This window comes from Anaeromicropila populeti, assembly GCF_900112775.1.
GTDB classification, from domain to species: domain Bacteria; phylum Bacillota; class Clostridia; order Lachnospirales; family Lachnospiraceae; genus Anaeromicropila_A; species Anaeromicropila_A populeti.
Map to the genome: position 1 here is coordinate 353,849 of NZ_FOYZ01000003.1, position 44,081 is coordinate 397,929.

A 44,081-nucleotide genomic window follows, 5' to 3' on the forward strand; every position below is an offset into this window, starting at 1 on the left:
CATTACCAGCAGTTCAGAATCCGGAAGTCTCTCATAATTGTCTTTTGCATCCATTTTATTCAGCTCCTTTTTAATCAATTGTTGGTGACAAGGTTAAAAATATACCGATACATTATTTACCATACAATTACTATACTACGTTCGTTGACAAATGTCAATAAAAAGATGACATTTGTCAACGAATTTGTGTTTTAGCTTATATAAAACGGAGACATCATCTCCTATTAGAACGAAATCTTTCTCTCCCTCTGTATATCCTGCTCCACAAACAGCCTTGTTACAGTCTCCTCATAATCACCCAGTCTTTCCGATTTTCTAATTTTTTTATGATATTTTTCATTGTCGGAAAATACTTGAATCATATAAAACCAAAGTTCCTTCATCTTAAACAACACATTTTTATCTCCAAAAAGAACCTGTCTGTAATCGCTATAAATTTTATCATGAAATTCCTTTAGAAGTTCCTTTTCAACTAGTTTTCCCTCTGTAATTTCTTTTATTATTCCTGGATTTGCAATCAAGCCCCTTCCCATCATAACATGCTCAACCAGTGGAAAAGCTGCTGTCAGTTCATTAAAATTATTTACTTGAAAAATATCTCCATTATAGCAGACAGGATTTTTACTAACTACCAGTGCTTCCTGAAACACATTCCAGTTAGGCTTATTTTTATAAAAATCCTTTTGCACGCGGGGATGAATAATTAGTTCTTCAAGTGGATACTTATTAAAAATCTCAATTAATTTTCTAAACTCTTCTGGATGATCTCTTCCAATTCTTGTTTTGATTGAAATTTTTGTTATGGCTTGTGAAAAAACTTCTTCTAAAAAATGATCCAATTCTTCTGGCTGAGCCAAAAAACCTGAACCCCTGTTTTTTGACACTACCGTTTTGGATGGACATCCTAGATTTAAATTAAGCTCAAGATAGCCAAGCTCCTTTATTCTTTTTGAGGTTTGTATAAAATCCTTTGCCTGATTGGTCAAAAGCTGTGGAACTAATTTAATGCCTTCGTTATGTTCTGGTAAAATGTCATTCAAATCTCTAGTCTTAAAGCTATCCCTTTGGTTTGCAACTATAAATGGTGCAAAATATTTATCTATATGATTAAAAAAAGTATGATAGGCATTTCTGAAAATATAGCCTGTCACACCTTCCATTGGTGCTAAATAAAATTTCATATTCCTGCTTCTCCTTTATTCTGTTTTCTAACTATTTTACACCTAAATCGTCATATTTTACAATCAAAAAGTATATATTTAGTCATTATTTGTATTTTCAATCCTTGCTTTTGATGGTAAAATTTAATAAAAACAATTAGGGGGTTATTATGAAAACACACAATCAAACGAAAACATCACGTTCCATTGTATCATTTTTACTAACATTGTCATTGGCACTGGCAATACTAATTCCAGACTTCGCTGCCGTCAAGGCAGATAACACCGCCACTTCCCAGTCCGCTCCATTAGAGCTGACAACAGCAGGAAATGCTTGGAGTTCTGGATTTTCCATTAACGTATTTATTAAAAATGCTTCAAACACGCCAATAGACGATTGGAAAATACTTGTTGACAAAACAAGCTTTACCATTACCAGCATCTGGTGCACCGAGCTGAAAGAAGACAGTAACACCTATGTAATTACTCCTTTTTCCTGGGGAAAAAGCATAACCAGTGGCAGTTCTGTAAATTTCGGATTTTGCGGAACGGGCAGTATGCCTGACACGTCAGATTTTACGCTAAAATACTACATAAATGGAGTGGAATATACCAACGGCAGTACTTCTGTGCCAACACCGACTCCTGTTGTTACTCCGACTCCTGTTGTCACTCCGACTCCTGTTGTCACTCCGACTCCTGTTGTCACTCCGACTCCTGTTGTCACTCCGACTCCTGTTGTCACTCCGACTCCTGTTGTCACTCCGACTCCTGTTGTCACTCCGACTCCTGTTGTCACTCCAACTCCTGTTGTCACTCCGACTCCTGTTGTCACTCCGACTCCTGTTGTCACTCCAACGGAGCCATCTGGTGCTGCTGAGTCTGGCGATGACTGGCTTCATGTAGATGGAACAAATATTGTGGACCAATATGGCAACAAAGTGTGGCTGACTGGTGCAAACTGGTTTGGATTCAATTGCAGAGAACTTATGTTTTTAGATTCTTATAGCAGCAATATCGTTGCAGATATTGAAATGGTAGCAGATAAAGGGATAAATGTAGTCAGAATGCCAATTTCAACAGAATTATTATACTCCTGGAGTCAAGGTACTTTTCCTGCTTCCACAGATACCAGCTATAATAATGCCGCTTTAGCAGGATTAAATAGCTATGAATTGTTCAATTTTATGTTGGATAATTTTAAAAGAGTAGGTATTAAAGTCATACTTGACGTACATAGTGCACAAACCGATAACCAGGGCCATACTTATCCACTTTGGTATAATACTACTATAACAGAACAAATGTTCAAATCTTCTTGGGTATGGATTGCTGACCAATATAAAAATGATGATACGATTATTGGTTTTGATTTAAAAAATGAGCCACATACAAATGTTGGTGATATAAAAATTAAAGCGCAAAGTGCTATCTGGGATAATTCTGATGACCCAAATAACTGGAAAAGAGTTGCTCAAGAGACAGCATTACAAATTTTAGCAGTCAATCCAAATGCATTAATTTTTGTAGAGGGTGTTGAAATTTATCCAAAAGATAGTATATGGAATGATGCACAAATTAATACCAGTGCCTGGGGCGGTACCAATGATTACTACTGCAACTGGTGGGGTGGTAATTTGAGAGGTGTTGCCGATTACCCAATTGACTTAGGCCAGTATCAGGATCAGTTAGTTTACTCTCCACATGATTATGGTCCTATTGTTTATAATCAGTCATGGTTCCAGGGGGCTTTCCTTACCGCAGATGATGCAGAAGCATCTGAAATTTTATATAATCAGTGCTGGAAGGATAACTGGGCTTATATTATAGAGGATGGAATTTCCCCATTACTACTTGGCGAATGGGGCGGTATGACAGAAGGAAGTAATTCCCTATTGGAACTGAACACAAAATATTTGAGAGCCATGAGAGATTATATTGCTGCTAATAAATATTCATTACATCATACTTTCTGGTGTATTAATGTTGATTCGGCTGATACAGGGGGATTACTGACTCGTGATGAAGGTACTCCATTCCCTGGAAGCAGAGATTTAAAGTGGAATGATAACAAATATGAAAATTATCTGTTACCTGCATTATGGAAAAACAGCGATGGTAAATTTGTCGGTTTAGATCATCAAGTACCTCTTGGCAAGAATGGTGTAGCATTAGGTACAACTCAACAATAACAGTAATGCCCCTGCTGACTTTGATAGCCAGCAGGGGCATTAAACATTTATAGATTATAACGGATGTGTATACGTACTTGTAAGTGTATAACTTCCTGTTCCACTTCCACTATGAGATACCTTTAAATAATAGGTTTGATACGGAGCTAAATGGCACTGGATTTTAAAGTTACTTCCTTCACCACCAGCATCTGCCGATGCAATCAGATTTCCATTACTGTCATATAACTCAGCATAAGTATCTGTTGTACCAGTGGTTTCCAACGTATAGTGATCATTCATTGCTGCACTAAACCGATAACAATCCACATCTCCTGTTTTTCCAATGCTGCCTTGAATCGAAGTATCACTGGAAAGGTGAATCGCAACATCCGTTGTATCATTTGGTTCAAGGTCTTTATCAGTAGGATAAAAAGTTACATATCCAAGAGGGTAAACTGCAACACTTATATGTTCCTGACCATCCAGTGGATCATTATAGATTACATTCAGTCCATTGGCATCATATTTATATCCCTTTACAATCAGGCAGTGATTGCCTCCTGCACTATTTTGTACTTTAACAATAATTGGATAACCACTGTTAATACTTTTTATTAATTCATTGGTAGAATAACTATAGGATGTCGAGTCTCTTGGATCTGAGCTCATATTCTCCCATACACTTACCTCTACGTCAAATGCTGTACTAGCATTAATATAGCTTCCACAATTCAACAAATGTGCTGGCTGATTAAAAACAGACGGATAGGTATAATAATCTGCTCCATATAGTGCTTCTGTACCAGCATACCAAGTTCTTGCACAGTCTTTTGCAATCATAACAGTACGATCTAGTGTATCATTGTTAAAGTAAGCTATTGCCATGGAAGAAGCAGTTGCCCAACAAACCATATCATATGGCAATTGAAGATACTGAGGAACTGACAGGCATTTTCCTCTTGCAATATCAATTCCATATACTCCAGTATTACCAGCAGGTGCCGCAACCTTTAAATAATAGGTTTGGTCAGCAGTAAGCTCAACATCAACCTGAAAATTTCCTGCTGAACTGCTATTTGCATCACTTTTTAAAAGTGTTAAACTGCTGTCATACACCTCCCCATATACATTTGCTCTTCCATGCAATGTGTATGGATTCTGAAACGTATATATGCCATCTACCTGAGGCGTAAATTTGTAAATATCTACATCCCCAGAATAATTGATACCAGCACCTGAATACGAAAAATAATTTTCTGTCGCCAAATCAATTGCCGTACTGAAATCATCTCCACCTTCCCAATCAGTACTTGAAACTGCGTTAGGAGGTGTAATTAGCAAACTGTAACTGCCTGTGCCATTTGGAGAACTATGGCATACCTTAACATAGTATATCTGCTGACCAGACAAATTGCTGACTATTTTCATATTGTTCTCTTCACCACTATTATCATCTGAAGCAATCAAATTATAATTACTGTCATATAAATATCCCAACGTATCTGTGCCACCTGATGTTTCAAATGAAAAACTACCACCACCACTCACTGTTACTTTATAAAAATCTTCGTCACCTGCTGTGCTAATGTCTGCCTGCACGGTAGCAAAATCACTTAACGAAACTGCTGTTCCAAACGAATTATTTGGTTCAATGTCTTTCTTATCATAATTTACGCCTGTAATCTTCAGGGTATAATCGCCTGTCTCTGTCTCACTTTTATGTGTAACCTTAATATAATATGTACTTCCAGCGGTCAGTTCATAACGTAATTCAAAGTTTATACCGCCTGGATTCAGCTGATTATCACTTACATCAAGCAAATTCATATTGCTATCGTACAAATATCCAAAAGTATCAGTAGTACCCAGTGTTACGATAGAATAACCTGCATTATTTAATGGAACAAATTTGTAATAGTCCACATCTCCCGCATATCCAATGGAACCTCCTATTTCCTGAGTCAAATCATAGTCTGACGGAATAATTACAGCTGTAGAAGCTGTATTATTGGATTCACTCTCACTCATACCTGCTACAGCAAAAACAGGTACATTGAATATAAACATACCTATAAATGCTGTAAAAAGGCAGATACTTACTTTTTTTAAATTAGTCATACCTTTCACCTCATATCTTATTAATTAAACTACTTGTGCGATATTATACATCTTAAACAATTATTATTCAATGTTTACATTTTTTAGATTGCACCGCTCAATCATAGTCCTATTTTTTGCATTTTTGTCATAATTAATCAGATATTGATATAGTTCCAGATACTTTTTTTATTATTCAATACAATATTCTGTAAATTCATTAACATTTCATGGTAAATCTATCTATAAATACAGCTAAATCCAACAACATTTTCTATCATTTTAAAAATTCATATTGTGACATATAAAGTTTATAGTATGGTCCCTTTTTCAAAAGCAGTTCCTCGTGACTTCCTTTTTCCAGAATACCGCCCTGATCCACATACATAATACAATCAGCATTTTTAATCGTAGAAAGGCGATGTGCAATAATAAAGGATGTTCTGCCTGAAAGCAGACTATTTAAACCTTTCTGCAAGATTAACTCAGTTTCTGTATCAATACTTGAGGTTGCTTCATCTAAAATTAAAATCTTTGGATTTGCAAGCAATGCCCGGGCAAAGGATATCAGCTGCCGCTGCCCTGCTGAAAGCCTGCTTCCCCGTTCGTTGACCTGTGTCTGATAACCATTCTCCATTTCCATTATAAAATCATGGGCACAAACGGTTTTTGCTGCTTCAATTACCTCTTCATCTGTTGCCGTATGATTACCATACCTGATATTATCCATAATCGTTCCAGAAAAAATAAAACTATCCTGCATCATAATACCCATTTGGGTTCTTAAGGAATGTAACGTTACTTTTGAAATATCCCTTCCGTCAATTAAAATTTTTCCTGAATCCACGTTGTAAAATCTGCTGATTAAATTGACTATTGTCGTTTTTCCCGCTCCTGTAGGTCCTACAATGGCATACGTTTCACCTTTCTTTGCAGTAAAACTAATATCCTGTAAAATCTTATGGTCTGGCTCATAGCTAAAAGAAACCTTCTGAAATTCTACTGTACCATCAATAGGAGGCATTTCCACAGCATCTTTAGTATCTTTTACGTTTACCGGTTCATCAATGGTTTCAAAAATACGTTCCAAATAAGAAATCGCCGTCAAAAGAGAATTGTAAAAACCAGCCAGGGTGTTAATTGGCGCCCAGAAACGACTGATATATGCGGTGAATGCAATTAGAACACCCACTGTCAGAGTAGAGTCTGGTGACAAAATCCATTTCACACCTAAAATATAAATAAAAGCAGTCGTTACGGTTGAAATAATGTCAACACTTGGCCCCATAGTAAAGTTAAACATAACTGCCCGCATCCATGACTTCTGATAATTTTTACTAAGAAAATTAAAAATTCCTGTATTTTCTCGTTCTCTGACAAAGGACTGGGTTACCCGGATGCCATTAATGCTTTCTGCAATGTATGCGTTCAAGTTAGACTGCTTATTGCTCTGTATCTGCCACGCCCTCCGCTGCTTTTTCTTAATAAAAATAATAACAACAGTCAGCACAGGAAGACCACAAAGACATACCAATGTCAGCTTTACATCCAAAAACAGCATAAAAGCCAAAATAAAAATCAGGTTACACAAATCAGTAAATGTATTTACAATACCATTACTTAATAAATCACTTAAGCTGTTTACATAATTCACTACACGTACCTGTATTTTCCCGTGAGGTCTGTCATCATAATAAGAAAAAGGAAGTTCCTGCAAATGTTTAAAAATATCGGTTCGTATACTATATATAATATTCTGTCCCACTACACTCATAATTTTAATTTTCAACCTTAGTGCAAAGGCAGAATAAAGTGCAATTAACAGGGTGAGAAAACTGTAAATTCCAATAGCTTTCATATCTTTATCTGGAATAGAGACGTCCATAACATTCTGTAAGAAAATTGGAATCATCATAGTGGATGCAGAGGATGACAACATCAGCAAAATTACTCCTGCCATTTTCTTTTTATAAGGTGAAATATATGCTGCCAAACGCTTTAATTGATTCACATCAAAACTGTCTTCTAAAATTTCGTCCATATCGTATCGGTTTCTAGCCATAACTATTTCTCCTCCATTCCTACTAAGACTTCATTAGGTACTTCTCCATATTGATTACGGAATGCCGTTGCATAGTAACCACCAGCAGCCACTAAGGACTCATGTGTACCCTGCTCAATAATGCGGCCATTGTTCATAACTAATATCAAATCTGCATCCTTTATAGATGATATACGATATGCAATTACAAATATAGTACAATTCTTTTCTATTTTTTTCAGCTGACTCTGTATATAGCTTTCTGTCTCCATATCTACTGCTGAGGTAGTATCATCCAGAATTAGAATTGACGGTTTCTTCAGCAATGCTCTTGCCAGAGAAATTCTTTGTTTCTGCCCTCCTGATAGTCCAACCCCACGCTCTCCTACAATCGTATCATAGCCATCTGGAAGTGCACTGATAAAATGATTGGCATCTGCCATAACTGCTGCTTTCTTTACCTCTTCAAAGGAACAATCTGGTCTTCCATAAGCAATATTGCCTTCAATTGTATCAGAAAATAGAAACACGTCCTGCATTGCCATTCCGATATTGTCCCGAAGATGATACAAATCCATATCTTTCACGTCCGTTCCGTCCACCAAAACCTGTCCAGAGGTAGTATCATAAAAACGACAAAGTAAATTCATTATTGTAGATTTTCCTGAACCAGTCGAACCAATGATTCCAACGGTCTGCCCTGGTTTTACCTTAAAATTAATATCCATAACAATGTCTTCATCATCTGCCCGGTAAGAAACATTTTGAAATACGATTTCCCCTTTCAGATGTTTCTTGATAATACCAGTGGCTGGTGTTTTTACTTGTGGCTCCTCGCTATAGGTAGCATAAATCTTTTCCACCGACGTAACAAAATTACCTACATCATTTACCAGCCATCCTGCCATGCGAAGAGGATTATTCAGCATCCACAAATACCCATTTACTGTAACCAACTGCCCCATAGTAATTTCATTTTGAATTACCATATGTCCGCCATAAAATATAAGCAAAATAGTAAGTACATAAGACAAGACTTCAAAAACCGGAACATATTTCATCCAGATTTTGGACGCATCAATCTGAGCCGCTCTAAATTTATCATTTTCCCTTGTAAATTTATCAATTTCAAATTCTTCCTTGGCAAATGCTTTTACCACACGATTTCCACTAATATTTTCCTGAACAAAGGCATTCAGAGAAGAAAAGCAGTCACGATTCCGCTTAAATGCTGGATGTACTTCCTTTGACTGACGGTATGTAGCAAGTGCTGTAAATGGAAGCACCAGTATCATACACAATGCCAGCTTGGTATTTACTGTGAAAATCATAATTAAGGCAAAAAGAAACATCAGAATACTTTGATAGCTGACATACACCACGTATGCCACAAAATGACGAATAGCTTCCATGTCTCCTGTCTGCCGGCTCATTAAATCTCCTGTTCTCTTTTTGTTATAAAAAGAGAAATCTTCTTCCAAAAGCTTACGATAAACTTTATCACGCATATCATACAAAAGCCTTTGGGATGCCGTTTCAAAAACCACCTGATAAAAAAAGCGTGTAACCCCAATTACAACTGTTACCACCATCAGGCATCCTACTAATGGCAGCAGCTTATCATAATTTTCTCCCTTGATAACCTGATCCACAATTTGACCAGAAATATACGGATTTATAATAGAAAGTGCTGAAATAACCGTTGTCAGCAATAACCCCAAAATCATATGTCCCCGGTACTTTTTTAAAAATGAATAAAACCACTTCATTGGTGTCATATTTTAATACCTCCTATCCCTGTCGAATCTCAGACACTTACGTTCTGAAATATTCTGCCATGAATTCAAAGTATATCTTATTTTGAAGAAAATGAAATGTAGTATCTTGCACCTTTGATGTAGGATTTTGCAAAAAACAATTTACCTTTTACTTTAAACAAGTTACAATAGAAAAAGGTATTGAAATCGTTTTGGGAGGATTATAAGTATGTGCTGTGAAAATACGCTAATAGAAGATTTAAACCCTACTTTTCTTTTTATCTGGACAGGAGCCAGAACCCACGACGAATGCTGTTATCATTGCCATGACCACATAGAAATGGATTTTATTCTATCTGGTACTGGGAAATATCATATTGATGGGAAATATTATACGGTCAGGGAGGGGGATTTGATTATTTTAAATCCAGGAGTGAAGCATCAATCTCTTGTCAGTGATTCGCATAACCCAGTAACAGAATTTTTTATTGGTTTTTCTGACATTTATTTTACTGGCTATTCCAAAAATTATTTTCCTCTTGTAGACGAGGATATTATACTTCACACAACGGGAGAGCTCCGCCAAAGACTGTTTAAAATCTGTGCCTCTATGTCAGCTGAAAATGCAGTGTACCGGGAGGGAAGGTACTTTATGCTTAAATCTTATCTGATGCAGATATTACTGCTTCTTATCCGGGAACAAACGGAACCTGTGGAGATTAAGACGGGCTGCTCTTTTGATTCTACCAATAAAAAATATGTAGTTGAACAGATTATTACCTATTTTGAGGATCACTACAATGAAAAAATATCTTTGGATCAGATCGCAGAAAATATGTATTTAAGTCCTTTTTATATATCCAGAATTTTTAAAAGCGAAACAGGAAATGCCCCTATCCGATATTTAATCAGTATACGGCTGGAAAAAGCAAAGGAACTGTTAGAAGCTGGTTGGGAAGGCAGTATTCAGGAGGTAGCAGCTGAAGTTGGCTATGATGATGCGTATTATTTTAGTAAGCTTTTTAAGAAAAAATATGGCGTTTCACCATCTAGTTTAAAGTAATAATTTTTAGAACAGGGATGGAGTATTCTTCCATCCCTGAATTATTTTATACAATCTGTACACGATATGCTGTGGTTTGTGGTGGAATACTAAATGTCATAAAATCAGCATGGGTAACCTTTACCATCTGTCCTGCCCTTATTCTGCATAAGCAGATTCTATTTCCCCTTTGATCTAGGAGCACCGTTTGAGGATTCACATTAAACCGGATTTGCTTTTCAGGCAGATTTGCCTTTCCTGTAATAAAAAAATGATTTTCAGTATTAACGGTTATCACTCTGTCTACTACAGTATTAGAATGAGTTTCTTCATTCCATACGATGATTTCAAAAGCTCTTGCCTGGGGTGGTTCAGATGCCGTCATAAGATTTGAGAAAACAGCATCTACGGTCATGCCTTTTCTAAGGTCACGCAACAGCAAGCTTTGCCCTGAGCGGTTTTGTATGATTGTTGTCTGCCCAACTAATAATTGTACAACACGGATATGGACGATATTAAAATTTCCAATTTCCCCATATGATATTGTTACATAGCCTGCATTTCTATCATGAAATACCTCTTCAATCAGGGCATCTCTTACATAAATCACATTATTACTTCCATATCTATAGTTTAACATATCATAATTTCTTCCTAGATTTTTACTATAAGATATGGTATGACAAATTTAAGATTTTGCCATATGTAATGACAGAATTAAATGTTTTGGTAGCTTTAAGTACCTTTATATGGTAAAATTATTTTATTAGTATTGCATTATTTACTTACTATGAAAGGATGTTTTATATGAAACTCTGCATTGACACTACTCCGTGCAAGGTCTGATCGGACGAAGCCGCACGGAGTGAATTACATTCGTCCAACAGACTTTGCACCTTCCTGATTAAATATTTTATTTGAAAGAGGAGCAAGGTCATGTTTAAAAATATTAATGTAGCATCCAGGGAGCTTAGTACTTTCCTGATTTTGTGGATTACTCAGTCATTTTCTGCACTTGGCAGTGCAATGACTAGCTTTGCACTTGTAATCTGGTCCTATCAACAGCAGGGTTCTGCACTTACTACTTCCCTGCTTACCATCTGTTCCTATACACCATATGTTTTATTCAGTATATTTTCTGGTGCATTAAGTGACCGTTGGAACAAAAAGCTTACCATACTAATTAGTGACAGCTTTGCGGCACTTTGTAGTGTTGTGGTATTTTTTTTTCTGACAACAGGCAGGCTGCAAATCTGGCATCTGTATTTCCTGAATGCCCTAAATGGACTGATGAATACGGTACAACAGCCTTCGTCAGATGTTGTTATCAGCCTTCTGGTGCCTGAAAAATATTACCAGAAAGTCAGTGGGATGCGTTCTTTTTCTAATTCGCTGGTCTCTATACTCACACCAGTAATTGCAGCTGCACTGCTTTCCATTACCAGCCTTCAGATAGTCATTCTGTTTGATTTGCTAACCTTTGCTACTGCCTTTACAGCATTGCTTTGTTTTGTGAAAATTCCGTCCCCTTCACAAGACAATGTGGAAAAGGAAACCATTATCCAGTCTGCCAGAAGTGGACTGCACTATCTGAAAAATAACCGTGGTATTCTGGATTTGATTTTGTTTTTGGCAGTAATCAATTTTACAGCTTCTATTTATAACGCTGCATTACCAGCAATGGTTCTTTCACGTTCCCCTGGTAATGGAGAACTGGCTCTTGGAATGGTCAATACTTTTACTGGTCTGGCTGCTTTGTTAGGAAGTATTTTGGTTACTATTCTTCCTACTCCTAAAAGCAGAGCCAGGATTATTTGCAATTCCCTGCTTTTTTCCATGAGTACAGAAAACTTTATCCTGGCATTTGGAAGAAGTACACCCGTTTGGTGTCTGGGTGCTGTTTTGGGATGGATTTTTATTCCTGTTATGAATGCTAATCTAGATGTACTTTTCCGTTCAAGAATTCCGATTTCTATGCAAGGTCGTGTCTACTCTGTCCGGAATACTTTGCAGTTTTTTACAATTCCGCTTGGTTATTTTTGTGGAGGCATTTTGGTTGATAAAGTATTTGAACCTTTTATGGCCACCCAGCTTTCTGGAAGCCAGCTGGTAATACTATTTGGTTCTGGAAAGGGGTCTGGTGCAGCTTTGTTATTTTTCATCATTGGAATCATTGGTGCATTATCCTGCCTTCCTTTTCGGGCTGATAAACATATCTATGCGCTGGAAGAATAGAAACAACCATGGAAAGGGGATAGTCATTTTCAGACTATCCCCTTTATTTAACTACTTTATTACCTTTTCCAAATACTTTTTATTGCTTTTCCTCCATTTTCTCCATAGATCCCCTCACTATTCCCACCATTGTCATTATCCTTCAAAAGAAAACCATTCTCTCCCTTTTGAAAAAACATGGCATGACCAGCTGTAAGAATGATTCCACTCGTAACTCCTCCTAGTTTTCCAACTAAATCATCATAAATGCCTTGATCCGCAGCATTTCTCCCTCTTTCCTTCAATTTATCAAGATGCTTTCCTATACAAGATGCTCCAGCAACTTCTTTATATTTGAAATACTTATATAAACTAGGATTCACTGAATCGTCTGAATAGTTTTTCCATACATTATGAAACTGATTATGATTTTCTTCTTTCTTATATCCATCCTTTTGGAATTTATTATCTGAAAAAAATGTAACCATCATTCCATGCAGCTCTTCTGGCGAACTGCTTCCAAAAGGAGCTGCCCCCAATGCTGATTCTGCATGAAACAATGCTGTAATTACACAGGACGTATTTTTCACATATTCCTTCTTTATATCTGTTGGATCAATGTCCTCTTCTTCATTTCCAGTAAATCCTTTCTTTTCCCGTTCCAAATTATAATGATATTTTCTTGCCTTAAAAATATCCAAAACAGCAGGTAATTTAATATCTGAATGTTTTTCCTTTGCTAATAAGAAAGCAAAAAAAGTTATGTAATTATACTTCTCATATAAATCTTTGGTTTCAGAAGTGGCATCCCACTGGGTATGTATACAATCATCCAATAAGTTCTCTTTCTCCAAGGTGGTGTAAATTTTCAACAAAACCTCATTTTTATCTTGGGGAATTTCCAGTTCTGCCACACTTTGCATAATTTCAACCTGATTATCAAGTGTGAACTCTTTAAAATCAATTTCTTTTTGTATCTTGGGTGGAATTTCCTTTGCTCTCTCCTTAATAGCCTCATACAGTGCCTGAAATTTTTCTATTTGCTCTACTTCCTTTATTTTTTTCCTGTTAGGATGCTCCTTTTTATCCTCATCAAATAATAAACCCATCAGATTCATAAATATGAATAAATTATCTATTTTAGCTGTTTTATCCTCACCTTTGTCGTTCTTAACCTTTATTTCCATTCTCTGCACAACTGGTGTATCTCCATACAATCCACTAAAAATATTTTCCTGGTTTTTCTTTGTAAAAGAACGACTGCCGAATTTAGCCTGAACGGGAGTCTCTTTGGGGTTAACCCAACTTACCTTTTCCTTACTCTCCGCTTCAAGTTCCCCCTTTTTCTCTAGTGCAATATCCATTCTCCATCCCCTCTTTCTTACATATCATTCAAAACTTCTATATATCTAATAATATACTAAAATAGAGAAAATGAATATACTCAAATTTTTTTTCTGTTGACAGCTAAAGTTATAGTTTATATTTTAAGACTAAACTACGTCTATGTCATAGGTAATAAAAACAAATAGCAGAAATTATACTCTAATATCAAACTGCTTAATTGATATGGTATTGGAGTTGTAATAAATAACAAAATATTTACATAAAAAAAAAGTATGGTATTATTAAAATGTGCAAGAAAGCAAAAATGATATTGACTTTAGTATGTGCTTTGGCAGTGCTTATTGGATTCAATCCAAATGTTAGTGTATCTGCTGAATCAACTAATAGCCTAGACAATTTAAACAATGAATATGTCAAGAATTTAGATACTGGTACATATGACTATTCGATTGAGCAAGAGGATGGTGGTACTCTTTACGTAACAATTGATGTTGGAGAAGTGCTAACAATTGGTACAGATAGTAATGTTTCGGTAAATAGCTTAGTTACAGCATCATCTAGTTTATATGCAAGAAATTTAACTTATACTGGTGCCTATGTTAATGGATTAGGTGTAACCGTATATAATTTAACAAGTACAGCGACATTTTATTGGAATAATACATATTCTTCTACTTATACCACTTCAATATCTAAGTATATAGTCAATGCCACAATATATTATGAGTCTACGACATTTAATGTTGAGTTGGAGATTGGTTGTAGTAAATATGGAGATCCTTATTATTATTACGTTAATTAATGATGGAGGTTGAAAAATGAAGTCTAAACAAAAACCAGTGATTGGTATAGTTACAGTTGTTTTGATTGGATGTGTAATTTTTGCTATTGTTGGACAGCCCTTTACCAAAGATGTAAAGGGGAGTGCATCAAGTAGTGAAACAAGTGTTGAGTCTACAGAAGAACCAATTATATTAGAGAGCCAAACGAGACAAAACATAACTATTGAAAATGAAGATGGTACAACAACGGTAATAGAAACTACAATACCAGGTGATTCTTCCATTGAGCATGGGAATATTGTTGAGGGTATTGATTCTGCTAAGTAGCTATTGAAAGATAGTCACAGACTTTCTATTGAGTTTGTGACTATCTTATTTTTCTGTATGTTCGTCTATTTTTTACGTATTACTATGATAATTGTTGGAGACACCCCTATATGTGCAAAATGTACAACCACAAGATATAGCTCCAGAATGACAAAAAAGAAATGAAAAAATTTCTATCATACGATTCAATAATAATACTCTCACTAATTCTACTCTGCTTGTTCTATTAATTGAGTAAGTAAGTGGATTTTCAGTAAACTCCTTATTTACTGCAATAAAAAACACCTATTTAACTCTTTTTCTATTGTTTGGGCTTCACTTTTTAAGTGAACGCAATCATTAGTTGAAAATAAAGTTATTATGCGGTTTGAAGCACCATTGGATGTTTTACCATGAATAATTCCGGATTAAATCTACTTTTTTATTTAATGGATAAATTTTACTGCCTTGCATCTTCTCAGTGCTAATGCCCTATATAGCTGGCATTTATGATATCTGCTCAAGTGCCTGTTCCAAATCGGCGATAATATCCTCTACATTTTCCAAACCTACTGAAAATCTTATTAGATCGGGAGCAATTCCTGCTGCCCTTAACTGTTCATCAGAAAGCTGCCTGTGGGTATGGCTTGCTGGATGTAAAAGGCAGGTTTTGCTGTCTGCCACATGGGTAACAATAGACGCTAATTTCAATTGATCCATAAACTTAACAGAAGTATCCCTTCCTCCCTTTATGGCAAATGCTAAAACTCCGCAAGAACCATTTGGCAGATATTTTGTCACTAGTCCATGATACTGGCTGCTTTCCAAATCCCCATAGTTTACCCATGCGACTTTTTCCTGCTTTTCCAAAAACCTTGCAACTGCCAAAGCATTTTCACAGTGCCGCTTTACTCTTAAATGAAGGGTTTCCAGTCCAAGATTCAGATAAAACGCATTTTGCGGTGACTGGATAGAACCAAAATCACGCATCAGCTGGGCTGTCGCTTTTGTAATATAAGCACCCTTTCCAAACTTTTCAGCATACACAATGCCATGATACGACTCGTCTGGTGTTGTAAGCCCTGGATACATATCTTTATGTGCCAGCCAGTCAAAGTTCCCGCTGTCCACAATACAGCCTCCTACACCAACACCATGTCCATCCATATACTTAGTAGTGGAATGAGTCACTATATCAGCTCCCCACTCAAATGGTCTGCAATTAATAGGTGTAGCAAAGGTGTTATCCACAATCAAAGGCACTCCATGAGAATGTGCCAACCGTGCAAATTTTTCAAAATCAAAAATGGAAACGGTGGGATTTGTAATGGTTTCTCCAAAAACAGCCTTTGTATTTGGTCTGAAATATTGTGCCAACTCCTCTTCTGGCAGATCTTGATCTACAAAAGTACATTCGATACCCATTTTTTTCATGGTAACTCCAAACAAATTATAGGTTCCTCCATATATAGCTGAAGATGCAATAAAATGATCCCCTGCCTCACATATATTAAAAACAGCGTAAAAGTTTGCTGCCTGCCCAGATGATGTAAGCATGGCTGCCGCTCCCCCCTCAAGAGCACATATTTTTGCTGCCACAGCATCATTGGTTGGATTTTGCAGTCTGGTATAAAAATAACCTTCTGCCTCTAAGTCAAATAATTGTCCCATTTCATCACTGGTATCATATTTAAATGTTGTACTTTGATAAATTGGCAGCTGCCTTGGCGCCCCCTTTTCCGGTTTCCACCCTTCCTGTATACATTTCGTTTCGATTCTGTTTGCCATACTGTTTCCTCCTTTTCTCGCGTATCACATTATCAATGCTTCTATTCTTGAAAACAGTATAAATTACTTTTCTAATTTTTCATAATACAAAAAAAAGTGTGTTTGACATAGCTTTAAACTATATCAAACACATGCTTTTTTAATGCTTCCATATACGCTCTTCCATATCTGCTCAATGGCATATTTTTTTGTATAATTGTGCCTACCCGCATATACTCATCTACCATTAATGGCTTTGCGATAATATTTTCTCCATTTAATTCTTTGCTTATAATGCCAGTACTGACGGTATAGCCATTTAAGCCAACTGCAAGATTAAAAAGGGTTGCCCTGTCCCTTACCTTAATATTTTTATTTCGGTCCAGGGTACTCAGTATTTCCTCCGAAAAATAGAAGGAATTATAATCTCCCTGCTCAAAAGAGAGATAGGGGTATTCCTCCAAATCCTTTATATCAATCACTTCTTTTTCTGCCAATGGATGTTTTGAACTAATGAATACATGAGGTTTTGCAACAAAAAGTTCTTCAAAAATAAGACCATTCTGCTTAATCATCTTTTTCATTACTTCCTCATTTTTTGATGATGTATATAAAATACCAATTTCACTTTTCAGTCTGCTCACATCCTCAATAATTTCATAGGTCTGGGTTTCCCTTAACGTAAAATCATATTGGTTTCCCCCAAATTCACAAATTACATCTACAAAAGCATTAACCGCAAAGGAATAGTGCTGAGCAGACACTGAAAATCTCGGGCTTTGTTTTTTAACATTTAAAAACTTTTCCTCCAGAAGATTTGCCTGCTCCAGAACCTGCCTAGCATAAGCAAGAAATTCATCACCAACACCAGATACTGCTATTCCTTTATTTGTCCGGTTAAAAATCGTAATCTGCATTTCATTTTCCAGCTCTTTGATTGCATTGGTCAGGCTTGGTTGGGAAATAAACAATTCCTTGGCAGCCTCACTGATTGTTCCCTTATCTGCTACCATTACCACATACTTTAACTGCTGTAACGTCATAACTTTGGTACTCCTTTGGCTCATAATATCCTATTATACTCGTTATACAAACCTGATACAACCTATGTAACAAATATCCCCACATAAAAACGAAATTCATAACTTATAAAACTTCTCTTTGAAAAGAGTACTTGACACTTTGAATTCTAACTATTAGAATTGAAAGTGTTTAAAGAAAGGAGCGCACACCATGTATCACAAATTAATGATGGAAAATCATTTAATATTTACCAAAAAAGTTTTTGAGCAGTTAGCCGAACGTAATCTTTCATCTGGTCAGCCTAAAGTTTTAGAATATTTAAAAGAACATGATGGTTCTGTTCAAAAAGATATTGCAATAGCATGCAAGATTGAACCTGCAACGGTTACTAGTCTTTTAATCCGAATGGAAAAGAATGGTCTAGTCCAACGCAAACTGAATAATGAGAACCGCAAATACTTGAATGTTTTTTTAACAGAAAAAGGGGAAGAAGAGGTTACACATGTAGAAAAAGCTTTTACTACAATAGAAAATACCGCTTTATGTAATTTTACAGATGATGAAAAAGAACAATTTATAAAATATTTAGAGCGAGTAAATAACAATTTGAAAAGAGTGTAGAGATTTGAATAGAAAAAAATTAATTAAACCATATATTGTATTTTTACTAGGATTATACATCAATTCATTTGGTGTAAGTTTTATCACAAAATCAAACCTTGGAACATCACCAATATCAAGTATTCCCTATGTATTAAGTCTAGGATTTACACCTACATTAGGGGAATTTACCATTGTCTTTAGTCTTGTACTAATTGCATTGCAGATAGCAATACTTCGGAGAAATTTTCAAAAAATACAGTTATTACAAATTCCTATTTCCATTGCATTTGGCTATTTTATTGACTCTTCTATGAATTTGTTGTCATGGATTGAACCTGATAAATATATTTATAAAATTGCTTCCCTTTTGATCGGCTGTGTCATTTTAGGATTTGGCGTGTACATTGAAGTAATAGCAGATGTTGTAATGCTTCCAGGCGAAGCCTTTGTAAAAGCTGTGACAATGCGAATTAAAGCAGAGTTTGGAATCATCAAAGTGTGTTTTGATGCATCAATGGCTTTTATCGCAATCCTAATATCAGGTATATTATTCCATAAAATTAGCGGTGTTCGTGAAGGAACCATAATTGCTGCATTCATAGTTGGCTTAATTGCCAAGTTTTTTGGAAGAACACTAAGTTCATTTGCAAACTGGTTATTTCCTGTAGCAACAGAACCATATTAATTTATCTGTATTATAAAAAATTGTGTCTGACATAGTTTCTAACTATATCAAACACATATTTTTTAGTACTACTTATACTTATTTATCCTAGGAATCTTTTTCATAAAAGATTTAGGTCTTTATAATGTCTCTTTATCTGTTTTTGCTACAAATGCAATTGTTAATAAAACAACGACTACTGCTAACATATAAAGTATTTCATTTCTTACCGCTCCAAGGCCGTCACCATATAATACAGACTCTGCTGCCTGCATGTACCAGGTTGTTGGCATAAAATCACCAATTTTCTGTACAGTCTCTGGCATTATTTCTCTTGGCCACAAACATCCACCTAGCATTAATAGCGGAATATTTACTAAGCTGACAAAGGATCCTGCAAATAATGTACTCTTAGCAAACCGGCTGATTAAAATACCAATTGCAATACAAACCATGGCAAACACTGCACTTACCAGTATAATTTCCATAACCCGCTGTGTTGTATCACCGTAACTGATGTCAACTATATTGGGCAGTACATTAACAATGACTACAATTTGAATACAGGAAACAACAAAAAAACTGAGCAGATTCTGAACATAATAGCTTGATTTTCTTAATGGTGTTACTGTTAACCGATCGAATACACCGACCATCTTATCTTCCAGAATCAGCATAGTAGAAAATGACATTAAAAACATCATTCCCAGTGCAAGATAACCTAATGATGTTACTGAACGTTCTATATCATCAGAAACACTTGATGCTAAATTCTTATATTCTACCTGATAGTCACTATTGCTGTAATCTTCTATTCCCTGATAAAAAGCTTCTTCATCGCTGCCTGCCGCCCCTGCAATCTCTTTTATTGCAGATAAATAACTGTTAAGATTCATTTTTAATGGCTGGGCATTGTTCCCATCCGTCAGCATATAGCTTTTTACAGCGGCATCTTCACCAGCAATCAGCTTGGCTGTATAGCCTTCGTCAAACACCAGTGCCAAGTCCACTTTGCTATTTATTACCTTACTGCTTACTTCATCTTCGTCCAGTTCTACCACATCATACTTTTCGCTTAGTGTTTCCACAAACTGTTCTGTGAATTTTGTCTGGTCATTATCCGTAATTCCAACGGTATAACTTGAATTTGAAGTCATTAAGGAAACAACAATTATATTTACCACTATTGGTACAACCACCATACAAATAATATTTGTTTTTCTTAAAAATATTCGTTTTATATTATTCCAAAATATTGTCATGCTTTTTTCCTTTCCGCAATAAATACGCTAATTATAATAAATACTACAGTAACACCCCACATAATTCCAATATTCCGATATACTACATTTAAATCTCCTGCATATACCATATTCAGTATTGCACTTTTTGCATAATAGCTTAATGATATATGCTCAACATTGGAAAAATCAGCATATACAAAACCACCTGCAAGGAACGTAAATACAATAATTAAAACAGTAATAATGGACTGTGCTTTTGACTCGTTTCCTGTCAATATACACAGCATAGCTCCCAGTGTTGTTGTTACTACGGAAAAGGAGAAAATGATGGCAAGTAATAATGGTACATTATTTCCCCAATCTACATCATATACGATTTTTGTAAATATAATAATTACTAATGCTTGAATAAATGTTACCAAAGCTAATCCTATTATCTTTCCAATATATTGCTGATAGGTTTTCATTGGAGACAGCTTAACTCGGTCGCCTAATGTACCAAGGCTTTCCTCAGCAGTTCCATTGCATCCATATTCTGCACCATACAACATCATCATAAGCAGCATTGCCAGCGCATAATATCCCATAGAGGTTGGCACTTTACCAGAAGAGGTCAATGGCTGCTCCTCCAGTCCGCTTTCTGCTGTAAAATCAAATCCATCCAAGTTACCTTGCAGCTGATAGACAACACCTGCACAATTTAATCCATTTACATAGCTTTCGACTACATTTTCAATTACAGTCGATGAAATTCCAGAATATTTTCTCTGATATACCTCAATTGTATTTGCTGTGTCCTGAGTCTGTACTTGCTCTGAAAAATTATCAGGTATGCAGATAACAGCCTCTGCCTCTTCATTGTTAACCAATTCTTCTGCTTCTTCAAAAGTAGATACTTCTTTAAACGTGATAAGTTCCTTTATCGAATCTATTTTCATCATAGAATCCAAAAAATCTTTTCCACTGTCACCTTGATCCCCATTATAACAAACTACCGTAATCTCATCCAAAGATGACACTTCAAATGCATCTGTAAATGCAGATCCCAGAATCAATATAAGAAGAATAAAAGATAACAATTTAATCGCAACTGCCTTATATTCCATAAATATACGTTTTACGGTATAATAAATCTGATTTAATATGTTCATACTATCAATTCGATTCCTTTCTTTTTCAGTTATTTTTCATGCACCAGTTTCCCGTTAATCTCTTAATTTCTTACCAGTCAACTGTAAAAATACTGTTTCAAGATTTGGTTTTTCAACATCCAGAGCAATTACTTCTATTTTATTCTTCACAAGTTCTTCCATTAACTTTGACATATCCTGCTCATTCATTTTAAAATGAATTTCATTTTCTTCCTTACTGATATCTGACAGGAACTTCCAGGATTGAATCTTTTTATAGGCTTCTTCCGTCATATTTGAAATATCCAGTCTTACTTTTCTTTCTTCAGACATCAAATGAATTAACTCATCAATTGTTCCCTGGGCAATAATTCGTCCATTGTCCATAATCGCCACTTGATTACAGATTGCCTGAATTTCTTCCATGTAGTGAGACGTATATATTACCGTAGTACCCTTTTGATTTAAAATGCGTACAGCATCCAGGATGTTATTTCTAGATTGTGGATCTACACCAACGGTTGGCTCGTCCATAATCAAAATATCTGGCTTATGTACAATTGCACAAGCAATGTTTAATCTTCTTTTCATACCACCAGAATATGTTTTTGCCTTATCCTTTCTCCTATCCCAAAGGCCAACAAAATCCAGTGCTTCCTTTACTGCTTCTTTCACATCCTTGCCTTTTATCTGATAAAGCTTTGCCCAGTAGGTAACATTATCATATGCACTTAATTCTGGAAAAAATGCAAAATCCTGTGGGACATAGCCAATTCTCTTTTTAATATCCACTGCGCCAGGCTTTAATGTCTGTCCAAATATTTTAACATCACCAGCACTTATTTTAACCAGTCCTAAAATTGCACTGATTGTAGTTGACTTTCCAGCACCATTAGGTCCTAATAAACCTAAAACCTCTCCTTCTTTAATATTCAACGACACCCCGTCAACTACTGTTTTTTTACCATACTTTTTTACTAAATCCTGAATTTCAATTACCATAGTCCATTTTAAGTAAAAGGCTTTCCAGCCAGAAAGCCTTTCACTCTCTCCTTTCTTTTCATCACTTCATTTTAATTGAATTTCTAGTTATCGCTATTCCTTCTCTTCTCCAAAAAAGTCGATCATTTGTTCCACATCAATATCTCCTTCTTCGAATTTTTTCAGCATATCTGTTAATTGTCCATTCTCTATCTTTGAACTATTGTCCACGTTTCTTTTCTGGTCAATGTATTCTGCCATCTCGACAACAGTTGGATACGAGAACATATCAGACACATCAAGAATATTGTCAAATTCCTTATTCAGAATTGACAGCACCTCTGTAGAAATCATGGAATCTCCACCCATAGAATTGAAGCTTTCAAATACATCAATCTCAGTTAAGTCTAACACACCTGCATATATATATGCTACTGTTTTTTCAGTCTGGGTATATTCTTCTGTTCCTTTTCCTACAATTGCTATGTTTTTAATATCTGTTTCTTTCTTCTTACCTGCTCCCAGGCTTTCCTGCTTCTTCTTTTGTCTGGCAACTGCCTTTTGAATTCCATCTGATAAATGAATGGAAATGCTGTCTGATACATGGGCAAATAAAGCGTAATTAATTTCAGCAGGAATAATATTGGAAACATTTCTGGATATCATTTCTTCCATCACTTCAATTGCTTCCTGGTTGGAAACAGACTGGAACAGTACCATTTCATCTGCTACCATGTAATCCACTGCCATACCAGTTTCCTTCCATGCTGACCAGTTAATGGAAATGGCATGTTTTCCACTTAATCTTCTGTATTGTGCATAGGAATCAAGATAGGAATTTGCTGCTGTATAATCACTTTGTCCTGCACCTCCAAGAAGTGTAGTCATAGAAGAGAACAGAATGCAAAAATCCAGTTCTTCTTCTCCTAACAGGGTATCCAGCACTTTTGTTCCCTGAATTTTTGGTTTGATAACAGTAGCGAAGGTATCCATTGTCTTATTAATAATAAACCCATCTCCTGCTATACCTGCACAATGAACCAGTCCATTAATTCGTCCATAGGCATCTTTTAGTTCCTCTACAATATTTTTCATTTGTGCAAAATCAGAAACATCCCCACTTCTAACCAATACATTTGCACCTGTATGTTCAATTTCACGGATTTTGTCCATTACCTCTGTAGTACTACTTTTTCTACTGATAAGACAAATATTTTTCACACCGTTTTGAGCAAAATATTTTGCCATTACCAGTCCAAGTCCACCTAATCCACCAGTTACAATCGTACAGCCATCCTTTATTTCAATTAGCTTTTTGCCCTCCGTTGAGCTTGACAGCTTGGAAAGACATTCTGTATATCGTTTTCCATTACGAAGAGCTGTTTTTAACTCATATATGCTATTTAACAGTTCATCTAAAATAACTTCTGACGCTGTTTCCTCGTCAATGTCAATGCACCTAACCTTAAAATTCGGATATTCCTGCACCATACACTTTCCAAAGCCTAAGTAAGCATTATTTAATGGTTGAATTGTTTTCTCTTGTCCTGTAACCCTTTGGGCATACTCTGTTAATAGTACAAAATCCAGGTTCCCCTTGAATTTTCTCGTCATCAATGCCTTGGTAAAATAGAAAAGACCGTATATACTCTGATTCATCTCTTTCTCAAACGCTTCTATTTCTACCTGGTCCATGCAAGAATCCATCGTAGCAGCATGAATAACGGTGTCGATGCCTCTGTCTTTTATCTCATCTACCAACACTTCGTAATCCTGTTCGCTAGCTACTATATACTGGTTTTCAGATACCTTTTGATAGTTCTCTCCCAGTGTTACCTGAATTACACTCTCAAATGCTGATTTTCCCTGTTCCAACAGCTTATCCGTCACCAGACGATCTCCACGGAACACCAAAACATTGCGCTTTTTCATATCCTTGACGATTTGCTTCGTATCAGGCAGCCATTCTATCTGATAAAATGGCTTTTCTTCATAATCGTTAAATTTATGAACCTTCTTCACTGTATAATCTTCTATTTTTACAACTACATTTCCTTTACAATCCATAAGCCATACGTCATAGGTAAATGTTTCATTGTTATTATTAGACTTTTCCTTCTTCACTGCCAGACTGTATACTTCCTCTGGAAGTGGTGCCAGCAGCTTAATAGACTTAAAGGCAAATGGCAGATAAACACCCTCCAGAACTGCCTGGATTCCAGCATTAATCGTAGAATCAAGCATACTGGTGTGAAAACGGTACTCTTTCATATCATCCAGATATTCATCTGGTAGTTTGGCATGTACAAACAAACGGTCTGGAGAAGTATACACATGTACAACATTATGCCATCTTGGACCAAAGTTCATAATAGCATCCTTGTCCTCTAAAGTGGCCAGCTTAATTTCAAAGCGGGATAAGGTTTCATCCTGATCTATGTTTGAAATGTCCACTACTTCGTTTGGATTTTCCTCAACGGGATATGCTTTTCCTTCCGCATGGATAATCCACTCTTTATCTCCGTCAATTACTTTATTGCGGGATGCCACCGTAAATTTAATTCCATTTGCTTCCTTTGTCACAGCAATCTGAGCTTCTACCTCTTCTCCTGGTTCAACAGCTAATGGTGTCATAAAAACTAAATCGCGGAATTCTACCATTTCATCATAATATCTGGATGCTACTTCACTGCCCAATTCAATATATGCTGTTCCTGGAATAATATTTTTTCCTGTAATAATATGTTCCCGCAGAATCCAGTGCTTCTTCAAGCTGAACGTCACCGCATAAATGTCCTCATGTACTGATTTCACCACACATCTTTCCAGTAATGGCATATTATATTTTTCACAACAGGACTGGTTTTTCTCTGCTACCTTTGATTCCTTCACATCTCCCCAGTACACAATTTTCTCAAAAGGATAGGTAGGAAGGCTTACTTTTCTACAAGATTTACCATCATACAGCTTCTGCCAGTCAATGTATCCACCGCATACATAGCATCTGCTTAATTCACTCAACAAGTCGTTTCTTTGAACCTCTTCCTTCACAATCTGTTCTGTCAGTCTGGAAGCATTGATGTTTATGTCTCTGATTTCTGTTTCTGTATACTCCCCTTCACCACGATCCGTTCTCTTGTCGCTGACTATCTTATAATAACCGTAATAAATCTCATTTTCTTCATCCGTTTCCAAACCGTGATAATATAAGGCTTCTATCCGATCCTTTAACTGGCTGTAATCTTTGAATACAACTGCCAAACGATAATTATAGTGTCCTCTTCCTGTATTTTCAGTAAAACAGATATCCTCCAGATTATACGGTTCCACATCGTGCTTCTTCAGGAAGCGGTAGTATCTTGCCACTAACTGCTCTAGTGACCATTTTACCTTTGCAGACAAGGTCAGCACATGTGCCTGTTCTGTTTTTTCTAATTCTGCAATGTCTGGTGCTTCTTCAATGATAACATGAACATTTGTCCCACTAAATCCAAAGCTGCTGACACCTGCTTTTAGTTTTCCATCCTTTTGCTCCCATGGTAAGGTTTTATCTACAACGTATAAAGCCGAGTCAATAAAATTAATATGAGGATTTGGTTCCTCAAAATTGATACTTGCTGGAAGCATATGATTTTCCATTGAGAGAATTACCTTCATCATGCCAACACATCCCGAAGCAGCAACTAAATGTCCCATATTACTTTTAACAGAACCAATACCACAGAACTGCTTTTTGCTGGTATAATTTCGGAATGCATTATTCAATGCTTTTACTTCAATTGGATCTCCAAGCAGTGTTCCTGTTCCGTGAGTCTCTACATAGGATACTGACTCCGGTGAAATTCCTGCTTTTTCCCATGCTTTCATAATAACACTTTCCTGAGCAGCTGGATTTGGTGCTGTAATTCCATTGGAAGCACCGTCATTGTTTGCAGCACTTGCCCTGATAACAGCATGAATATGATCGCCATCTCGTAATGCAGCCTTTAATGGTTTTAATATAAATGCTACTACACCTTCTCCAAATACTGTTCCAGATGATTTTTTATCGAATGATCTTACTGTTCTGTCATCAGAATCTACTGCATCCAATGCGTCTTTTTTTGCATCCTCATCTTCAGAATCCGCAGAAGCACCGCCTCCTATTGAAATTCCTCCTGCAATTGCCATTTCGCAATCTGAATTTTTTAGTGCATTACAAGCCTGATGAACTGCGGTAAGTCCAGAAGAACAAGCGGTATCTACTACGATTGCTGGTCCTCTCAAATTAAATAAATAGCTTAATCTGCTTGCTAAAATACTTTCCCATGAACCTACGGTACTTAGTGTATCATTTTCCGTCAGCATTTTATATAGTCCGCTGCTGTTATGATCTCTTCCTACAAATACACCTGTATTAGAACCCTGTATCCGGTCAAATCCATATCCTGAATCCTCTAACGCACTCCAGGCTGTCTGCATAAACATTCTGTGACATGGATCAATATGCTTAGCCTCTCTGGGAGGTACATTAAAAAATGTTGCATCAAAACAATCTGAATCTTTTATATAAGCGCTTCGTTTGCTTAATCGGTTTTTCTTTACATCATTTGGCGCACTTCCAAGGAATTCCGCATAATATGGATTTTCTGTTGGTCGGTAATAATCAGTGTATGCCTTTGGCAAATAATTCAGACATTCACGCTCAGCTATTAAATTATCCCAAAATTCATTATAATTTTCGGATTCTGGCAAATTACATGCCATACCGATTACCGCTATCTGCTCATCAAATTTTCCAGTTTCATTCTTCATTTCTTGCAGCATAACTAACGCATCCTGCTGAGTTAGTAACTTCTTACTTACCTGTTCTAAAATATAATTTTTTATCGCTTCCACAGCCACATCTCCCTATTATTATAATAGTTTATTTGCATCTTCTACTTTCATTTGTCCACTGCCTACCATCTGCAACAAGGCAACCAAATCCTCGTCAAACTGAACTGGTTTTTCTGCATCGGTTTTCTTTGCCTTTGACAGCTCCAGCCGGCTTTCAATAAACTGTGCCATATCACAAACGGAAGAATATACAAATACATCTGTAATATCCATGATTCCTGGAAATTCTTTCTCTATCTCTTTTTGAAGATAAGTTGCAGATAAGGAATCTCCACCTATTTCCAAAAACTTCGCTTTATACTCTATTTCTTTAAAGCCTAGTATCTTTCCCCAGATGTTTGCCACCTTCTGTTCTGTATCACTTAACTTTCCAGTTGTTTTGCCCGATACCAGAACCTCCTGAATTTGATTTTTCACACCACTTTTACGAAATGGCTGCAAATTATTTTCAATTTCACGGTCAAATTTCAGATATTGGAGGAACCGCTGCTGCTTATCTTCCTGTGCCATAACAGGATAATTATATTCACCAATCAATATCTGGCAAAATCCAGTTTCTAATGCATCCCGAAACGCATTTGCTGCCTCTTGATTACTCATAAAAAAGACTGTGCTGTCTTCCTGTTTCACATTATTATCTGCTGCCATTCCAGCTTCTCCCCAGCCTGTCCAGTTCATTGTCATTATTTTTCTGCTATGACAATTTTCCCGATATGCAAAAGCATCCAAATAGGAATTGGCTGTAATATAATCTGTCTGACCTGTTTCACAGAACAAGGAAGAATACGATGAAAACAGGACAAAGAAATCCAATTCATCTTCTTTTGTCAGATCATCCAGTATCCATGTTCCCTCTACCTTTGGACCAAGGACATTTTGGAAATCTTCCCATTCCCTTCGCATAATCAGTCCCCCGCCTGGCAGACCAGCTGCATGAATGATACCCTTTAGGCTTCCATATTTACTTCTAAGCTGTTCCAGTACTTGCTTCATTGCTGCATAGTCCGTAACGTCTGCACAAATAATTTCAATCTCTGCTCCACTTTCTTCTATTTTTTCAATACGTTTTATTTTCTCTGCAACTGCATTTTTTTCAGAAGCAGCTGTTATTTTCTTCCACTCCTGTCTCTGTGGAAATGGAGAACGATTAACTAGTGCAAGCTTTACTTTTTTGTTTTCAGAAGCCAGCCTCTCGGCCAATACCAATCCGGCACCACCTAGACCGCCTGTAATCAGGTAAATACCTTCCTCCTGAACAGATATGTGCTTTTTATCTTCGTTGGTTTTTACAGTGCCGACACACTGGATATAACGTTGATTTCTACGATAAGCCGTTATTTTTTGCTTTGAAATGGTCTCCATCTCTTGTAGAATACTCTCTCCATAGGTTTCAGAATCAGCATCAATACATTTCACTTTGATTCGGTCATTTTCCAGCATTAATGCTTTCCCCATGCCTAAAATTAAGGCATTTTCTGCTGACACTATACGGTCATCCTCTGACGTAGAAACTGCATTTTGTGTTAACAGCATCAACTGGATTCCTGAAAACTTTTTATTTTTTGACAAAACTCGCATAAGGTAGTAAAGGCTCTTTACTCTTAACTGATAGTTTTGTTTCAGTTCTTCTACCCTTTTTACTTCGCCAGTATCTCTCCCTGCCAGAAAAATAATGGTTCCTGCTTGTCCTGCATCATACATTTCATTGATACAGCTTTCGTATTCCTGCTCACTTTCATTGATGACATAAACTTTTCCATTTTCGCCAGCCTGAACAGTATCCGTTAGAACAGTATCCGTTAGAATAATCTCCGTCATATTCTGCCCACACTGTTTTTTTAATGCCTGTAATACAGAATCCTCCCATTGATTTTCCTTTCTGATTACCACACAGCATTCTATTTTTCCCCTGTCACCAGCAGCTTCATTTTTTTTCCAGTATGTCGCATGATATCGTGAATCTACACGTCTCATAAACTGCTCCCTTTCCTTTTCATGGGTCTTTTTCATGCTGTAATGTTCAAATTCCGCAATTACATTTCCTTCTGGATCAAATATCTTTCCATCAAAAGAAGTAATTTCAGAATGTTCCGGTTCTGGTCCGTGTTTTTTCAAATAACTACAGCACTGGTCAGGCATTCTTTGGTAAATTCTAATTTTTCCAAAATAATAGGGAAGAAACAATTTTGTCTTATTTAAAATACTTCCCGCATTTACAGAAGCATCTAACATAGGAGGATAGATATGATATAACTTTCGTTCTTCTAAAAAAGCATTTGGTACTCTAATCCTTGCAAACACTTCTGAATCAGAAGCAATAATCACTTTATCTGGATTCCATCTTGGCCCCACCTTAACTAATGTTTCTGTAGAACTGCCTTCCCTGTCTTCTTTTTGTTCAGCCTGAATCCTTGACTCGATTTCATTTACATTAATTTGCTCTGGCACAGCTTCTTTCAGCTCCTGCACAGCAGCGGTTACATGCTTCGTCCACTTCCCTTCACCTTCATAGGTACTTTGGATGGACACCTTATACTGCTCCCCTTCTGACACTACCACAATATGTACCTGACGTTTCTTATCGGGTTCACATGTCATCGGCATCTGGAACACCAGATTTATTATTTCCATCTGTGCATTCCCTGTAATATGCTCCACTGCTCTCTGAATCATTTCCACATAAACGGTACCAGCAAGTACATGGGTACTGCCAATAATATGTTCTTCTAATTCCGCATGTGTTTTCGTACTCATACTATTTTCAAAAATCACAAGTTCCAAAGAATCTGCCAGTACCTTTCCCAACAGCCGGTCAATATCCGTTCCTGCTTCTTCTGTGGTCTTCTGGTCTGCTGGTTCTGGCCAGAATTTTTCTTTCCAGTACGGATACGGTGGAAGAACTACCTTCTTTACCTGATTATCTTCCTTCAGGCGATCCCATTCTATATCTGCACCATTCACATATGCATCTGCCAGTTCCTTCAGCAATTCATATAAAACCTCTGGATTGGTTTCATCCTCCAGCCTGCCTACAATCCCTTCCGCTGTCTCTGTATATGCCCTTGCTTCTTGTGTATGGATTCTGTCATGGCAATCCATGTATTTTACATTTGGATGGCTGATTTCCCCCTCCTGTATGGAACGAACCAGTTCAGATAATTCACTTTTATCCTGTAAAACAAAAGCATAACGATATCCATACTCTGAACGGCTGATATTGGAGGTATAGCAGATATTTTCTAATGTATTTTCTGTACCTTCAAAATAATTCACATAGTCTTTTAGTAATCTCTTTTCTGATTTTTTATCCTTTATGGACAAGGTCAACATATACGGTCTTTTCACCCTTTGAAGGGAATTCGTCATAGGAGCCTCTTCCAGTACCACATGGCTATTAGTTCCACTAATTCCAAAGGAACTGACTCCTGCCCTTCTTGGGTAATCTGCATCCCAGCTTCGTAAACCATCATTTACGTAAACTGCACCATCAATAAACGGAATATTCCTATTTGGCACTCGGAAATGAAGGCTTCCTGGAAGCTGTCTGTTTTTCATAGCAAACACTGCTCTTACCAGTCCAAATATTCCAGCTGCACAATCCAGATGTCCGATTCCTGATTTCAGAGAAGATACTGCACAGAAATTTTTCTTCTTGGTATACTCTGCAAAAGCTGTGTTTATTCCTGTTATCTCTATCGGATCTCCTAACTTGGTAGCGGTTCCATGGGCCTCTATATAGGTAATCGTTTCTGGATTAATTCTTGCTTTTTCCCATGCTTTGCATATAACCTCTTTTTGTGCTTTGGAATTAGGCGCAGTTATCCCTACAGAAGCACCGTCCTGGTTAACTGCCGCAGCCTTAATAACAGCATATATGTTGTCCCCGTCTGATAATGCTTTCTGCAACGGTTTTAAAACAACTGCTGCAACTCCTTCTCCTCCATTGGTTCCATCTGCACTTTGATCAAATGTTCTGGTGAATCCATCTAAAGAAACAACCGAAACCAAACCATTCTCTTCTCTGTTCTGTTCTGGTATTAAATAATACTTGATTCCTCCTGCTAGTGCCATCTTACATTCGCCATCCAGTAAAGACTGGCATGCCATATGTACTGCCACTAAGGAAGAGGAACAAGCTGTATCAATCATTACCGAAGGTCCCTTTAAATCCAGATAATAGCTGATTCTGCTTGCAATTACAGAATTAACGGTTCCAGCAAGATTTTTATCATACAGTTCCCGGTTCATTTCCTCCAGCATACGCTGATAACTGTACTCTGGTACAGAATATCCAATAAACACCCCTGTATGACTGCCTTCTACTGCTTTTTCACTGTAGCCGGCATCCTGTAACGCATTCCATGCATGTTCCAGCATAATTCTTTGAGCAGGCTCCATCATTACGGCGTCATTTGGTAATACATTGAAAAACTTCGCATCAAATAAACTAATTTCATCTAAGTATGTTTCTTTTACAAACATTTCAGGCCTTGGATTGGAAATTCCTTTTCTTTGTAAATACTCCTTAATATCTTTAAAACGTTCTTTCGGAAAAGTTCCTGCTAATACAGATTGTCCATCCATTCCGCCTTCCCAAAGGGGCATCATACCTTCCAAATCTTTCATTTTGGCAGAAATTCCAATAACAGCTATATCTGTTCTTTGAGAAAGCTCTGGCAGACACTGTTCCTTTTCTTCTAATCCTAACGTATCTAATTTAATATTCTTTTTCTTCATATACCGCCTCTACACCATTTTATCTCTAGTAACCTTTTATTTTACGTAATCAGCAAATATATCCTCTGTCTCTGTATCTATAAATAACCGCCTGTAATTTATTTTGCAGACATCCTCTGGAACCTTCTTAGTACGAAATATTATTTCAAGCATCTCTAATCCCAGCTTCATTTCTTCTATACTGGCTGTTCTTTTCTCTGACTCTATCTTGTTCTGCATTTCTTGTAATCTGCGATATGGCTCAACTACCCCTTTTTGGTATGTACTATCATCTGAGCACTGATTTTTTGAAGCTGCCGCCAGCCCCATGCAGCGGGAAATAAAAGGCAGTGAGTATTCATTTTTCATAGCAGCTTTCAGGAAAATCATATCTTCTACATCATCACAAGCATATACCTTTATAGTAGGAACTGTATTTTCCGATAAATTCTTCATTACTTTTCCAGGTCCTGCATCAATTATCATTTTTGTATTTTCTCCAGCTAAGTACTTCATACTGTCAAACCATCGTACCGGATTAACCATCTGCATTTTCAAATTCTCTGCTATGCTGTCTTTTCCCTGATAAGGACGTGCAGTTACATTGGATAAAACAATACATTCTGGGTCATGAAAAGAGTACTTACTTAGCTCCTGGGCAAATTGCTCTGCTGCTGGCTCCATAACAGGACAATGAAACGGTGCGCTGACATTCAGCTGTTTCACTCTTGCCCCTAAGAGTGCCAGACGTTTCTGTGCCTCTTCTACTGCTTCAAAGCAGCCTGAAATGACATTTTGCTCTTCTGCATTATAATTCGATATTCCAACAAAATAATCTGGTTTTGCTATTTGACGGCAGACCTCTTGGATTAGCTCTACACGTAATTTCCCAATAGCATACATGGTTCCTGCACCCTTTTGTGCAGCCTCCTTCATACACAAACCACGCTTGCGCACAATTTTAACTCCATCTTTAAAATCAATGGCTCCTGCGCAGGTTAGTGCTGTTAATTCTCCCAGGCTGTGTCCTGCCATGTAATGGGGATGAACTCCCGTTAATTCCTGAAGCACACGATATTGCGCCACTCCTGCTACGTAAATGGCAACCTGTGCATTTTCTGTACTTGTCAGAACCTCATTGCTGCTGTTAAAAGCCAGTTCTTTCACATCCAGATTTAGTATATCACTTGCCTCTTCAAATGTCTGACTCCCTGTAGCAAATTCTGAACACAGCTTCTTTCCCATGCCTATATACTGTGATCCCTGTCCTGGAAATAAAATTGCCTTTTTTTTCATATCGTTCTTCTCAACCAGCGGTATTAAACTGGTTGTTTTCTCCTTTCTGTTTTTCCCTTTGGCATCATAGTTTTCATACTTTGGTTTAATAAATTCTTATATTTATAATACCATGTTACCATGCTTCTGTCGAGCATGAATAACCACCTCCCCTCTATTCTGCCAGCAGAATTTTTAATGTTTTTACCATTAGTTTATAGACAAGTTCCAGCCTGTCATCTGCTATTTCTTTTCTGTTTGCATAAATACATACGGATGATTTTTTCTGTCCAATATCCAGCCAAAATACTAAGTCCATATACTTGTCTATCCACTTCTTTTCTGTGACCGAAACCTTTTCTGTGAAATTATTTTCCTCTGCATCCGTAATTTTATTGAAGCAGACTGCTGTTGTAAATTCATTGGTATGAAAGGCATGATATACGCTGCCCTCCTGAACCTCTTGGGACTGATAATAGTGTTCTTTTCTCTCGCGATCAGTTTTCTGTACCACCGCTTCCAAAATATCATCAAATACTGCCTCTTCTAGTTTCTTTGAATGATATTCATAATACTTATGCTTTCCTTCCCGAATTTGAAAACATAGTTCTGTATCCTGTACAATTTGAGAAAGAAGGTATTCCCACACCGCTATAAAAAATATCTTTATCTGTTCTCCGTCCTGCTCACACCAGTCATATAACTGGTATATTTCTTTCTCAGTGAACGAATAGGCAAATTCCATTTCACTTCCTTCTTTGTCATCTACAAGCTCAAGCTTCATTCTTTGCAGGATATGTTCTTTTTTATCCTGTAATCTGCGTATCGCTTCTGCCAGATCCCGAATGGACGGATTAGCAAAGATATCTCCTACTGTAAGGATATCTGGATACAGCTGCTGTATCTCTGAATGCATTACAGTAACCAGCAGGGAGTTACCTCCTAATTCAAAGAAATTGTCTGTAATTCCGGCTGACGGTATATTCAAAATGCTTTTCCAGATTGCCAAAAGATTCTTTTCATATTCATTGGATGCCTCCACCACCTCTGCATTTGTTCTATAAGCAGAAAAATCTGGCACTGGCAGCTGTTTTTTATCTACCTTGCTATTTGCTGAATATACAAACTTCTCAAGCCACACAAAGGCATCGGGAATCATATAGGAAGGCAGCCTCTTTTTCATCGTCTCTTTTAAAGCTGCTGCATCCAGTTCCCGCTTTGAAATATAATATAAAACGATTCTCTGGATATTCTTCTCATCTTCCAATACATGAATGACACAATCTGAAACTTCTTTTTGCTGCTTTGCAGCATTTTCAATTTCTCCTGCCTCTACACGGTTACCCCGAATCTTTATCTGCTCATCATTTCTTCCCAGAAATTCAAGATTTCCATCTGTAAGCCATCTTACCACATCCCCGGTCCGGTACATTTTTGTCCCTGGAATATATGGATTATCTATAAATCTTTCTTCTGTTAGTTTTTCATCATTTAGATATCCTCTAGCCAATCCAGAGCCACTAATCATTAATTCACCTGGGATTCCAATTGGAACAGGCTTTAGATTTTTATCCAGTACATAGACACAGACATTGTCAATAGGTCTGCCTATCGGGATATTTTCATAAAATCTATCTACCTGAAATACAGTAGATACAACCGTATTCTCCGTTGGACCATAATTATTATAAAGAGTATACCAGTCACAAAAAGATCGTAATTTATCTCCACCAGTAATCATCATCCTTAAGGCTCGACATTCCTTTTTCATAAACTGCTCACAGATTGGTGTAGGCATAAATCCTATTGTAATTTTATTGTCTTCTACGTATTTTCTCAGCTTCACCATATCCATCCGGATTTCTTCTGGGATAATATGAATCTCTACACCTGCTATCAGCTGTGGATACATTTCATGTACAGACGCATCAAATCCAAAGCCTGCATATTTTATACTTCGATCCTCCTCAGTCAATCCAAAATAACGATTATGCCAGTGTACCATATTTACCAGTGCCTTATGCTCAATCATAACCCCTTTTGGCTTTCCTGTAGAACCAGATGTAAAAATAACATAGGCTAAATTGTCTGGATACACCTTTTCTGCTTTTTCTTGCCCCTGCTTTTGATTTTCTTTCAAAATGTCTTTTATAATACCTGTTTTCCTGCCTCTAAATTCTTCTCTGTCCGCAAACTGCTGTTCCGTTAGTATCAAAACCGCATTACTTTTCTCCAGCATGTATTTTATACGTTCCTCCGGATAGTTAGAATCCACTGGCATGTAGGCACAGCCTGCACGCATGATGCCAATGGCACCAATAAACATTTCAGCTGATGGCGTTACCATAATGGCACAAATGTCCTCTTTTTTGACAGAATTGCTTCGTATATACTGAGCAATCTTTTGGGAAAGTCTGTCCAGTTCTCTAAATGAAATCTTCTGCTCCTTCCATACCAGTGCCGTTTTATCAGGAGTCTTCTGCATCCTCTCTTCCAGCATATCCAGATAGGATAAACTAGTGTCATATAAAGCCCTTGTCTGATTAAAATCCTCCAGAACCTTCTGTCGTTCCTGTCTGGTCAAAACGTCAATACCTGCTAGCTCTGACTCAGGATTTTTCAGGCATTGGAAAACTACTTGCTCTAATTCCTCCAAAATCCTGCGTGCTGTTTCTTTTTCAAACAGGCTTCTATTATAATTCAGTGCAATCTGATAGTCTGCCTCCTCTTCAATAATTTCAAAGGATAAATCAAACTTATAGATGCCTGTGTCAACTGGAGTCTGCCTGCATACAAAACCATTTCCCCGATAGGAATACGGTTCAAGGTTCTGATAAATTACTGCCACCTGAAACAAAGGATTCTGCATACTGTCACGTTCCACATACTTTTCTGGAATGATATCCTCTAACGAACAGTCTCTATTTTTATAGGCTTCTACTGCTCTTTGCTTTACTTCTGTCAGATAGTCCTGGAAAGACTGCTTGGCAGAAGGATATAAGCGAACTGGTACGGTATTCACAAACATACCTACAATGTTATCTGCATCTTTATGGTTTCTTGCCATAACTGGGCAACCAATGACCACATCTTCTTCACCAGAATACTTACTTAACAATACAGATACTGCTGATAGAAATATCATATTAGCAGTTACCCTTTCCTTTTTTGCCAAGGTGGAAACAGACTGATAAATTTCTTTACTTAATCTGTAGCGTTCTGTACTTCCCAGATTTCTTTCATTTTTCTTTTTTCGATAGTCGTAAGGAAGCTCAACTGGTTTTACATCTTTTTCAAAAACAGTTTTCCAATAGCTTTTCTGTTTCTCATAATTTTGCGTTAGGAGCCATTGGCTATAATCAATAAACTGTCTTGATGGGTCAGGAATTGGGTTATCATTGTAAAGCTGTTCAAATTCTCTTTTTAGAATACTGATGCTTGATCCATCTGCTGCAATATGATGTATATCAACAAACAGCCAGCTTCTATCCTTTTCCAACACAATTTCTACCCTTATAGGAAGTTCTTCTGACAGATGAAATGGTCTTACAAAATTCCGGAACGCCTCTTCTACCCCTCCAGTGATGTGTTTCGTTGGAATAGAAAGTTCTGCACTTTTATGAATTTTTTGAATCCACTTTCCATCTGCAATATGAAACGTAGTACGTAATGCACTGTGTCTTTGCACCAGCTTCTGAAATGTTTCCTTTAACTTCTTTTCATTAAATTGTCCGATAATCTCCAAACAATCTGGCATATTATAATGAATACTATCTGGTGATGCACATTGCAGCATATACATTCTTCTTTGCACCTCTGTCATGGCATACTCTGGCTTTTCATCTGCCTTGGCAAGAGGCTGTTGTTTAGTCTTATCCCTGTCCTTCATGAATACCGCAAGCTGCTGTACCGTAGAATTTTCCAGTATATCACTAATTTCCAACAAATATCCTGTCTGTTGTTCAATTTGGTTTACCAGCTGAATCGCCTTCAGGGAATGCCCTCCCATACGGTAAAAATCATCTTTGATACCAATACGTTCCACTCCAAGTACCAATTCAAAAATACTGCATACTGTTTCTTCAAGCTCGTCTTCTGGCGGTATATATTCTCTTTCAGATATGGAAGATATTTTCTCTGCTAACAGTTTCCCTTTGTCCACTTTGCCATTTTGAGTAACAGGAATTTCTTTTATCTGCATAATACCAGTAGGAATCATGTATTCCGGCATTTTGGCTGAAAGCTGTCTTCTGATTTCTGATATGTCCAGCTCTTCTTCTGCTACAAAAAATGCCAGAATCTGTTTATCTCCACTTTCCTCTTCTTTTAAGATTACAACGGCATCACTAATATTGCTTAAATTTCTCAGCCTGCTCTGTATTTCTCCTAATTCAATCCGGAAGCCTCTGACTTTAACCTGATCATCTAAACGCCCCAGGTACTCAATATTACCATCTGGCAGCCACCTTGCCAAATCACCCGAGCAGTACAGGTTCCCTTCTCCAAATGGATTTTTTAAGAATTTGCTTTGGGTCAGATCTGGCCTGTTTAAATACCCTCTGGAAACACCATCTCCTCCAATACATAATTCTCCTGGCATACAGATTCCACAAAGCTGCCTATCATTCAGAATGTATGCCTGTGTATTAGCAATTGGTCTGCCAATTGGTGTCTTGTACCGTTTCTGCTCTTGTATCCTGTAATGTGCTGCAAAGGTAGTGGTTTCCGTTGGTCCATAGACATTTCTAAAATCAACCGGCCTTTTTTTCTCCTGTAATAAAACAACCTGCTTCTCTGCTGTTTTTTCTCCGCCAAACATCAAATGCTCTAACGTATCAAACATTGTTTCATCAAAATTCAACATCTGGTTAAATAATGCTGTGGTCAGAAACATGGTATTTATTTTGTTCGAAACAATATACTCCTTTAATTTCTTTACATGAAGAAGTATTTTGTCATCTATCAGATGCAGCTCGCCGCCATTTAAAAAGGTACCCCATATTTCATATGTGGAGGCATCAAATGCCAAAGCTCCTGTCTGGAGAACCACAGAATGGGTATCCATAACCGTATAGTCGGCATTCATAACCAGTTTAACAATATTCTTATGTTCTACCATAACACCTTTTGGTGTTCCTGTCGTTCCCGATGTATATATAACATATGCCAAATCAGATGGATGGCTTTTATTTTCTGTCCATTCTCCTTCTTCCTCCCAGATGGATTGGTCGGTTAGTACAATGTACGGAATGTCAGTTTCTATATGGCAGGCTTCCTTCCAGATTAAAAATTTTGGCTGGCTGTCGCCTAAAATATACTGAATCCTTTCTGCTGGATAGGATACATCAATTGGAATATAAGCCGCACCAGCTTTCATGATTCCGCAAATTGCCACCACAACTTCCAGTGACTTTTCAGCCATTACCGCAATAAAATCACCTTTTCCAACTCCTCTATTTTTCAGAAATGTGGCAAAGCGTTCTGACTTTTCATTTAATTCCTCATAAGTCAGCGACTTTTCATGATAGACTACTGCTGTTTTATTTGGTGTCTTTTCAACTTGCTGTTCCAATAATTCTGTTACGGTTTGTTCCTTTGGCCATGGACGGTATGTCTGATTAAATTCCTTTAGAACAAGCTGTTTTTCCTTGTCTGTAAGCACATCCAGTTCTGTCACCATACAGTTCAGGCTGGCTGGTATGACCTCCAGTATTCTTTCATAACGCTGTAATACTAAATCTATTTCCTCTTCTGTATAGACTGCTGGATTGTATAATACCTCTACAAGAAACGTTTCCTGATCCGAAATGGTAACTGTTATATCATAATTTGTCTTTTCCCTTGCTGGATCTGCATCTACAGACAAGCCAGCCTCCTGCCATTCCTTGCTTTCCTCTGAATAATAATTTTCAAATACAAACAATGTTTTTACCAAATTACGTCCATTACCAGCATAACTCATGATATCTGCCAGTGAACAATAATCATAGCTGCTTCCCTCACTGCTCTGCTTTTGAATCTTTTTCATTAAATCTGCCACAGTATCCGTTTCACTCACAACAGCTCTTGTAACAACGGTATTAATAAATAATCCCGCTCTGTAATCCATATTTTCCACTTCTGCATTTCTTCCAGAAACGACTTTTCCAAATACAACATCTTTACTTTTATTATATTTCTGCAATAGAATTCCCCATGCCAGTTCTACTGCTGAATTTATAGTCACATGATTTTCCTTGGAAATTTTCTTTAAGTTCCAGACTGTTTCCTTTGCAATTCTCTGTTTCCTGCGGCTTACCTTTTCCAACGTTTCAAGCTGAAGTCCCGCTGGCTTGATTTCTGCATTTCCATCGTATTCTTTCAGCACTTTGGACCAATAAGCAGCCGCTCCTGCTTTGTCCGTTTTCAGCATCCATCTAATGTAATCTTCATATGGCAGCGCCTCATCTTTGGCAAGCTGATGCACCTGCTCTGCTGAATACCCCTTAACCAGCATTTTATAATATTTCCAGAAGTCAGAATATACAAGTGCTATACTCCAGCCATCCAAAATAATATGATGAAAACTAATTACCATATGGTAGCAGCGGTTTGAAAACTTAATCATTTTTACCCGTAATAATGAATCCTGTTCTAAGTCAAAGCCTCTGTCAATATCCTCCTTCAGCATCTGATGAAACGCTGTTTCCTTGTCTAATTTTCCCGTATAGTCTTCCCAAAGAAATTCCATCTGGCGTTCCTCAAAAATAATCTGACATGGTTCTTTTATTTTCTGATAGCAGAATGCCGATTTTAATACCTCGTATTTACAACATAAAGCATGTAATACGTCTGGAATATAGTCAGGATAACAGGTTCCCGTTATATGGTAAACCTTCTGTACCACATAATCAGAAGCCGATGAATTCATTATTTTTGCATAAAGCATACCCTGTTGTAAGGATGTAAGTGGATATATATTATCTATTTTTCCTATATTCTTTGTATGGTTATAAAGCAGCTTCAAATCCTCTTTTTGGATGCCTGCAAGCAGGAAATCGGAGCAGGTCTTAATTGGCTCTTTTTGTTCCATGCAAAATATAACTAGTTCCTGTATGGAGTCTTTATAACAGGCAGTCCATTTTTGTATCCAATCATCCCCATACTTTTTATCATATTTCACAGAAAAAATAAGACAATGATTGTAGACTTCTCCATTCAGACTGATATCCCCAGGAAGTTTATTTTCTTCTGCAATACTTCTGCCAAAGGCATATCTGACCTTAACCTTCTGCCTGTCATCTCCACTTCTTTCTCCCATATAATTAAAATATACAGCTGGTTTGAAGTCAGGTAGATTTTCTCTTAATATGCCGGCTCCTATTCCATTGTGTGGAATAGTCTTTAACATATCTTTTACAGAAGCAATTGAATCTCCTATATTTTCATCTGACCTGAGAATCACAGGAACCAAATTGGTAAACCACCCAACGGTTCTGTCCAGTCTGATGTTTTTTCCAATCTCCTCTCTTCCATGCCGTTCCAGTTCTACTGCAATTTTATTTTGTCCAGTCATTTTATAAAAAGCCCGGCCTAATGCTGCAAGCAGAATATCGTTTACCTCTGTATGGTAAGGCAGCCTTGTAAATTTGATTAAGTTTTCAGTCTCTTCCTTACTTAATGATAAATTTACCTCCCCAGTTCCTTTATCTTCTCCAAAAACTGCTTTTACAGACGCCTCCGGAATCTGTTCTATTATATTTTCCCAGTACTTCTTTTCATCTACTCCAATTTGTAAAGCATACTTCTGTAATTCATTTCCCCATTCTATAAACGAGGTTGTCTTTGGTGGCAATTGAATCCTTTTTTTGCTTCTCAGCTGATTGATAGCAAGTTCCCAATCATCTAAAAGAATATTCCAGGAAACGCCGTCTACAGCAAGGTGATGAATACAAATAAATACATATCTGCCCTCTGGTGTATCAAACAATATTGCATGTAAAAGTGGTCCCTGCTCCAAATCTATACCAGACTGCACGTCATTGCAGTGTTTCTCCATTTCAGTCCAGATATTTTTTTCTGTAATGGTGATACACCTTAACTGATATAACTGGCTCTTTTCCACGCTTAGTATTTCAAAATCTTTATCACGCTTTACCAAACGCAGCATGTCATGATGAACTGCCAGTTCCCGTAGAACTTCCCTTATTTCTTCTTCTGTGTAAGAAACATTCTCAAGTAAAACCTCTTGATTGAAATGCTCTGGTTTTTCCAGCTTCCACTTCAAAAACTCTTTCATAACTGGTATTTTTGGTACCATTCCTGTTACTTCTGACTGCTTTACCTCCCATTTCAGGAGAGGCTTCATTTTAGCCGCAATATTTTTTACCGTGTACTGTTCAATCATATCCTTTACCGATAATTCATATTTCTTTTCCCTGACCTTCGACACAAGGCGGATTGCTTTAATGGAGTCTCCTCCCAGTTCAAAAAAATTGTCCTGAACACCTACCTGGTCAGCCCTGAGAATTTCCTCTAACAACTGACACAATAATATTTCTTCCTCTGTTTCTGGGGCGGTGTACTGTTCCTTCCTGGCTTTCTGAACTTCAGGAAGTGCCCGTTTGTCTACCTTTCCACTTCTGGTAACTGGTATTTTTTCTATCTGCATCATATAGGCTGGAATCATATAAACTGGTAAACTCTTTGCGAGTATTTCCTTAATGTTGGTTATATTTAATTTTTCTGGTGAAACCAGATACCCACAGATTTCCTTGTCTCCATTCTCTTCTTCTATTACAATTACCGCTGCATCCGTTATGGACGGGATTTGACAAAGTGCGCTTTCGATTTCACCAGGTTCAATTCGATATCCTCTTATTTTCACCTGTTCATCGATTCTTCCCAAAAATTCTATGTTTCCGTCTGGAAGCCATCTTGCCAAATCACCACTTCGGTACATTCTTCCTTCACCAAATGGGTTTTCTGCAAATTTTTCTCTGGTAAGTTCTTCTTTTTGGATATATTCCTGGGCAACTCCCTCCCCAGCTATACATAATTCACCTGGAATACCAATTCCACATAACTTATCGTTTTGTAAAATATACACCTGACTGTTTAATATTGGTCTGCCTATCGGTATATTTTCTGGAATTGTACTGCCATCCCTCTCCCAGTGTGTTGCACAGACGGTTGTTTCAGTTGGCCCATATGCATTCACATATCTTTTTCCTGCTGATTTTTCTACTATATTTTTATCCGTTCTGCTTCCCGCTGTTATCACAAGCTGCAGTTTTGTATCCTGCATTTGTGAATAATAGTTAGGAGGCAGGGTTGCCACTGTCACATGATGTTCCTTCAAATATGCTTCTGTCCTTTGGATATCTAGTTTTATTCTTTCTGGTAAAATAACCAAATCTGCTCCTGTTAACAATGCCATTGTAATTTCCCATACAGAAGCATCAAACATCAGGCTGGCAAATTGTAGAATGGAGTCTGTATCACTTATTTCTAAATCAGAAACAAAATAATATGCCAAATTCACCAGACCACGGTGATTTACAAGTACTCCTTTTGGTTTTCCTGTTGTTCCTGACGTATAAATAATATAGGCTGGGTTATCTTGTTCTATGATAACTGGTCTTACCTTACATTGTTCTCTTCTGCTGTCTTTTTCTGGAACAGCAATCCTCATAAAATGGTCTGGAAGATAAGTAAGCTTCTGAGTTTCCTCAGTTAAAATTGCTTTTACCTGACTGTCCTGCAACATATAAAGACATCTGTCCTCTGGAACTTCTGGCTCAACTGGAAGATATACACCGCCTGCTTTTTCTATTCCCAGAATTCCCACTATGGCTTTTATGCCTCTTTCTATTATAAGTGCAACTCTATCTCCTTTTTCTACTCCCTTTTCTTGCAGCAATACAGCAATATAGTCTGACCATTGATCCAGTTCCTCATAAGAAACCGTATGGTTCTGAAAAGAAACTGCCTGTTTTTTAGGATATAGGCTTACTTGCTTTTCAAATAACTCTACTATATTCCTTTCTTGAAAACATTTCTTTTCTGTATAATTAAATTCCTGTAAAATCTTTTTCTTCTCTTCTTCCCCAGCAAGTTCTACCTTTCCCAGTGGCTCCTCTGGGTGTTCCAGCATCCATCCCAGACATTCCACATAATGCTCCAGCATCCATCTGGCGGTTTCCTCCTGGTAAAGCTCTCGGCTGTATTCCAGTGATACCTCTTCTTCCTTCTCGTTTCTTTTTATCTGAAACGTCAGTTCAAACTGCACCTCTCCTGCCCCGTCTGCCTCCAGACTGCTCTCTACTCCATTCAAGCGGTATTCCATTGCTTCCCCATCCTGCAATACCAGCATTACGTCAAACAGTGGATTCCGGGACAACTCCCTTTTTCCTCCCTTTTCCTCTGCCAGTCTCCAATAAGGGTATTCCTGGTTTTCATATCCTTTGATTCCTGTCTCTCGGATTTCCTCGAAAAAGGCTTTCACCTGTTTTTCCTTCTCTGGATATCCTCTCATTACCAGCGTATTGGCAAACATTCCGATGACCTCTTCTGTTTCCCTTCTGGTTCGTCCTGCCGCCACCGTTCCTACTGTGATATCCTCTTGTCCGCTGTATGCCCCAAGCAGTACCATCAGACCCCCCAGCAGCACCATGTATTCCGTCATCCCATGACTCTGACAGTAATCCTTTATGTTCTCTCTTACACTCTCTGGAAGTGTTCGGCTCACCCGTCCTCCCTGACTGTCACGCAGACGCCCCCTTCCTGCATCCGTTGGCAGCTCCAGTACCTGGGCTGGTTCTTCAAATACCTGGTTCCAGTATGCCCTCTCTTTTTCCAGCTTCCTGTCCTTTGCCCAGCAGCTGTAATCCGTATAACTG

23 protein-coding genes (1 of these 23 cut by a window edge) are annotated in these 44,081 nt (G+C 37.4%); 7 read left to right on the top strand and 16 right to left on the bottom strand.

Going from position 1 to position 44,081, the window contains the following annotated elements; all coding sequences use genetic code 11:
• Positions 1 to 54 carry the 5' end (the start) of a BlaI/MecI/CopY family transcriptional regulator gene (locus tag BM305_RS05665; RefSeq protein WP_092559727.1) on the bottom strand. It extends 348 nt beyond the left edge of the window, so only the first 54 of its 402 coding nucleotides appear in the window; it begins with the start codon at positions 52 to 54; the stop codon falls past the left edge of the window.
• Positions 55 to 224: 170 nt separating this feature from the next.
• A complete protein-coding gene (locus BM305_RS05670; protein WP_092559728.1) occupies positions 225 to 1,181 on the bottom strand; it encodes a tRNA dihydrouridine synthase in 957 nt (318 codons plus the stop codon).
• A 149-nt stretch (positions 1,182 to 1,330) separates the two neighbouring features.
• Here BM305_RS05670 and BM305_RS18770 point away from each other — a divergent pair, with 149 nt between their 5' ends.
• Positions 1,331 to 3,352 (top strand): cellulase family glycosylhydrolase, encoded by a 2,022-nt coding sequence (locus tag BM305_RS18770; RefSeq protein WP_143099131.1) that lies wholly within the window; start codon positions 1,331 to 1,333, stop codon positions 3,350 to 3,352.
• 54 nt (positions 3,353 to 3,406) lie between these two features.
• Here the strand turns inward: BM305_RS18770 and BM305_RS05690 are convergent, their stop codons facing one another.
• The 3 genes from BM305_RS05690 to BM305_RS05700 form a co-directional block, all read right to left on the bottom strand.
• Positions 3,407 to 5,452 carry a pre-peptidase C-terminal domain-containing protein gene (locus BM305_RS05690; protein WP_092559729.1) on the bottom strand — a complete coding sequence of 682 codons (2,046 nt, stop codon included), beginning with the start codon at positions 5,450 to 5,452 and terminating at the stop codon, positions 3,407 to 3,409.
• Positions 5,453 to 5,708: 256 nt separating this feature from the next.
• Positions 5,709 to 7,493 carry an ABC transporter ATP-binding protein gene (locus tag BM305_RS05695; protein WP_092559730.1) on the bottom strand — a complete coding sequence of 595 codons (1,785 nt, stop codon included), beginning with the start codon at positions 7,491 to 7,493 and terminating at the stop codon, positions 5,709 to 5,711.
• A 2-nt stretch (positions 7,494 to 7,495) separates the two neighbouring features.
• Entirely contained in the window at positions 7,496 to 9,250 is a 1,755-nt protein-coding gene (locus BM305_RS05700; protein WP_092559731.1) for an ABC transporter ATP-binding protein, read from the bottom strand.
• Between the two features lie 208 nt (positions 9,251 to 9,458).
• Here BM305_RS05700 and BM305_RS05705 point away from each other — a divergent pair, with 208 nt between their 5' ends.
• Complete coding sequence (locus BM305_RS05705; protein ID WP_092559732.1) at positions 9,459 to 10,292, top strand: AraC family transcriptional regulator; 834 nt, start codon at positions 9,459 to 9,461, stop codon at positions 10,290 to 10,292.
• Positions 10,293 to 10,338: 46 nt separating this feature from the next.
• Here BM305_RS05705 and BM305_RS05710 read toward each other — a convergent pair whose 3' ends face one another.
• Positions 10,339 to 10,911, bottom strand: coding sequence for a hypothetical protein (locus BM305_RS05710; RefSeq protein WP_092559733.1), 573 nt, complete (start codon positions 10,909 to 10,911; stop codon positions 10,339 to 10,341).
• A 296-nt stretch (positions 10,912 to 11,207) separates the two neighbouring features.
• Between BM305_RS05710 and BM305_RS05715 the strand changes: the two genes are divergently transcribed.
• Complete coding sequence (locus BM305_RS05715; RefSeq protein ID WP_092559734.1) at positions 11,208 to 12,506, top strand: MFS transporter; 1,299 nt, start codon at positions 11,208 to 11,210, stop codon at positions 12,504 to 12,506.
• Positions 12,507 to 12,565: 59 nt separating this feature from the next.
• On the opposite strand, the gene BM305_RS05720 is transcribed toward BM305_RS05715, so the two are convergent.
• Entirely contained in the window at positions 12,566 to 13,849 is a 1,284-nt protein-coding gene (locus BM305_RS05720; protein ID WP_092559735.1) for a hypothetical protein, read from the bottom strand.
• Positions 13,850 to 14,118: 269 nt separating this feature from the next.
• Between BM305_RS05720 and BM305_RS05725 the strand changes: the two genes are divergently transcribed.
• Positions 14,119 to 14,634: a hypothetical protein gene (locus BM305_RS05725; protein WP_143099132.1), complete on the top strand. Its 516-nt coding sequence runs from the start codon at positions 14,119 to 14,121 to the stop codon at positions 14,632 to 14,634.
• A 16-nt stretch (positions 14,635 to 14,650) separates the two neighbouring features.
• On the top strand, positions 14,651 to 14,941 hold the full coding sequence (locus BM305_RS05730) for a hypothetical protein (protein ID WP_092559737.1): 291 nt from the start codon (positions 14,651 to 14,653) through the stop codon (positions 14,939 to 14,941).
• A 486-nt stretch (positions 14,942 to 15,427) separates the two neighbouring features.
• Here the strand turns inward: BM305_RS05730 and BM305_RS05735 are convergent, their stop codons facing one another.
• Complete coding sequence (locus tag BM305_RS05735) at positions 15,428 to 16,708, bottom strand: O-acetylhomoserine aminocarboxypropyltransferase/cysteine synthase family protein (RefSeq protein ID WP_092559738.1); 1,281 nt, start codon at positions 16,706 to 16,708, stop codon at positions 15,428 to 15,430.
• Positions 16,709 to 16,821: 113 nt separating this feature from the next.
• Positions 16,822 to 17,730 carry a LysR family transcriptional regulator gene (locus tag BM305_RS05740; RefSeq protein WP_092559739.1) on the bottom strand — a complete coding sequence of 303 codons (909 nt, stop codon included), beginning with the start codon at positions 17,728 to 17,730 and terminating at the stop codon, positions 16,822 to 16,824.
• Positions 17,731 to 17,938: 208 nt separating this feature from the next.
• Between BM305_RS05740 and BM305_RS05745 the strand changes: the two genes are divergently transcribed.
• Positions 17,939 to 18,331, top strand: coding sequence for a MarR family winged helix-turn-helix transcriptional regulator (locus BM305_RS05745; RefSeq protein ID WP_242940467.1), 393 nt, complete (start codon positions 17,939 to 17,941; stop codon positions 18,329 to 18,331).
• Positions 18,332 to 18,335: 4 nt separating this feature from the next.
• Positions 18,336 to 18,998 carry a YczE/YyaS/YitT family protein gene (locus tag BM305_RS05750; protein ID WP_092559741.1) on the top strand — a complete coding sequence of 221 codons (663 nt, stop codon included), beginning with the start codon at positions 18,336 to 18,338 and terminating at the stop codon, positions 18,996 to 18,998.
• 119 nt (positions 18,999 to 19,117) lie between these two features.
• Here the strand turns inward: BM305_RS05750 and BM305_RS05755 are convergent, their stop codons facing one another.
• The 7 genes from BM305_RS05755 to BM305_RS05785 all read right to left on the bottom strand — a co-directional run.
• Positions 19,118 to 20,239 (bottom strand): ABC transporter permease, encoded by a 1,122-nt coding sequence (locus BM305_RS05755; RefSeq protein ID WP_092559742.1) that lies wholly within the window; start codon positions 20,237 to 20,239, stop codon positions 19,118 to 19,120.
• Entirely contained in the window at positions 20,236 to 21,372 is a 1,137-nt protein-coding gene (locus tag BM305_RS05760) for an ABC transporter permease (RefSeq protein ID WP_092559743.1), read from the bottom strand. Before BM305_RS05760 ends, BM305_RS05755 begins: the two co-directional genes overlap by 4 nt.
• Before the next feature lie 54 nt (positions 21,373 to 21,426).
• On the bottom strand, positions 21,427 to 22,353 hold the full coding sequence (locus BM305_RS05765; protein WP_092559744.1) for an ABC transporter ATP-binding protein: 927 nt from the start codon (positions 22,351 to 22,353) through the stop codon (positions 21,427 to 21,429).
• A 93-nt stretch (positions 22,354 to 22,446) separates the two neighbouring features.
• Positions 22,447 to 27,210 (bottom strand): type I polyketide synthase, encoded by a 4,764-nt coding sequence (locus BM305_RS05770; protein ID WP_092559745.1) that lies wholly within the window; start codon positions 27,208 to 27,210, stop codon positions 22,447 to 22,449.
• An 18-nt stretch (positions 27,211 to 27,228) separates the two neighbouring features.
• Positions 27,229 to 31,947 (bottom strand): type I polyketide synthase, encoded by a 4,719-nt coding sequence (locus tag BM305_RS05775; RefSeq protein WP_092559746.1) that lies wholly within the window; start codon positions 31,945 to 31,947, stop codon positions 27,229 to 27,231.
• Positions 31,948 to 31,983: 36 nt separating this feature from the next.
• On the bottom strand, positions 31,984 to 33,222 hold the full coding sequence (fabD, locus tag BM305_RS05780) for an ACP S-malonyltransferase (RefSeq protein ID WP_092559747.1): 1,239 nt from the start codon (positions 33,220 to 33,222) through the stop codon (positions 31,984 to 31,986).
• Between the two features lie 154 nt (positions 33,223 to 33,376).
• The coding region (locus BM305_RS05785; protein ID WP_143099133.1) for a non-ribosomal peptide synthetase at positions 33,377 to 44,081 on the bottom strand (10,705 nt) is incomplete at its 5' end.

Coding starts and splice junctions, on each gene's coding strand:
- BM305_RS05695 (WP_092559730.1), bottom strand. CDS start 7,493: ATGGCTAGAAACCGATACGATATGGACGAAATTTTAGAAGACAGTTTT.
- BM305_RS05775 (WP_092559746.1), bottom strand. CDS start 31,947: ATGAAGAAAAAGAATATTAAATTAGATACGTTAGGATTAGAAGAAAAG.
- BM305_RS05700 (WP_092559731.1), bottom strand. CDS start 9,250: ATGACACCAATGAAGTGGTTTTATTCATTTTTAAAAAAGTACCGGGGA.
- BM305_RS05720 (WP_092559735.1), bottom strand. CDS start 13,849: ATGGATATTGCACTAGAGAAAAAGGGGGAACTTGAAGCGGAGAGTAAG.
- BM305_RS05715 (WP_092559734.1), top strand. CDS start 11,208: ATGTTTAAAAATATTAATGTAGCATCCAGGGAGCTTAGTACTTTCCTG.
- BM305_RS05690 (WP_092559729.1), bottom strand. CDS start 5,452: ATGACTAATTTAAAAAAAGTAAGTATCTGCCTTTTTACAGCATTTATA.
- BM305_RS05735 (WP_092559738.1), bottom strand. CDS start 16,708: ATGGCAAACAGAATCGAAACGAAATGTATACAGGAAGGGTGGAAACCG.
- BM305_RS05765 (WP_092559744.1), bottom strand. CDS start 22,353: ATGGTAATTGAAATTCAGGATTTAGTAAAAAAGTATGGTAAAAAAACA.
- BM305_RS05725 (WP_143099132.1), top strand. CDS start 14,119: ATGTGCAAGAAAGCAAAAATGATATTGACTTTAGTATGTGCTTTGGCA.
- BM305_RS05760 (WP_092559743.1), bottom strand. CDS start 21,372: ATGAACATATTAAATCAGATTTATTATACCGTAAAACGTATATTTATG.
- BM305_RS05740 (WP_092559739.1), bottom strand. CDS start 17,730: ATGACGTTACAGCAGTTAAAGTATGTGGTAATGGTAGCAGATAAGGGA.
- BM305_RS05730 (WP_092559737.1), top strand. CDS start 14,651: ATGAAGTCTAAACAAAAACCAGTGATTGGTATAGTTACAGTTGTTTTG.
- fabD (WP_092559747.1), bottom strand. CDS start 33,222: ATGAAAAAAAAGGCAATTTTATTTCCAGGACAGGGATCACAGTATATA.
- BM305_RS05745 (WP_242940467.1), top strand. CDS start 17,939: ATGGAAAATCATTTAATATTTACCAAAAAAGTTTTTGAGCAGTTAGCC.
- BM305_RS05705 (WP_092559732.1), top strand. CDS start 9,459: ATGTGCTGTGAAAATACGCTAATAGAAGATTTAAACCCTACTTTTCTT.
- BM305_RS05670 (WP_092559728.1), bottom strand. CDS start 1,181: ATGAAATTTTATTTAGCACCAATGGAAGGTGTGACAGGCTATATTTTC.
- BM305_RS05755 (WP_092559742.1), bottom strand. CDS start 20,239: ATGACAATATTTTGGAATAATATAAAACGAATATTTTTAAGAAAAACA.
- BM305_RS05710 (WP_092559733.1), bottom strand. CDS start 10,911: ATGTTAAACTATAGATATGGAAGTAATAATGTGATTTATGTAAGAGAT.
- BM305_RS18770 (WP_143099131.1), top strand. CDS start 1,331: ATGAAAACACACAATCAAACGAAAACATCACGTTCCATTGTATCATTT.